The 46,394-nt window shown below is 60.9% G+C and carries 44 protein-coding genes and 1 pseudogene; 33 read left to right on the plus strand and 12 right to left on the minus strand.

Going from position 1 to position 46,394, the window contains the following annotated elements:
* Positions 1-129: 129 nt before the first annotated feature.
* Positions 130-642 (minus strand): flavodoxin family protein, encoded by a 513-nt coding sequence (locus tag ACNA0J_RS25700; protein ID WP_415821739.1) that lies wholly within the window; start codon positions 640-642, stop codon positions 130-132.
* Positions 639-1,487 (minus strand): M90 family metallopeptidase, encoded by an 849-nt coding sequence (locus ACNA0J_RS25705; RefSeq protein ID WP_415821740.1) that lies wholly within the window; start codon positions 1,485-1,487, stop codon positions 639-641. Before ACNA0J_RS25705 ends, ACNA0J_RS25700 begins: the two co-directional genes overlap by 4 nt.
* 107 nt (positions 1,488-1,594) lie before the next feature.
* Between ACNA0J_RS25705 and ACNA0J_RS25710 the strand changes: the two genes are divergently transcribed.
* From ACNA0J_RS25710 to ACNA0J_RS25735, 6 genes are all read left to right on the plus strand, one after another.
* Positions 1,595-3,889, plus strand: coding sequence for a RelA/SpoT family protein (locus ACNA0J_RS25710; RefSeq protein ID WP_415821741.1), 2,295 nt, complete (start codon positions 1,595-1,597; stop codon positions 3,887-3,889).
* Between the two features lie 75 nt (positions 3,890-3,964).
* A complete protein-coding gene (argE, locus tag ACNA0J_RS25715) occupies positions 3,965-5,119 on the plus strand; it encodes an acetylornithine deacetylase (protein ID WP_415821742.1) in 1,155 nt (384 codons plus the stop codon).
* Between the two features lie 309 nt (positions 5,120-5,428).
* Positions 5,429-6,628: a tryptophan synthase subunit beta gene (gene trpB / locus ACNA0J_RS25720; RefSeq protein ID WP_415821743.1), complete on the plus strand. Its 1,200-nt coding sequence runs from the start codon at positions 5,429-5,431 to the stop codon at positions 6,626-6,628.
* A gap of 4 nt (positions 6,629-6,632) precedes the next feature.
* On the plus strand, positions 6,633-7,493 hold the full coding sequence (gene trpA / locus ACNA0J_RS25725) for a tryptophan synthase subunit alpha (RefSeq protein ID WP_415821744.1): 861 nt from the start codon (positions 6,633-6,635) through the stop codon (positions 7,491-7,493).
* 33 nt (positions 7,494-7,526) lie between these two features.
* The gene (gene accD, locus ACNA0J_RS25730; protein ID WP_415808666.1) at positions 7,527-8,402 is read left to right on the plus strand and encodes an acetyl-CoA carboxylase, carboxyltransferase subunit beta; all 876 of its coding nucleotides are present in this window, start codon (positions 7,527-7,529) and stop codon (positions 8,400-8,402) included.
* Between the two features lie 197 nt (positions 8,403-8,599).
* Entirely contained in the window at positions 8,600-9,139 is a 540-nt protein-coding gene (locus ACNA0J_RS25735) for an acyloxyacyl hydrolase (protein ID WP_415821745.1), read from the plus strand.
* Positions 9,140-9,504: 365 nt separating this feature from the next.
* On the opposite strand, the gene ACNA0J_RS25740 is transcribed toward ACNA0J_RS25735, so the two are convergent.
* Positions 9,505-12,969, minus strand: a complete 3,465-nt coding sequence (locus ACNA0J_RS25740; protein WP_415821746.1) for an Rne/Rng family ribonuclease — start codon at positions 12,967-12,969, stop codon at positions 9,505-9,507.
* A gap of 539 nt (positions 12,970-13,508) precedes the next feature.
* Between ACNA0J_RS25740 and ACNA0J_RS25745 the strand changes: the two genes are divergently transcribed.
* The 4 genes from ACNA0J_RS25745 (at position 13,509) to msrQ (ending at position 16,841) form a co-directional block, all read left to right on the plus strand.
* Positions 13,509-14,477: an RluA family pseudouridine synthase gene (locus ACNA0J_RS25745; RefSeq protein ID WP_415821747.1), complete on the plus strand. Its 969-nt coding sequence runs from the start codon at positions 13,509-13,511 to the stop codon at positions 14,475-14,477.
* A gap of 2 nt (positions 14,478-14,479) precedes the next feature.
* The gene (locus ACNA0J_RS25750; RefSeq protein ID WP_415821748.1) at positions 14,480-15,139 is read left to right on the plus strand and encodes an HAD family hydrolase; all 660 of its coding nucleotides are present in this window, start codon (positions 14,480-14,482) and stop codon (positions 15,137-15,139) included.
* 100 nt (positions 15,140-15,239) lie between these two features.
* Positions 15,240-16,205 (plus strand): protein-methionine-sulfoxide reductase catalytic subunit MsrP, encoded by a 966-nt coding sequence (gene msrP / locus ACNA0J_RS25755; RefSeq protein ID WP_415821749.1) that lies wholly within the window; start codon positions 15,240-15,242, stop codon positions 16,203-16,205.
* Positions 16,206-16,220: 15 nt separating this feature from the next.
* Complete coding sequence (msrQ, locus tag ACNA0J_RS25760; RefSeq protein ID WP_415821750.1) at positions 16,221-16,841, plus strand: protein-methionine-sulfoxide reductase heme-binding subunit MsrQ; 621 nt, start codon at positions 16,221-16,223, stop codon at positions 16,839-16,841.
* On the opposite strand, the gene ACNA0J_RS25765 is transcribed toward msrQ, so the two are convergent.
* The 4 genes and pseudogenes from ACNA0J_RS25765 to ACNA0J_RS25780 form a co-directional block, all read right to left on the minus strand.
* Positions 16,821-17,615, minus strand: a complete 795-nt coding sequence (locus ACNA0J_RS25765; protein WP_415821751.1) for an N-acetylmuramoyl-L-alanine amidase — start codon at positions 17,613-17,615, stop codon at positions 16,821-16,823. The genes msrQ and ACNA0J_RS25765 overlap by 21 nt on opposite strands.
* Before the next feature lie 129 nt (positions 17,616-17,744).
* On the minus strand, positions 17,745-18,189 hold a 445-nt coding region (locus ACNA0J_RS25770; protein ID WP_415821752.1), incomplete at its 5' end, for an SAM-dependent methyltransferase.
* 5 nt (positions 18,190-18,194) lie between these two features.
* A pseudogene (locus ACNA0J_RS25775) lies at positions 18,195-18,461 on the minus strand (SAM-dependent methyltransferase); the annotation flags it as partial.
* Positions 18,458-19,072 carry a Maf family nucleotide pyrophosphatase gene (locus ACNA0J_RS25780; protein ID WP_415821753.1) on the minus strand — a complete coding sequence of 205 codons (615 nt, stop codon included), beginning with the start codon at positions 19,070-19,072 and terminating at the stop codon, positions 18,458-18,460. The pseudogene ACNA0J_RS25775 and the gene ACNA0J_RS25780, both read right to left, overlap by 4 nt.
* Positions 19,073-19,236: 164 nt before the next feature.
* Here ACNA0J_RS25780 and ACNA0J_RS25785 point away from each other — a divergent pair, with 164 nt between their 5' ends.
* From ACNA0J_RS25785 to ACNA0J_RS25880, 20 genes are all read left to right on the plus strand, one after another.
* Positions 19,237-19,854: a YceD family protein gene (locus ACNA0J_RS25785; protein WP_415821754.1), complete on the plus strand. Its 618-nt coding sequence runs from the start codon at positions 19,237-19,239 to the stop codon at positions 19,852-19,854.
* A 52-nt stretch (positions 19,855-19,906) separates the two neighbouring features.
* Positions 19,907-20,089, plus strand: coding sequence for a 50S ribosomal protein L32 (gene rpmF / locus ACNA0J_RS25790; RefSeq protein WP_094820226.1), 183 nt, complete (start codon positions 19,907-19,909; stop codon positions 20,087-20,089).
* A 49-nt stretch (positions 20,090-20,138) separates the two neighbouring features.
* The gene (plsX, locus tag ACNA0J_RS25795; protein ID WP_415821755.1) at positions 20,139-21,203 is read left to right on the plus strand and encodes a phosphate acyltransferase PlsX; all 1,065 of its coding nucleotides are present in this window, start codon (positions 20,139-20,141) and stop codon (positions 21,201-21,203) included.
* Positions 21,203-22,189 (plus strand): beta-ketoacyl-ACP synthase III, encoded by a 987-nt coding sequence (locus ACNA0J_RS25800; protein WP_415821756.1) that lies wholly within the window; start codon positions 21,203-21,205, stop codon positions 22,187-22,189. The genes plsX and ACNA0J_RS25800 overlap by 1 nt, the downstream gene beginning before the upstream one ends.
* A 105-nt stretch (positions 22,190-22,294) precedes the next feature.
* Positions 22,295-23,230 (plus strand): ACP S-malonyltransferase, encoded by a 936-nt coding sequence (gene fabD, locus ACNA0J_RS25805; protein WP_415821757.1) that lies wholly within the window; start codon positions 22,295-22,297, stop codon positions 23,228-23,230.
* Between the two features lie 42 nt (positions 23,231-23,272).
* On the plus strand, positions 23,273-24,025 hold the full coding sequence (fabG, locus tag ACNA0J_RS25810; protein WP_415808653.1) for a 3-oxoacyl-ACP reductase FabG: 753 nt from the start codon (positions 23,273-23,275) through the stop codon (positions 24,023-24,025).
* Between the two features lie 128 nt (positions 24,026-24,153).
* Positions 24,154-24,393, plus strand: coding sequence for an acyl carrier protein (acpP, locus tag ACNA0J_RS25815; protein WP_003813816.1), 240 nt, complete (start codon positions 24,154-24,156; stop codon positions 24,391-24,393).
* Positions 24,394-24,570: 177 nt separating this feature from the next.
* Positions 24,571-25,800 (plus strand): beta-ketoacyl-ACP synthase II, encoded by a 1,230-nt coding sequence (gene fabF / locus ACNA0J_RS25820; RefSeq protein ID WP_415821758.1) that lies wholly within the window; start codon positions 24,571-24,573, stop codon positions 25,798-25,800.
* A gap of 1 nt (position 25,801) precedes the next feature.
* Positions 25,802-26,140 carry a hypothetical protein gene (locus tag ACNA0J_RS25825; protein ID WP_415821759.1) on the plus strand — a complete coding sequence of 113 codons (339 nt, stop codon included), beginning with the start codon at positions 25,802-25,804 and terminating at the stop codon, positions 26,138-26,140.
* A complete protein-coding gene (rpoE, locus tag ACNA0J_RS25830) occupies positions 26,137-26,736 on the plus strand; it encodes an RNA polymerase sigma factor RpoE (RefSeq protein WP_094820233.1) in 600 nt (199 codons plus the stop codon). The genes ACNA0J_RS25825 and rpoE overlap by 4 nt, the downstream gene beginning before the upstream one ends.
* Positions 26,737-26,748: 12 nt before the next feature.
* Positions 26,749-27,249 carry a sigma-E factor negative regulatory protein gene (locus ACNA0J_RS25835; RefSeq protein WP_415821760.1) on the plus strand — a complete coding sequence of 167 codons (501 nt, stop codon included), beginning with the start codon at positions 26,749-26,751 and terminating at the stop codon, positions 27,247-27,249.
* Positions 27,249-28,304, plus strand: a complete 1,056-nt coding sequence (locus tag ACNA0J_RS25840; RefSeq protein ID WP_415821776.1) for a MucB/RseB C-terminal domain-containing protein — start codon at positions 27,249-27,251, stop codon at positions 28,302-28,304. The genes ACNA0J_RS25835 and ACNA0J_RS25840 overlap by 1 nt, the downstream gene beginning before the upstream one ends.
* A 44-nt stretch (positions 28,305-28,348) precedes the next feature.
* Complete coding sequence (locus ACNA0J_RS25845) at positions 28,349-29,833, plus strand: DegQ family serine endoprotease (RefSeq protein WP_415821761.1); 1,485 nt, start codon at positions 28,349-28,351, stop codon at positions 29,831-29,833.
* Between the two features lie 275 nt (positions 29,834-30,108).
* Complete coding sequence (lepA, locus tag ACNA0J_RS25850; RefSeq protein WP_415821762.1) at positions 30,109-31,902, plus strand: translation elongation factor 4; 1,794 nt, start codon at positions 30,109-30,111, stop codon at positions 31,900-31,902.
* Between the two features lie 21 nt (positions 31,903-31,923).
* A complete protein-coding gene (gene lepB, locus ACNA0J_RS25855; protein WP_415821763.1) occupies positions 31,924-32,808 on the plus strand; it encodes a signal peptidase I in 885 nt (294 codons plus the stop codon).
* A 1-nt stretch (position 32,809) separates the two neighbouring features.
* The gene (gene rnc, locus ACNA0J_RS25860; protein ID WP_415821764.1) at positions 32,810-33,571 is read left to right on the plus strand and encodes a ribonuclease III; all 762 of its coding nucleotides are present in this window, start codon (positions 32,810-32,812) and stop codon (positions 33,569-33,571) included.
* Complete coding sequence (era, locus tag ACNA0J_RS25865) at positions 33,568-34,458, plus strand: GTPase Era (RefSeq protein ID WP_415821765.1); 891 nt, start codon at positions 33,568-33,570, stop codon at positions 34,456-34,458. Before rnc ends, era begins: the two co-directional genes overlap by 4 nt.
* On the plus strand, positions 34,451-35,038 hold the full coding sequence (recO, locus tag ACNA0J_RS25870) for a DNA repair protein RecO (protein WP_094820240.1): 588 nt from the start codon (positions 34,451-34,453) through the stop codon (positions 35,036-35,038). The genes era and recO overlap by 8 nt, the downstream gene beginning before the upstream one ends.
* Positions 35,039-35,183: 145 nt before the next feature.
* Positions 35,184-35,792, plus strand: a complete 609-nt coding sequence (locus ACNA0J_RS25875) for a flavodoxin family protein (protein WP_415821766.1) — start codon at positions 35,184-35,186, stop codon at positions 35,790-35,792.
* A 517-nt stretch (positions 35,793-36,309) separates the two neighbouring features.
* Positions 36,310-37,521, plus strand: a complete 1,212-nt coding sequence (locus tag ACNA0J_RS25880; RefSeq protein ID WP_415821767.1) for a vWA domain-containing protein — start codon at positions 36,310-36,312, stop codon at positions 37,519-37,521.
* A gap of 53 nt (positions 37,522-37,574) precedes the next feature.
* Here ACNA0J_RS25880 and ACNA0J_RS25885 read toward each other — a convergent pair whose 3' ends face one another.
* From ACNA0J_RS25885 to ACNA0J_RS25900, 4 genes are all read right to left on the minus strand, one after another.
* Positions 37,575-38,285, minus strand: coding sequence for a Bax inhibitor-1/YccA family protein (locus ACNA0J_RS25885; RefSeq protein WP_415821768.1), 711 nt, complete (start codon positions 38,283-38,285; stop codon positions 37,575-37,577).
* 247 nt (positions 38,286-38,532) lie between these two features.
* The gene (locus ACNA0J_RS25890) at positions 38,533-39,090 is read right to left on the minus strand and encodes a hypothetical protein (RefSeq protein ID WP_415821769.1); all 558 of its coding nucleotides are present in this window, start codon (positions 39,088-39,090) and stop codon (positions 38,533-38,535) included.
* A gap of 20 nt (positions 39,091-39,110) precedes the next feature.
* A complete protein-coding gene (locus tag ACNA0J_RS25895; protein WP_415821770.1) occupies positions 39,111-39,554 on the minus strand; it encodes a DNA polymerase III subunit chi in 444 nt (147 codons plus the stop codon).
* A gap of 128 nt (positions 39,555-39,682) precedes the next feature.
* Positions 39,683-41,179: a leucyl aminopeptidase gene (locus ACNA0J_RS25900; protein WP_415821771.1), complete on the minus strand. Its 1,497-nt coding sequence runs from the start codon at positions 41,177-41,179 to the stop codon at positions 39,683-39,685.
* 54 nt (positions 41,180-41,233) lie between these two features.
* On the opposite strand from ACNA0J_RS25900, the gene lptF reads away from it, so the two are divergent.
* On the plus strand, positions 41,234-42,331 hold the full coding sequence (gene lptF / locus ACNA0J_RS25905; protein WP_415821772.1) for an LPS export ABC transporter permease LptF: 1,098 nt from the start codon (positions 41,234-41,236) through the stop codon (positions 42,329-42,331).
* 12 nt (positions 42,332-42,343) lie between these two features.
* Here the strand turns inward: lptF and ACNA0J_RS25910 are convergent, their stop codons facing one another.
* Positions 42,344-43,264, minus strand: coding sequence for a LysR family transcriptional regulator (locus ACNA0J_RS25910; RefSeq protein WP_415821773.1), 921 nt, complete (start codon positions 43,262-43,264; stop codon positions 42,344-42,346).
* 143 nt (positions 43,265-43,407) lie between these two features.
* Between ACNA0J_RS25910 and ACNA0J_RS25915 the strand changes: the two genes are divergently transcribed.
* The gene (locus tag ACNA0J_RS25915) at positions 43,408-44,625 is read left to right on the plus strand and encodes an ABC transporter substrate-binding protein (protein ID WP_415821774.1); all 1,218 of its coding nucleotides are present in this window, start codon (positions 43,408-43,410) and stop codon (positions 44,623-44,625) included.
* Positions 44,626-44,766: 141 nt separating this feature from the next.
* Positions 44,767-46,260, plus strand: coding sequence for a CoA-acylating methylmalonate-semialdehyde dehydrogenase (locus tag ACNA0J_RS25920; protein ID WP_415821775.1), 1,494 nt, complete (start codon positions 44,767-44,769; stop codon positions 46,258-46,260).
* Positions 46,261-46,394: the final 134 nt, after the last annotated feature.

Here is a 46,394-nt window from a genome sequence, read left to right on the forward strand (position 1 = left end):
GCGCAGGGCGCCGGACCGGCCACGTGAAGCCCCCACGCGGCCACTGCCCCGCATCGACGTCCATAAGTACTCAACTCTGTCCCACGACTGCAAACCCTCACCTGCACCTCTTGACACCCAGCATGCCAATCAAGGTTCGCCCGCCAGCAAAGTAGCCGCGAGCAGGCCGCCGAGTTCTTCGCAGCGGGAGAGGGTGTCCTGAGGCGCGGTCTTGGGGGCTAGGATGGCTGCCGGGGTCTGGGCGCCGTTGCGTTCTATCAGGGGTGGTGCGATGGCTCGCAGGCGCCAGCCGGTGCAGATGCGTTCCAGTTGGCGCGCCGCTCCTGTGCCGTCTGTGCCGGCGCTGATGGCCCCGGCGTAGGGACGGCCCTGGATGTGGTCGAGGACCCCGTAGTAGCAGCGGTCCAGGCATTCTTTCATTTCGCCAGTGAGGCTGGCGAGGTTTTCAGGGGCGCAGAATAGGTACCCGTCGGCATTGAGCAGGTCGGCAGGCGATGTATCCTGTGCGCGTTGAAGGTGGACTTGCATGCTCGCAGTTTGTTCGAGCGCTCGGGCCGTGTCGGCGGCGCCGCGTGCCAATGCCTGGGCCATTTGCTCGGCGTAGCCAGTGCGAGAATGCCAAATGATGAGCAGTTGTTTCATCGGTGCGTTCCCCGCATTGCACGTGCCAGAGGGTCTTGGCGGTAGTAGGTACGTAGGAGCTCGTACCAGTCGGGCAGCGCCTGTGCCAGTGGTTCTGGCTCGACAAAAAAGTGTTCGGAACTGACGGCGAAGAATTCAGCCTCGTCGGTGGCGGCGTAGGGGTCCAGGGGGAGTTGGCTGTACCAGGGGGCGGCGGCGTCGCTTTCAGGGTCGATGTCGCCGGGGATGGCGGCTTCGATCGTGTCCAGGGCTGCGGTGAATTGGTCCAGGCTGCTATTCAGGATGCGGTGCCAGGTGCGTGGCGACAGGCCGGGATGGGCGCTCAGGTCCGGAATGCCGTCAGCGTCGCCCGAGGACAGGTCCAGTTTATGGGCGAACTCGTGGATGATGACATTAAAGGCGGTGTCGCCAGGCAGGGTGTCCGCCCAGGAAAGGATGACGGGGCCTCCCTCCCACGCCTCGCCCGCGGCTTCTTCGTCGTATTCGTGGACAACGCCGGCGTCGTCCTGATGGGTGCGAGGGATGCTGAAGCCTTCGGGGTAAACGATGATTTCTTCCCAGCCTTCGTATAGGGTGGGGGATAGATTCAAAATAGGCAGGGCGGCCTGGGCGGCAATAGACAAGCGCATGAAGTCGCTGAGTACCTGGCCGCGTGCCCCGTTCATGGTTTTGCTGGCCAGAAGCCAGGCGGCGCGAGCTTGCAGCTGTTCGGCTTCATCGGCGCCGAGGGTTGCCAGGAAGGGATAGGCCTGCAGAACGTCGCGCCAGAGTTCCGGTGTAATGCGAGCTTGCATTTGAGCGACTGCCGAGGCGGCTGCGCCTCGGCCTTTGAGCCATCGCAACATGAGTCAAAATTCCTTATCAACCGCGTGGGAGAGCCGTCACCACGCCCGGGCTTAGTGTAGAGTGTAGGAAATTTCGCTTCTTAGCCTGCTGGTCCGTTTCGTTTGCGATGTCCGTAATTCCTGATTCTGATGCGTTCTCGCCCTTTGACGACGCGTGGCACCAGATGGCTGGGGCCGGCCTGGATGCCGATGCGTCCGCGCGCATAGAGCATGCTGTCGCTTGGGCGTTGCCCCAGTTCGCTGATCAGCGCGCTGTGTCCGGTGAGCCTTCGGCTGCTCACGGGGCGGGTGTGGTGCGTATTTTGGCAGGGCTGCAAACGGATGTGGCAACGCGTATCGCGGCGTTGTTGGCTGCGTTGCCGGCGGATTTGTCGGCGCCGGCCCCGCCCTTGCGCAATGATCCCTTGGCGGCCGAGTTCGGCTCCGAGATCGCTCGCCTGGTGCAAGGGGCGCGTGCGCTGTTGCGCCTGGGACTGGTAGCACGGCACGCGAGCGACAGCGAAGCCGACACCGGCGACCAAAAAGAAATGCAGCGCAAAATGCTGTTGGCCATGGCGGCCGACCTGCGCATTGTGCTGATGCGCCTGGCTTCGCGTTTGCAGACCTTACGGTGGCATGCTGCTTCGAAAGAACCCTGCTCGGTGGCGTTCGCCCGAGAAACCATGGATCTGTATGCGCCGCTGGCCAATCGCCTGGGCATTTGGCAGGTCAAATGGGAAATGGAGGATTTGTCGTTCCGTTTTCTCGAGCCCGATCGTTATAAGCAGATCGCAAAGCTCCTGGAAGAAAAACGGGTCGAACGCGAGGCTTTTATCGAGGCGGCGATCGAGCGTTTGCAGACGGCGTTGGCCAAGGCTGGGATCACCGCCGAGGTGAGCGGGCGGCCCAAGCATATTTACAGTATCTGGAACAAGATGCGCCTGAAAGGGCTGGAGTTTTCACAACTCTATGACCTGCGGGCGTTGCGTGTGATCGTGGACGATGTGCGCGATTGCTATACGGCACTGGGCATGATCCACGATATGTGGACACCGCTGTCAGAGGAGTTCGACGACTACATTTCGCGCCCCAAGCCTAACGGTTATCGTTCACTGCATACGGTGGTGACGGACGACGATGGCCGGCCGTTCGAGGTGCAGATTCGCACTCGCGAGATGCATCAGTTTGCCGAGTATGGGATGGCGGCGCACTGGCGCTACAAGGAAGCGGGAGCCAAGGGCGGCCAAGTCTCGGCGTCCAGCGATTATGACCGTCAGTTGTCGTGGATGCGGCAGTTGTTGGCCTGGAATACCGATGTCGAGGCCGGCGATGCCAACCCAGGTTCCGCCACAGAGGCGCCGCAGGCGGCGGGCGGCAAGGCGCGCGGTGCACGTGATGTCCAGGCGCCGGGCCCGGCCAATCAAGGGCGGGACGAGCGCATTTATGTATTGACGCCGCAGGCTCGCGTGATCGAATTGCCCGAGGGCGCGACGCCGGTGGACTTTGCCTATCATTTGCACACGGATCTGGGGCATCGTTGCCGGGGCGCACGCGTCGATGGCCAGATGGTGCCGTTGCAGACGCATTTGTCGACGGGCCAGACGGTTGAGATTATTTCTGCCAAATCGGGCGGCCCATCACGCGATTGGCTGAATCCGCAGTTGGGCTTTTTGGCCAGTCCGCGTTCGCGTGCCAAGGTGCGCATGTGGTTCAACGCGATCGAACTGCAGCAGCGCATCAATACCGGCCAAGCGTTGGTGGAAAAGGAATTGCAGCGCCTGGGCAAGACTGCGGTCAATCTGGAGCAGCTGGCGCAGAATCTGGGGTTTGCGCGGGCCGACGATTTGTATGTGGCTGCTGCAAAAGACGAATTCAGCCTGCGCCAGATCGATGCGGTGTTCCAGGAGCCCGCGCCTGAGGCAGAGCCCGAGGCCGCGGATCTGGCCCACGCGCATAGCGCGGACAGCGCGGCCCGTAGTGGAAAAAGCGGGGTGCTGGTCGTAGGCGTGGGATCACTGCTCACGCAGTTGGCGCGCTGCTGCCGCCCGGCGCCACCGGACGAGATCGCCGGGTTCGTGACCCGTGGGCGCGGGGTGTCGATCCACCGCAAGGGGTGCCATAGTTATCAGGCCTTGGCTGAGCGCGAACCAGAGCGGATCATTGATGTCGCCTGGGGCGACACCGCCGAAACGTTTTACCCCGTGGCTGTCAGCGTGCACGCCCGCGATCGGTCGGGACTTTTGAGGGATTTGTCCGAGGTGTTTGCGCGTCTCAGGTTGAATGTGGTGGGCGTGAATACTCAAAGCCGCCAGTCGTTGGCGCACATGATTTTTACGGTCGAGGTGCGCGGCGGCGAGTCGCTGAACAAGGCATTGGCAGCCCTGTCCGAGGTGCCTGGCGTGAGTTCTGCGGTTCGATATTAGGCGGGGGCCGGACCGCTGGCTGGAAATCTCCGATTTCTCGCCTACACTGATGCTTTATACCTAAAGGGCCATCACATGGATACGCGCACCTGGCTTGAAACCTTGGTGGGGATCGATACCACCAGCCGCAATTCGAATCTGGGATTGATCGAAACCGTGAGGGACCACCTCAAGGCGCAAGGGGTGCAAGCGTGGTTGGCGCATAACAGCGATGGCAGCAAGGCTAATCTCTTTGCCACTTTACCGGCCAGTGATGGCGGCGAGCAGGGGGGGATTGTGCTATCGGGGCATACCGATGTGGTGCCGGTCGATGGACAGAATTGGTCTACCGATCCGTTTACGCTCTCCGAATCGAATGGCCTGGTGTACGGCCGCGGCACCTGCGATATGAAAGGCTTTATCGCGGCGTCGCTGGCGCTGGTGCCCGAGTTCTTGGCCATGCCGCGCAAAAAGCCCATTCATTTGGCATTTTCCTACGACGAGGAGGTCGGCTGCGTAGGCGCACCCGTCATGTTGGCCGAATTGCGCGATCGCGGTATTCGGCCCGATGGGTGTGTGGTGGGCGAACCCACCGGGATGCAGGTCGTGGTGGCGCACAAGGGGATCAATCTGTTCCGCTGTTGTGTTCAGGGCAAGGCCGCGCATTCTTCGTTGACCCCGCGCGGTTGCAACGCCATCGAATACGCGGCCCGGTTGATTTGCCGGATTCGCGAGGTGGCCGACGCCTTCAAGGCCAAAGGCCCGTACGACGAGTTTTACGATGTGCCGTATTCCACGTTGACGACCAATCTGATTCAGGGCGGGATCGCCGTGAACACGATTCCGGAACGCTGCGAATTTTCCTATGAGTTTCGCAATTTGCCCGGGACCCCGGCTGATGAGATTCAGGCGGAAATCGAACGCTATGTGCAGGAAACGCTCCTGCCCGCCATGCGAGCGGAGTTTGACGGGGCGCGCATCGATATTCGGACGGGGGCCCAGGCTCCCGGGCTGGATGCCTCCGAGGCGGCAGCGATTACGCAACTGGTGCGTGCGCTCACCGATGACCGTGCCACGCGCAAGGTTGCCTATGGCACCGAGGCCGGCCTGTTTCAGGGGCTGGGGATTCCGACGGTAGTCTGCGGTCCCGGACATATCGAGCAGGCTCACAAGCCGGATGAATTCGTGGCGTTGGACCAGTTGGCCGCCTGCGAGAGCTTTCTGCGCCGTTTGGGACAATCGCTGGCGTAGCCTGCGCAGCGGTGATTGTTCAGAGCGAGTGCGGGTAGCGGGTCCGTCTGGCATGGGGCCTGATCCGCTTGGCCTGGCCGCCAGCAGGCGCTGGTTGACGATTTCCGCGCGCTGGGGGCCATTGTTGGCCCGACGCTGTGGCTTGCCGATTCTGATGAGACCGTACCCTGCGTGTGGGTCCTATTGCGCCCTTGCGGGCGGACTGGTCCCTATCGTTTCGGCGTCTATGGCGCGCTCGGGTAAAATAATGGGTTGCGAAGCGGGTTGAGCGGCGAATGCGGTGTTCGCCTCCTGCCCAGGAGAAACTTGGTGAATTCTTACGATCTTCCGGATGCCCAGGGTCATTTTGGCCCCTATGGTGGCGTGTTCGTAGCTGAAACGCTGATGCATGCGCTCGACGAGTTGCGTGCCGCGTACGACCGCTGCCGCGTCGATCCCGCGTTCATTGAGGCGTTCAACTACGAGCTCAAGCACTTTGTCGGACGCCCCAGCCCGGTCTACCATGCCGAGCGCTGGTCACGCGAGCTGGGCGGCGCTCAGATCTGGTTCAAACGCGAGGATCTCAACCATACCGGCGCCCACAAGGTCAACAATTGCATTGGCCAGGCGCTCCTGGCTCGTCGCATGGGCAAGCCGCGCGTCATCGCCGAGACCGGTGCTGGCCAGCACGGCGTAGCGACGGCCACCGTCGCCGCCCGCTACGGCATGGAGTGCGTGGTGTACATGGGCAGCGAGGACGTCCGGCGCCAGGCGTCCAACGTCTATCGCATGAAGCTCCTGGGCGCGACCGTCGTGCCGGTCGAGTCGGGGTCGCGCACACTGAAAGACGCCCTGAACGAAGCCATGCGCGACTGGGTGACCAACATCGAAAACACGTTCTACATCATCGGTACGGTGGCGGGACCCGATCCCTATCCGCGCATGGTGCGTGATTTCCAGACGGTGATCGGCAACGAGTGCCTGGAGCAGATGCCTCAGGACGCCGGCCGCCAGCCCGACTATGTGGTGGCCTCGGTGGGCGGTGGTTCGAATGCCATGGGTATTTTCCATCCCTATATCCCCTACGAAGACGTCAGGCTGATTGGCGTCGAGGCGGCCGGTGACGGCATGGAAACGGGCCGTCATGCGGCATCGCTGGCTGCAGGGCAGGTCGGCGTGTTGCACGGCAATCGCACGTACATTATTCAAAACGAGGACGGCCAGATCCTGGACACGCATTCTGTCTCGGCAGGCCTGGACTATCCGGGTGTCGGCCCCGAGCACGCCTGGCTGAAAGACAGCGGCCGTGCCGAATACGTAGGGATCACCGACGACGAGGCCTTGGCGGCGTTCCATGATTGCTGCCGCATCGAGGGCATCATGCCCGCGCTGGAGTCCTCGCACGCGATTGCTCAGGCCGTGAAAATGGCGCCTACACTCTCGAAAGACAAAATCATTCTGGTCAATTTGTCGGGCCGTGGCGACAAAGACATGCACACCGTCGCCGAGCGCGCGGGCATTCAGTTCTGACACCATGACTAGCCGAACCGACCGTATCGCAGCAGCGTTTTCCCGTGTGGCCGAATCCGGCCGTGCCGCTGCGTTAATTCCCTACATTGCTGCGGGCGACCCCTCGCCTGGGGCCACGGTGCCTCTGATGCATGCCCTGACGAAAGCGGGCGCCGACATCATCGAATTGGGAGTACCGTTTTCCGATCCCATGGCTGATGGACCGGTGATCCAACGTGCCGCCGAGCGCGCCATTGCCCAAGGGGTGGGGCTGCGCCGGACACTGGAGCTGGTAGCCGAGTTTCGGCGCGATGATGCCGAGACGCCAGTGGTGTTGATGGGCTACGCCAACCCGATCGAACGCATGGGCCAGGAGACCTTTGCCCAAGCCGCTCAGGCCGCCGGTGTCGATGGCGTGCTGGTCGTCGATTATCCGCCCGAAGAAGTCGATGCCTTTGCCGGCCAACTGGAGGCCTGCAGCGTTGCGCCGATTTTCCTGCTGGCGCCGACCTCGACCGAGGAACGCATCAAAGCAGTGGCACGTGTGGCGCGTGGCTATGTTTACTACGTTTCGCTCAAGGGCGTGACGGGGGCGGGCAGTCTGAACACGGATGACGTGGCCGAACGCGTGGCGCTGATCAAGCAGCATGTCCACATTCCCGTCGGTGTGGGCTTTGGTATTCGCGACGCGGAGAGCGCCCAGCGTATTGCCCGCAAGGCCGACGCCGTGGTCATCGGCTCCAAACTGATCGAAACCCTGGAACAGGCGGTTGCCTCTGCGCCCGCCGGCCAACAGACCGAGTCTGCCGTTACCGCCGCCAGCCAATGGCTGGCCGGTATCCGTCAGGCACTCGACCAAGTCAAACGAGACGGCGCCTCGGCCTGAGGCCGGTGCGCGGTTTCCTCATGGAAAAAGACAATGAGCTGGATTGATAAACTCCTGCCTCCTCGTATCAACAAGACGAATGACAGCGGTGCACGCCGCGTACCCGAAGGCCTCTGGGTCAAGTGTCCGTCTTGCGAGTCGGTGCTCTACAGCGAAGACCTGGCTGCCAACTTGCATGTGTGCCCCAAATGCGATCATCACATGCGCATTGGTTCGCGTGCACGCATCGATTCGTTGCTGGACGTCGAGGGGCGGGTCGAGATCGGCCAGACCACGCGGTCGGTGGATTCGCTCAAATTCAAAGACACGCGCAAGTATCCTGAGCGTGTCCAAGAGGCCATGAAGCAAACCGGCGAAACTGACGCGCTGGTAGTCATGAGCGGCGCCATTCGCGGCGTGCCGGCGGTGGTGGCCTGCTTTGAGTTCGAGTTCATGGGCGGCTCGATGGGCTCGGTCGTGGGAGAGCGCTTTGCGCGCGGTGCTCAGGCGGCGCTGGACAACAAGACCCCGTTTATTTGTGTGGCGGCCTCGGGTGGCGCACGGATGCAGGAAAGCTTGCTGTCCCTGATGCAGATGGCCAAGACCAACGCCATGTTGACGCGTCTGTCGGCAGCGGGACTGCCATTCATCAGCGTCTTGACTGACCCGACCATGGGTGGCGTATCGGCCAGTTTCGCCTTTATGGGCGACGTGGTGATTGCAGAACCCAAGGCGCTGATCGGTTTTGCCGGTCCTCGCGTCATCGAACAGACCGTTCGCGAGAAGTTGCCCGAGGGTTTTCAGCGAGCCGAATTCCTGCTGCAAAAGGGCGCCATCGACATGGTGGTCGACCGGCGCCAGCTGCGCGAGGAAATTGCCCGTCTGCTGGCGCTGCTCACGGATCAGCCCGCAGACGTCGTTGCCGCTTGACGCTTTGTTGTGCGAGATAGGTGATGCTGGTGGCGTGAAATACCTGGGCGATATTTCCATATTGAACAGGAATGCTCCCAGTATTCACCACGAGATGTCGGATTTTCCTAGAGAACTGTTGTCTGGGTCATACATAGGTTGCAGACAATTGCCGAATTTCTGATAACTTAATTGGCGCACCCAATTCAGGAGCTTTCATGCTGAGTTTCAATAATAAAAACATGCTGGCAGCTGCGGCTGCCTTGTCGTTAGCTGGCCTGGCTTGCTCGGCCCAGGCTCAAAGCCAGGGCGGCATTGGCCTGCATTATGGCGTGGGCGACCATTATTCGCGCACCGAGTTGGTGTATGAAACCCCGTCCCTCGAGCTGTATCGATTTGGCGGTAATTGGGGTCACATTGATCTGAACGGCGAGTTTGGCGCAGCCTATTGGTCTGCCAATGGTTCGCGTGATCCGAGCCACGTCTGGCAATTCAATGCGATTCCGATGTTCCGCTGGTGGATGAGCGATCGTTTCTATGTCGAGGCTGGTATCGGCGCGACATTATTCACGCACACCAGGTTTGCCGACGAGAATATCAGTACCGCATACCAATTCGGCGATCACGTTGGCTTGGGTTTCCTGGTCACGCCGAACAACCGCTTGGGCCTGCGTTATTCGCACTTTTCCAATGCCAGCATCAAACGCCCGAACCCGGGTCTGGATGTGTTGCAGTTGACGTACACGTATCAGTTCTAATGTTTGTTGAAGCAGGGTAGTTCCCTGCCTCGTTCAATGCGCTTTCCGCCGTCTGTGCGGATGTTGTCGCAGCGGACCTGATAACGCGACCCCGGCTTCGGCCGGGGTTTTGTTTTTTTGTTGCCGGGCCGTCCCAAAACAAAAATGCCCCCTTGGGGGGCAGCAAGCCGAAGGCGCAGCGTGGGGGCTTTTTTTGTTGCCGGGCCGTCCCAAAACAAAAATACCCCCTTGGGGGGGCAGCCAGCCGAAGGCGCAGCGTGGGGGTTTTTTTTCGTTATTCCTGAGTGAGCAGATTGAGCAGATGCGATCAGCAATAAAAAACGCCGGCATTGCTGCCGGCGTTCTGGGCCTCGCGTGACGCTGGTTTATTGGCGCTGAGTTTCTACTTGCACCAAGGGGGCGTTCGAGACCGGCGCGACTGGCTTGCGTTCGCGGCCCAGACGGGACGGGACATGGCCGGCTGCGATGCGTTGCTGCGTTTGCGCATGGCGTTCCGGATCGGTTTCTACCCACTTCAGGCCCGCTGCATCCACGACGTCGTGCAAGGCTTGGGTCGACGTGGCCGGTGCTGCCGGTACGACGATGGGCTGCGAAGCCACAGACGCTGCGGCAGGGGCCGTAGCAGGGGCTTGAGCAACGGGCGCAGCGGCTGCCGGAGCGGGCGTTGCTGCGGTTTCGCCGGCTGCGGCTGCCGAGGTGGCTGCCGGTGCCTGGGGTACTGCAGCGCTGGCGAGAACCTCTGTTGCGGTCGCGTCCGCGATGGCAGCGGGGACCGTTACCGGGGTGGCAGGCTCTGGCGCAGCAGGAGCTGCCTCAGGGGCCGAAAGCTCCCGGACCGGAGCCGGTGCCGAAGGCGCCGAGGCTACAACTGCTTCGGTCGCTGTCGATACGCTTGCCACAGGAGCGGTGGTCTCCGTCGTGGTCGCGTCCGACTCAGTCGATGGCGTGGCGGCAGTGGGCTCTGCCTTGACCGGCGCTGTTTCGACGGGCGCTTCGGTCGTTCTGGCTTGGTCAACTGCTGCGACAACCGCGGCTTCGCCGGCCGATGCTGGTTGAGCCGGTGCTGCGCTCGCCGTGGCAGGTTCGGTCGTCGCCGGTTGCTCCGCAGCCACCGCGGGCTCTGCGGATACGGAGGCGGTGTCAGCGGGTTTGGCTGTCTCGGCGGCGGCGTTGCGTACGGCAGCAGCGGCTGCCGCGGTCGTTGCCGCGGCGGCTGCCGTTGCCGCAGCCGCTGTCACTGCGGCCAGCGGTTGCGCGGCGGATTCCGACGGAGTCGTAGCCTGGGGAGCCGGTTCAATGGCCGATGGCATGTCTTGTGCTGCAGTCGGGGCCTGAGTGGCGCCGGCTTCAGCCGCAGACGAGGCTTGCACAGCCAGTGTGTCCGTGGATTCAACGGCATCGGCTTGATCGTCGGCACCCTGCAGGGCCTGATCCTCTTGGCTGCGACGGCCACGACGGCTGCGGCGGCGGCGGCGTTTGCGTTCCGGATCGCCCGTGCCTTCGGTATCGCTACCTTCGGTGGCGGCCTCAATCCCTTGGCTGTCCGTCACGGCGGCGTCCGTTGCATTTTCGGGGACGATTGCTTTCGGCGCTGGAGCTGCGTCGGCCACGCGTTGCGTGTTGGCTGCAACAGCGTAGTCAGCGGCCGAGACGGCAGCCGTTGCAACGGCTGCGCCGGCTGCCAGCGCGTTGTCCTGATCGTTCAAGGAGACGTCTTGCTGGTTGCTGTCGTCGCGACGATTGCGGCCACGGCCGCGGCGATTGCGATTGCCGCGAGGTGCCTCGTCTGCCGAGGCGTCAGCGCCTTGAGCGCGGTCTTGACGGGCGTTGTCACGATCAGCGCGTGCCGTGGAGTCGGCTTCTGCGCGAGCATTGTCACGGTCGGCACGTGCGGGGCGGTCTGCACGTTCTTCGTGGCGGCGATTGCCGCGCACGTGATGACGGGCCGCGCCTTCGGACGGATCACTGGCGTCGGTGGCTTGGCGAGCGTCATTGTTACGGCGCTGGCGGTTGCGATCCGAACCCTGGCGGTCGCCACGGCGTTCCTGGCCGTCCTGGCCGCGTTTGCCGCGAGCCTGGTTGCCACGTTTCGGTTCGTCTTTTGTTTCGGTCGGAGCCGGGGTCGGGCTGCCGCTCAACCAGCCAAACAGGCGTTTGAACAGATTGCCCAGGCTGAAACCGGACGATGCTGCAGCAGGCGCCGCGGCAGGCGTCGACACGGGAGCGGGCTGCGAGGGGGTGATGCCCTTGACCAGAGCTTCGGGGCGCGCCTTGATTTCTTGGTCTTTCGGGGCCCACGTTACGTCGGTCGACGGGGCCTCGGTCAGCTCGAAACTGGTTTTGACTTCTTCGAGGCGCGGGTCGTCGTGACGCAGGCGCTCGATGTGATGGTGAGGTGTTTCCAGGTGCTTGTTGGGGATCAGCACCAGATTGACCTTGAGGCGGGCCTCTATCTTGGTGATGTCGGAACGCTTTTCGTTGAGCAGGAAGGTGGCCACGTCGACCGGCACCTGGGCGTGAACCGCCGCGGTGTTTTCCTTCATGGCTTCTTCTTGCAGCAGGCGCAGTACATGCAGGGCGCTGGACTCTGCGTCGCGGATCACACCGGTGCCGTTGCAGCGCGGGCAGGTGATGTGCGAGCCTTCGTTCAGGGCGGGGCGCAGGCGTTGGCGCGACAGCTCCATCAAGCCAAAGCGCGAGATCTTGCCCATTTGCACGCGGGCACGGTCGAAATGCAGGGCATCACGCAGGCGCTGTTCGACGGCGCGCTGGTTTTTGCTGTCCTCCATATCGATAAAGTCGATGACGATCAGGCCACCCAAGTCACGCAGGCGCAACTGGCGGGCGACTTCGTCGGCGGCTTCCACGTTGGTGCGCAGCGCGGTTTCTTCGATGTCTGCACCACGGGTCGAGCGCGCCGAGTTGACGTCCACTGCAACCAGCGCCTCGGTGTGGTCGATCACGACGGCGCCGCCCGAGGGCAATTGCACCGTACGCGAGTAGGCGGTTTCGATCTGGTGTTCGATCTGGAAACGCGAGAACAGCGGGATGTCATCGCGGTAGCGTTTGACGCGCTGGACGTTGTCCGGCATCACCACGCTCATAAAGGCGGTGGCCTGGTCGGCGATCTCGTCAGTATCGATCAGGATCTCGCCAATTTCGGGCGAGAAATAGTCGCGGATGGCCCGGATGACCAGGCTGGACTCGAGATAAATCAGAATGGGGGCGGCGTTGTCGCGGGCGGCTGAGTCAATGGCCGTCCAGAGCTGCATCAAATAGGACAGGTCCCATTGGAGCTCGTCGACATTGCGGCCGATGCCAGCGGTGCGGGCAATGATGCTCATGCCTTGTGGCACTTGCAACTGCTCCATCGTATCGCGCAGTTCTTGGCGGTCTTCGCCTTCGACGCGGCGTGAGACACCGCCGCCACGCGGATTGTTGGGCATCAGGACCAGATAGCGGCCCGCCAGCGAGATGAATGTGGTCAGGGCGGCGCCCTTGTTGCCGCGTTCTTCTTTTTCGACCTGAACGATCAGTTCCTGGCCTTCGCGCAGGGCGTCCTGGATGCGGGCGCTGCGGACGTCGACGCCTTCTTTGAAGTAACTACGGGCGACTTCCTTGAAGGGCAAAAAGCCGTGGCGGTCTTCGCCGTAGTTGACGAAGCAGGCCTCAAGGCCGGGCTCGATGCGGGTGATGACGCCTTTATAGATGTTGCCTTTGCGCTGCTCGCGGCCGGCGGTTTCGATGTCGAGGTCGATGAGTTTTTGCCCATCGACGATGGCAACGCGCAGTTCTTCCTGGTGCGTTGCATTGAACAGCATGCGCTTCATGAGTGGTGTTCTCCGTTGTCATGACGCGCCGATATCGGCGCGTGACCCCGGGCCNCTCGGGCTGCGGACTGAAGCAGGGCAAGAAAATCAAACGTCAAACGGCCGCCGGGCTGCGCCCAGGCAGAGCCGCCGCCGGTTAGGCGGGCACATCGTGCCAGAGGGCACGGGGTTCTGTCAGCAGGAGAGTCAGTTTCACTAAGTGGTTGACGGAAAGGGTTGCTGTGAACGACAGATGCGGCGAACGATCAGCCTGCGCGCACCTGGTGCTTTAAATTACGCGATGATTCTTGCAGTGCTTCAGAGCCGCTTGCGGCATGCAACGACTCAGCCAGGACAGCGGGCAAAAAGTGCCACACCACCGTCCGGCAGAGCGCGGTTGCGCCGGCGACCGAGAGGCCCCGGAGCTGAACCAGCAGGCAGCGGTACAATGGCGGCCCGCGCGCTCGACGGAGACGCGTTGTTGCATCTCTACGCCGGGCGGCTTTTCAGCCTCGTTGTTCAGCCCCCGATGTTCAGCCCCTCAAGGCTGTCCCGATTATATGTCGCTTTCCGTAATGCGCAAAGAAACCCCTATCTCGACTTCGTCTGCACCTGCTGTCCGCCTCGTCGAGGTGGACGTGGAACACGACGGCCAGCGTATCGACAATTTTCTGCTTCGCCTGTGCAAGGGCGTGCCCAAGAGCCATATCTACAAGGCAATCCGTGGCGGTGAGGTGCGGGTAAATAAGGGACGCATTCAGGCGGACTATCGTGTCGTAGCCGGAGATATGGTCCGCGTACCGCCGCTGCGGTTGCCGGCGGCGGGTGAGGCCAGGCCAGTGCCGGGGGCTGAGTTCCCTATCGTGTTCGAGGACGACGCTTTGCTCGTCATCGACAAGCCTGCCGGGGTGGCAGTTCATGGGGGCAGCGGCGTCTCATTCGGCGTCATCGAGCAATTGCGGGCGGCGCGGCCGGAGGCCCGTTTCCTGGAACTGGTGCATCGCCTGGACCGTGAAACCTCGGGCTTGCTGATGGTGGCCAAAAAGCGCAGCGCGCTATTGGCGTTGCACGCCATGCTGCGCGAAGGCAAAGGCGACAAGCATTACCTCGCCTTGGTCGAGGGAGACTGGGTCAATGATCGCCAGCATATCCGGCTGGCGCTGACTAAATGGACCACACAGTCCGGCGAGCGCCGCGTGCGTCCCGATCCTGACGGACAATCGGCCCATACCATCGTCACGCTGCGGCAACGCTTTGGCCGTTACAGTCTGGTCGACGCGGAACTGCGCAGTGGGCGTACGCATCAAATCCGTGTGCATTTGGCGGCCAGCGGTTTTCCGATCATCGGTGACGATAAATACGGGACGGATGAAACGAGGGCACAATTTGCCCGTCAGGGCTTCAATCGCATGTTTCTGCATGCCCATCAATTGACCTTGCCGCATCCCTTGACCGGCGAGATCCTCAGGTTGACGGCCGAGTTGCCGCCAGCCTGCCGTAAGCTATTGCAGCAGTTGGAGAATCAATAACCATGTCGTCGTATTCGCTGGTGGTGTTCGACTGGGACGGAACCTTGATGGATTCCACCAACGGCATTGTTTCCGCCATTCAGGGCGCGTGCCGCGACCTGGAGTTGCCCGTGCCGTCCGCCTCCGAGGCCAGTTGGGTGATTGGCTTGTCGCTGGAGAGCGCCTTGCGCCGGGCGGTGCCCGAGTTGACCCAGGCCATGTTGCCGCGATTCCTCGAGCGTTATCGCATTCATTATTTGTTGCGCGACCCCGATTTGCAGTTATTCGAGGGAATAGAGCCGCTGCTGGGCGAACTGGCCGGCCAGAAAATCCGCTTGGCAGTCGCGACCGGGAAAAGCCGCGTCGGGCTCAATCGTGTGTTGGCCGCTACGGGCTTGCGCGATATCTTTGACGCTACGCGCACGGCCGACGAAACGTTCAGCAAGCCGCATCCGGCCATGTTGCATGAACTCATGCAGGAATTGGATGTCGAACCCGAACGCGTGATCATGGTGGGCGACACCTCGCATGACCTGAATATGGCGGCCAACGCCGGCGTACATGGTCTGGGGGTCGCCTATGGTGCTCATAGCCCACAAGAATTGCTGGGGTGCACGCCCCAGGCTGTAGTCGATACCGTGCCCGCTTTGCGAGAGTGGCTCTTGTCTCGCGTCGGGGTTTGATCGGCGTCTGATGCGCATCCTGGCGTTGTTTGCTTGCAGTGGTTAGTCTGTTGTCATCTGTCGCGTCTCATCCCCTGGGTAGACGCCAGGAGAACTGGTCATGTTGATACGTAAGCCCCGTCACGAGCCCGCATCGTCCGAAATTACGCCCGAGGCTGTTTGGCAGTCGCGTCGCGAATGGATGGCACGCGCCGCCATGGCCGCAGCGGCCGCGGGTTTGCCGGCCTGGGCGTCGCGCAGTGCATTCGCCCAGAGCGGCGCCGAGTTGCCCGGCCAGCCGAGCCCCGCCTATTCGGTCATGGACAAGCCGACCGAATGGAAAGACGTCACCACCTACAACAACTACTACGAGTTCGGGGTCGATAAAGACGCGCCCGCAAAATACGCGGACAAGCTGCAGACCCGTCCCTGGACGGTCTCGGTCGAGGGCGAGGTGCTGCGTCCGCAAACCTTTGATATCGATACCCTGCTGAAACTGGCCCCTCTCGAGGACCGGGTCTATCGCCTGCGCTGTGTCGAGGGATGGTCCATGGTGATTCCATGGGTGGGGTATTCGCTGTCGGCCTTGCTCAAGCAGGTCGAGCCTACAGGCAATGCCAAGTATGTAGAGTTCACGACGGTCGAGCAGCGGGAAAATATGCCCGGATTGCGTTATCCCGTGCTCGAATGGCCCTATGTCGAGGCGCTGAGACTGGACGAGGCCATGCATCCGCTGGCGTTGCTGGTCTTTGGCTTATACGGAAAAGTCCTGCCGAATCAAAATGGTGCGCCGCTGCGTTTGGCTGTGCCCTGGAAATATGGCTTCAAGTCGGCCAAGTCGATTGTGCGTATTCGTCTGGTCGAGCGTCAGCCGACGAGCTCATGGATGCAGGCGGCTGCCAACGAGTATGGGTTTTATGCCAACGTGAACCCCGATGTGCCTCACCCTCGCTGGAGCCAGGCGACCGAGCGGCGGATCGGCGAGGGTGGTTTTTTCACGCCCAAGCGCAAGACGCTGTTATTTAATGGTTATGCCGACCAGGTCGCCTCGCTGTATCAGGGGATGGATTTGGCAGCGAATTACTGACGGGTCGTCGCGTTCATGGTTAATACAGTCGCCGCACCTAGGGCGCAATGGTCCGCCGCTGCGGTGAGCCGATTCAAGCCTCTGCTATTTATTGCAGGGTTATTGCCATTCGCACGCTGGTTCTGGCTCGGATTCAACGATGATCTGACTGCCAATCCCATTGAGTTTTTGACGCGTTCGTCAGGGACATGGGCGCTGGTGTGCTTGTTGGTCACGCTATCGATTACGCCTCTGCGCCGTTTGCTACGGCAGCCAGCGCTGGTGCGCTTGCGCCGTCCCTGTGGATTGTTCGCGTTTTTCTATGGCGCGCTGCACTTTACTGCCTGGGTCTGGTGGGATCGGGGCTTGGACGTGGGAGCGATGCTGCAAGATGTCTGGGAACGGCCCTTCATCACTGCCGGTTTTGTGGCGTTCGTATGCATGACGGCGTTGGCTCTCACCTCGACCCAATGGGCCATCCGCAGACTAGGGCGGCGATGGCAGACGCTACATCGCCTGGTTTATCTGATCGGCATCCTGGCCGTGGTGCACTTGTGGTGGCACAAGGCGGGCAAGAACGATTTTGAGCAGCCTCTGGTCTATGGCGTCATTCTGACGGTGTTGCTCGGCTGGCGTTTAGCGCTGCGGCTCAAGTAGTGCCATGATGATGGCCCCGGTCTCGGCGTCGGGCTTGCCGTCGTAGTTGCTGGGCCGATAGTGCATTTGAAAGGCTGACAGCACATTTTGGGTCTCGCGATCCAATTGCCCGTGCTGGGGGCAGGCATAGCCTAATTTCGCCAGCCGTTCCTGAAACCAGGCAACGTCAGGCGTGCCTTGACGTTGCAGGGTGACCCAGTTCGTCGCCGCCTGTGCCTCGTTGTACCAACGCCCGATGCCAGCCTCGGCCAGTTGTTTCCAAGGAAATAGCGGGCCAGGATCGGTCTTGCGTTGAGGGGCGATATCGCTGTGCCCCACCACGTTTTCGGCGCGGATGCCGTACCGCTTGGTCAAGTCTTTTAATAGCAGAATCAAGGTCTGGATCTGCGGCTTGGAATAGGGCTCCCAACTGACCTGGCCGTGTGCCAGGTCGGTGCGGCCGATATTGACCAACTCGATGCCGATGGAAACCGGGTTCAGCGACACCTGGTTGTACCAGCGGCTCTCTCCTGCGTGCCAGGCGCTCTGAGTCTCCTCGACCAGGCGATAGATGCGAGGGCGTGCGTCGTCTGTGATCAAGTAGTGGGTACTGACTCTGCCCTGTGCCAAGAGCCTCAGCGACTCTTTGGTGTCGGTGGAGGTGTAGTGCAGCACGATATACCGCACGCGGCTGTCGTGACTGACGGCCTTGATCGAGTCGTCGATGTCCAGGCTGGTAGGCACGGCCTGGGGCCCTGCGCAGCCCGCCAGCGCCAACACGGCAACCGCCCACATCAGCCCCGCGTGGAGTCGGGGAAAAGAGAGGCGGGGGCTTAGGGTTATCGGCATGGGGCGGACTTGGGGGCGTGAGCAGCAGTGATGATTACAGTTGGCAGGGCCGTTGGTCGTCGGCGCAGGACGAGTTTACGCGCGCTGAGCGAGATACAGGAATAGCGTCGGTTGCTTATCCAGTTCTGGTGCAGGCTGTTTTTTCCACTCGGCGACGCTATAGGTGCGCACCCATTCCTCGTCTGTCGTGAGGGATCGTGCTACGCATAGCCGCGTGTCACCGCGCAGTGCCGAGAGCAGAGTCGCGAACATGGCGGCGTTGCGATAGGGAGTTTCGATCAGTAACTGGGTCTGGTGGTGGCGGGCAGAGTGCTGCTCCCAGGCTTTCAATTGCTTGGCGCGTTCGCCTGGGTCGACAGGAGCGTAGCCATGGAATGCAAAGCGCTGTCCATCCAGGCCGCTCGCCATCAATCCCAGCAAAATCGACGAGGGGCCGACCCAGGGGCGCACATGAATGCCGAGCCGATGCGCCGCCGCGACAACCGTGGCGCCGGGATCGGCCACGGCAGGGCAGCCGGCCNCGGNTACGAGGCCGATGTCCTGCCCCTGGCGCACAGGAGCCAGCCATTGTTGTATCTGGCTGGCATCCGTTTTGGGGCTGAGCGTGTGGATGGTGATTTCCTGCAGCGGGCGTGCCGTGCCGATCTGTTTGAGAAACGCTCGCGCGGTTTTTGCGTTCTCGGCGATATAGGTGTTCAGGCTGCCGGCCAGGGCTCGGGCATCCGCGGGTAACCAGCGCTCGGGTTGCGCCGGTCCGAGGCCCACGGGGATGAGGTGTAACGTGCCGCTCATGTCGCTTGTCCCGCGGGCTGGGCGTGCGTCAGCGGGTCCAGGCCAAAAGTGGCCAGCATGCGGGTCAGCGTGATCAGGGGCAGGCCGATGATGGCAGTAGGGTCATCGCTGCGGATATATTCCATCAGGGCAATTCCCAGGCTTTCAGCTTTGGCGCTGCCTGCCGTGTCAAAGGGGGCTTCGGCGCGCAGATACGCGTCGATGGCCACCTCCGAAAGTGGGCGAAACCGGCATTGCGTGACGACATCGGCTTTTTCTACGCGTTGGCCATCGGTGACCGCCAGTGCGCTATGAAACTCTACCGTTTGTCCGGCCAGCATCCGCAGTTGGGCTTGGGCGCGGCTAAAATCACCCGGTTTTCCGATAGGATTGCCATCGATGGTGGCGACCTGATCGGAGCCGATGACGATGCAGCCCGGTTGCTGGGTCGCTATGGCCATGGCTTTGTCGACGGATAGGCGCAATGCCAGCGCCGCAGGTGGTTCGTTGTCGCGGGGCGTTTCGTCCACATTGGGGGAAATCGCCTCAAAGGGCAGGCGCAACCGTGACAGCAGTTCACGGCGGTATGGCGAGCTCGAGGCCAGGATCAGGCGGGGTGTGGAAATGGGCATGCGTTGTTTGACGGTTAGGCGTAAGTCACGGTATTATCTAACGTTTTGCGGGATTTTTGCACGGCGCCTGGGTTTTGGGTGCTGCGGGATGTCTGCGCTCGCGTCGCGAGAATATGTTTTTCGATGCGTGCAGTACAGCTAAACGATAGGGTTACGGAGTTCGCATGAGTGACAATCAACGGGCAGGAGCGGCATCGCCGCGCGCGTCCGTGTCCGCGGATGCTGTGATCGACGCGTTTGCGCTGGCCAGGCAAGGCGATTTTGTTCAGGGCGAGATACCACTGGTACGCTTGGCCCGGGCTGTCGAGGGGTTGCCCGAGCAGCCGGGTGGCGAGGCGGGATTAGTCCGCTGGTCAGTCCAGGGCGAAATCGGCAAGGGTGTGGTTGGGACGGGCTTTGCGTCTGGTCAGCCGCTCTTGCACTTGCGTGTGCAGGCGCACCCCGTGCTGATTTGTCAGCGGTGCAATGCCCCGTTTGCTTTTGCAGTAGATTCCCAGGCAGTATTGCAGTTGGTCAAGTCCGAGGACGAGCTCGACGACGATCTGTCCTTTGATGCGCAAGACCCGGATGTTGCAGATTCGCTACCCGAAAAGGTCGTGGGTTCGCATCGTTTTGATCTGTTGGCCCAGGTCGAAGACGAGCTCATTTTGAGTATTCCATATGTGCCCAAGCATCCTGTATGCCCGGGCGCACAGGCCAAAGACGGCGACGCGCAGCAGGCGCCCGCCACCCAGCGTCCGTCGCCGTTCGCGGTGCTCGAACAATTAAAGCGTAAAGATTAGGTCAACATCGGGCGTGCATCGCGTACAATGCGCCCCGTTTCTAGGAGTCATCATGGCTGTTCAACAAAACAAAAAGTCCCCGTCCAAGCGTGGCATGCATCGCTCGCACGATTTTCTGGTCAACCCGCCGACCGCGATCGAGCCCACCACTGGCGAAAACCATCTGCGTCACCACATCAGCCCCAACGGCTTTTATCGTGGCCGCAAGGTTCTCAAGACCAAAGCTGACGAATAAGTCGCTGTAAAAGCGCTTTCGCACTCACGGCAGCAGCTGTACTGCACCTGTGATACGTATCGCCATTGACTGCATGGGCGGCGACTTCGGTCTGCCCGTTACGATTCCGGCCGCGATCGAGTTCGCCCGGCAGTTTCCCGATTCCAAGCTATTGCTGGTCGGGCTGCCTGACGCTATCGAAGCGGCCTTGAACGAACACAAGGCCGCCCCCCGCGATCGTCTGGAAATCGTTCCCGCGACCGAGGTCGTCACGATGGACGATCCGGTCGAGGTCGCGCTTCGCCGTAAAAAAGATTCCTCCATGCGCCTGGCGGCTCAGGCCGTCAAGGACGGGCGTGCCGACGCTTGCGTGTCGGCAGGCAATACCGGCGCATGGATGGCGATCTCGCGCTACGTGCTAAAGACCCTGGATGGCATCGATCGTCCAGCGATTGCCACGTCCATTCCCAACCAGACCGGCCGGGCCACCACTGTGCTCGATCTGGGGGCCAACGTCGATTGCTCGGCGCAACATCTGTTGCAGTTTGCGATCATGGGTGCGGCGTTGACCCAGGCTGTCGATCATCGGGACAACCCGTCGGTGGGTTTGCTCAATATCGGCGAAGAAGTCATCAAGGGCAACGAGGTCGTCAAAGAGGCTGCCGAGCTCTTGCGGCGCAGCCCGCTGAACTTCTACGGGAACGTCGAGGGCAACGATATTTTCAAGGGTACCGTCGATGTAGTGGTATGCGACGGTTTCGTTGGCAATGTCGTGCTCAAGTCCGTTGAGGGGCTGGCAAAAATGCTCTCCAGCGTGATCCGCGAGGAATTCAAGCGCAATTTGGTCACGTTGCTGGCCGGCGCCATCGCCAAACCCGTACTCAATCGCCTGCGCGGCCGCGTCGACAATCGCCGTTACAACGGCGCTGCGTTGTTGGGCTTGCGTGGCGTGGTGATCAAAAGCCACGGCTCGGCTGATGTGTATGCTTATGGGTTCGCCCTGCAGCGTGCACGCGAGGCCGTGGTGAGTAAACTGCAAGAACGTACCGCCCAGACCGTGGCGCTGATCACTCAGCGCGTTCAGATGGGCGAAGCAGCCTCCGGCGCGTCCGAAACGGCCGGGGATACCGTCTGATGGGTAATGCAATGACATATGCCGTGATCGCGGGCTCTGGCAGTTTTCTGCCCGAGCGGGTCGTGTCCAATGATGAGCTGGCTGCCGAGCTGGCTACGCGTAATATTTCCACGTCCGACGAGTGGATCGTCGAGCGGACAGGGATACGCCAACGTCACTTAGCCGAGCGTGGGGTGACCACCAGCCAGTTGGCAACCGAGGCCGCCAAGCGCGCGTTGGCAGATGCCGGAGTCCAGGCAGCGGATGTCGATCTGATCATCGTTGCGACCTCGACGCCGGACTTCGTCTTCCCCAGCACCGCCTGTCTGGTTCAGGCAAATCTGGGCGCCAAAGGCGGGGCCGCATTTGATGTGCAGGCCGTTTGCAGCGGATTCGTCTATGCGCTCAGTACGGCCGATGCCTTTATGCGGGCCGGGCGGGCACGCTGCGCGCTCGTGATTGGCGCCGAGGTGTTTTCCAGCATCCTTGACTGGAACGACCGCGGTACCTGCGTATTGTTCGGTGATGGGGCAGGGGCAGTGGTCCTCAAGGCCTCGGACCAGCCCGGTATCCTGGCGGCCCAGCTGCATGCGGACGGCTCACAAACCAAAATCCTGTGCGCCGCGGGTAACGTCGCCTATGGCAACGTCGTGGGAGATCCATTCCTGCGCATGGACGGTCAGGCTGTGTTCAAGCAGGCCGTGACGGTGCTTGATCGCTCCGCGCGGGACGTGTGTGCAGAGGCGGGCGTGGACGTATCAGACGTCGATTGGCTCATTCCTCATCAGGCGAATGTCCGCATTTTGAATTTCCTGGCCCGTAAATTGCACGTTCCGACTGAAAAAGTCGTGATTACGGTCGATTCCCATGCCAATACCTCTGCTGCCAGTGTCCCGTTGGCACTGGACGCTGCGCGCCGAGATGGGCGGGTCAAACCGGGCCAACTGGTGTTGATGCAGGGCGTGGGAGGCGGTTTTACCTGGGGCTCGGTGCTGGCGCGCATGTAGTGCGGCACGTTCAGGCGTTGCCAGCGCCGCGAGGGCGGTGGCAACCTCAGTGATCGCCCGATGTCGGGTATTCTCCCAAATCTGAAATCAGTTGATACTTCCATCATGAAAATCGCGTTTGTCTTTCCAGGCCAGGGTTCGCAGTCGGTTGGCATGCTCGATGTCTGGGCCGGTAACGCTGCCGTGGCCGATGTCATTGCCCGCGCGGATCAGGCGCTCGGCCAGGATCTCGGCGCCTTGATCGCGCAAGGCCCTGCGGATCAGCTCAATCTCACTACCAATACCCAGCCCGCCATGTTGACGGCAGGCGTTGCCGTATTCGCCGCCTGGCGTGCTGCCGGCGGCCCGCTGCCGGCGCTGATGGCTGGCCACAGTCTGGGCGAATATGCCGCCTTGATGGCTGCCGGTGTGTTGACTCTCGAGGAAGCCGTGCGCCTGGTGCGTGTGCGGGCCGATGCGATGCAAGCCGCTGTGCCCGTTGGCACGGGAGGCATGGCAGCGATCCTGGGACTGGATGACGATGTCGTGCGTGCAGCTTGTGCCCAGGCCGCTCAGGGCGAAGTCGTCGAGGCTGTGAATTTCAACGCGCCCGCGCAAGTCGTGATCGCCGGCCACAAGGCCGCCGTCGAGCGTGCCTGCGAGGCGGCCAAGGCCGCAGGCGCCAAGCGCGCCTTGCCCTTGTCTGTATCGGCGCCATTTCACTCCAGCTTGCTCAAGCCCGCTGCCGATGTGCTGGCCGGCGCGTTGGCGCAAGCCTCCGTACTGGCACCTCAGGTGCCTGTCATCAATAACGTCGATGTTGCAGCACCTGCCGAGCCGGACGCTATCCGGGACGCACTGGTGCGTCAGGCATGGCATCCTGTGCGCTGGGTAGAAACCTTGCGCGCCATGAAGGCCCAAGGCGTGACCCACGTTGTCGAATGCGGTCCCGGCAAGGTCCTGGCAGGCTTGACCAAGCGTATCGACAGTGAGCTCATCGGGCTTTCAATCACCGATCCGGCTTCTCTCGAGGCCGCTCTGGCGACGTTAGGACAGGCCTGAGGCCGTTCTGCGCACCAATCGCCAGTCATTACGGAAACGGATATGGATAAACAATCAGCAGAATTGCAAGGCAAGGTGGCATTGGTCACCGGCGCCACACGTGGCATCGGCAAGGCCATTGCCCTAGAGCTCGCACAGCGCGGCGCCATCGTTGTCGGCACGGCCACCAGCGAGTCTGGCGCGCAAGCGATCGGCGAAGCGCTTGCTCCTCTGGGCGGGCGCGGTGTCGTGCTGGATGTCACCGACGCGCAGGCTTGTGATGCGCTGATCGACACCTTGAGCAAGGCTCCCGAGGGTGGCCCCCACATCCTGGTCAATAACGCCGGCATTACGCGCGACAACCTCGCCATGCGGATGAAGGACGAGGAGTGGTCTGCGGTGATCGATACCAACCTGGCTTCGGTGTTCCGCCTGTCCCGTGCCGTATTGCGTGGCATGATGAAGGCCCGTTGGGGCCGCATCATCAATGTGACCTCGGTGGTTGGCTCCAGCGGCAACCCCGGTCAGGCCAACTACGCGGCGGCCAAGGCCGGCGTCGCCGGGATGTCGCGTGCATTGGCGCGCGAGCTCGGCAGCCGCAACGTGACCGTCAATTGCGTGGCGCCCGGCTTCATCGATACGGACATGACTCGCGCTCTGGGTGAAACCCAGACGGCGGCACTGTTGCAGCAGATTCCGCTGGGCCGTTTAGGCTCGCCGACGGACATTGCTCATGCCGTGGCCTTTTTGTCCGGCCCGCAGGCAGGTTACATTACGGGAACAACGCTGCACGTAAACGGCGGAATGTACATGTAAAGTCGGCCTGAAAAAGGGCGATTTTGGGGTGCGTCTCAGGGCGTACAGTTACTTTTATCACGGCCAGGCGTTTGCATTCCTCTACGCTTGGCTATAATTCGCGGGATTTTTCCCACTTGGAGATCTGCATGGAAAGCATCGAACAGCGCGTCAAGAAGATCGTCGCTGAACAACTTGGCGTTAACGAAGCCGAGATCAAAAACGAGTCCTCCTTCCTTGACGACCTCGGTGCCGATTCGCTCGACATGGTTGAACTGGTCATGGCGCTCGAAGACGAATTCGAGACCGAGATCCCCGACGAAGAGGCCGAAAAGATCACCACCGTGCAGCAGGCGATTGATTACATCAATTCGCACGGTAAGCAGTAAGCGCAGCCTATATTGTTCCCGGCGTTATCCCACACAGGGGTGGCGATCGGGAGTCGGGGCGGTTTCAGAGGTGTCGTGCGGTTCGCATGCGAGAGTATTGTTACGATGCTCTTGCATGTCTGCCGTTCGCACGGCGCATCCGAAAGCCGCCTTTCTTTTGTCTTTTAGGAGTCCTCCGTGAAGCGACGAGTCGTCATTACCGGCCTGGGTATCATCTCGCCCGTGGGCAACGATATCTCCAGCGCCTGGGACAATATCGTCAACGGACGTTCTGGCATCAGCCGCATCTCCCGTTTCGATCCTTCTGCCATCACCACGCATATCGCCGGTGAGGTCAAGGATTTCGACGTCACGCAGTACATGCCCGTCAAAGAAGCCCGCCAGATGGATACTTTCATCCATTACGGCATGGCTGCGGGCATCCAGGCCTGGCAAGACAGCGGGTTGGACGTTACCGAAGCCAATGCCGACCGCATTGGTGTGATCGTGGGGTCCGGCATTGGCGGTCTTCCCCGTATCGAAGAAACGCAGACCGAGCTGCTCGCTAAAGGTCCGCGGCGTATTTCCCCCTTTTTCGTGCCTGGCTCCCTGATCAACCTGATTTCAGGCCAGTTGTCGATTCGATTCGGCATGAAAGGCCCGAGCTATGCCGTGGTGTCCGCATGTACGACGGGTTTGCACTGCATCGGTGATGCTGCGCGCTTGATCGAATACGGCGATGCCGACGTCATGCTGGCAGGCGGTGCCGAGTCCACCGTATCGCCCCTGGGTATCGGCGGTTTTGCTGCCATGCGTGCCCTGTCGACCCGTAACGACGATCCGACGACGGCGTCACGTCCCTGGGACCGCGATCGCGATGGTTTCGTGCTGGGCGAGGGCGCTGGCGTCCTGGTTCTCGAGGAATACGAGCACGCCAAAAAGCGTGGCGCTCGTATTTACGGCGAGTTTGCGGGCTACGGGATGAGCTCGGATGCGCATCACATCACCGCCCCCGACAAGGACGGTCCGCGCCGTGGCGTGGTCAACGCCTTGCGTAATGGCGGCATCAACCTCGACGAGGTGGATTACGTCAACGCCCATGGCACCTCGACGCCGCTGGGCGACAAAAACGAATCCGATGCGCTGAAACTGGCCTTTGGTGATCACGCCAAAAAGCTGGTGGTGAATTCCACCAAATCGATGACGGGTCACTTGCTCGGGGCCGCCGGCGGTATCGAGGCCGTGTTCACGACGCTCGCGGTGTACCACCAGAAATCGCCTCCCACCATCAATATCTTCAACCAGGATCCCGAGTGTGACCTGGATTACTGCGCCAACGAGGCACGGGACATGAAGATCGACGTGGGGCTTTCCAATTCCTTTGGTTTTGGCGGCACCAACGGCTCCATGGCCGTTCGCCGGGTTTAATTTGACCGTCCTCTGGGAACCCGGCCTGCGGACGCTGTGCGTTCCGGTGCGCGCGACGCGTCACGCGGCCGTGCGCGCAATCCGCGCGGTTGCGGGCAGCCGCCGCTGGCAGATCCGCCAGGGGCGGCACTGGGTTCACGCCGTCTTGCAAGACGGCCATCGCGGCCCGTGTTGGCTGAGCCTGCGTCTGCAGGCCGATGCGTCTGCTGCCGGCCCTCGTACCCTCTATCGCGTGTCCATCTGGCAACCGGGCGTTCCCGCAGCCGTCTGGCGTCGGCTTTGCCTGCTGGCTGGGGCCGCCCAGCGCCTGCAAGCGTCACCCGGACAGGGGGCATCATGAGCGAGCGCGATGTCGACGCCGAATTAGTCGCCCGCGTACAACGGGGCGACAAAAAAGCCTTTGACCTGCTGGTGCTCAAATACCAGCGCAAAATCCTGCGGCTACTGGGCCGCATGATCCGTGATCCCGCCGAAATCGAAGACGTCGCTCAGGAAGCCTTTATCAAGGCCTACCGGGCGCTGCCCCAATTTCGCGGCGAGAGCGCCTTTTATACCTGGCTTTACCGCATTGCCGTCAATACGGCCCGCAATTGGCTGGCCTCTGCCGGGCGTCGTCCCAGCGCGCCAAATGCAATTGAAACCGAAGACGGTGAAACTTTTAACGAAACAGACAACCTAACCGATATCAGCACACCGGAATCCATGGTGGCTAGCCGGGAAATCGCCGAGACAGTGAACGCCGTCATCGAGGATTTGCCCGAAGAGCTCCGGACCGCTATCGTGCTGCGTGAAATCGAAGGTATGAGTTACGAAGACATCGCCCAAAGCATGGACTGCCCCATTGGCACGGTACGTTCGCGCATTTTTCGTGCGCGCGAAGCCATCGCCACCCGGTTGCGTCCGTTGCTGGACACCGATGCCGAGCGTCGTTGGTAAGGAGCGGCAGTCATGCAGTCAACAGCAAAATCAGTGGTAGAGACCGAAGTTTCCCTCGAGGAGTCGGTGTCGGCCTGGATGGACGGTGAGCCATCCGATTTCAATTTCCCCGACCTTTCCACTGAGCAAGGCCGCCGAACCTGGGACACCTATCATTTGATAGGCGATGCCTTGCGCAATGCCGATCTGGCCGTCAGCCCCAGTGCAAATTTTCATGCACGTCTGTCACGTGCGCTGGATGCCGAGCTTCCTATTGTTGCACCGCAGCGACGCCGCTCTCCGTTGCGTTTCGGATTATCCAGTCTGGCTGTTGCCGCTGCCGTCGCGACGGTGGCATGGGTCGCCCAGCCGTACATCATGGGCGGCAGCAGCCGTCCGGCCGAGACTCGTACGTTGGCGGACGCGTCCGTCAACGAAACCCCAGCGCTACGGGACTACCTCGAGGCTCATCGCCAAATGGCGGGGCCCAGTGCGGTACGCCAGGTGTCGTTTGATGCCGGAGCCGGACGTTGATCGCGCAGTTACAACATTTCTGTCGCCCCGCATGGCATCGTGCTGGCTTGATCCGCAGGCCGATACAAGGGGCAGGGTGGGCGTTGACGGCCGTTTTTCTGGTTGCGTTTTCGTCGCTGCATGACACTGCCCGCGCCGCCGGGGCTGCAGCGCCCGAAGCGGCAGTACAACTGCTCTACGATATTCAGCAGGCTGCACGCAAGCAAGACTACGCCGGCGTATTCATGTACCAGCAGGGCGAGGCCATTCAGTCGTCCCGGCTTGTTCATGTGATCGACGGTACCGGTGAACGTGAGCGTCTGGAAATCCTCGATGGCCAGCCCCGCGAATACCTGCGCCACAACGACGAAATTCAATGTCTTATTCCCGAGCGCAAGACCGTGTTGATGGAGCCGCGCCGCGGTGACCGCTTCCCGGGCTTGCTGTTGGGTAATCCGACCGAGTTGGCGCAACATTACGACATTCGGGTGCAAGACAAGCTGCACCGTGTTGCGGACCGCCAATGCCGGATCATCACGATTCAGCCGCGCGACGGGCAGCGCTACGGCTATCGGCTGTGCGCAGATGTGGCCACTAATTTATTGCTCCGCGCGCAGACGGTAGACAGCGACCAGAGCGTGGTCGAGCAGGTCTCGTTCAGTTCCATCCGTTTGGGCGACAAGGTCGATGCAAACGAGTTGACGTCGCCGTGGAACACGCGAGACTGGAAAGTCCTGCAGCCCAAAATCGAAACCATCGATCTGGCTGCCCAAGGATGGCGTATTCCTGCCCCGGCCGGCTTTGTCTCGGTCATGCAGGTCGTACGTTCGATGGGGCGCAGCAATGTCAGCCAGCTCGTGCTCTCTGATGGCCTGGCTGCCATTTCCGTCTTTATCGAGCCCTATGATGATCAACGCGACCACCCCATGTCCAATGGGGCGGTGCGGCGCGGTGCGATCAATATCTATAGCACACGCATCGCTGATTTCTGGCTGACGGCGCTGGGCGAGGTCCCCGCCGAGACGCTGGAGCAGCTTGCTACTTCTACTGAATACGTGCCTGTATCTTCTCAATAACAATAAAGCCTGCAAAAGGTATGGGGAGTTTTCGGAGTTCTCTCATGGAATCACTTTCAGTGTCGAAACCTTTTATCCGGCGCTTTGCCCCTGCAGTCATGTCAGCCGTCTTGCTGGCCGGCGCCTACGGGCCTGTTGCACAAGCACAGACGCAAGCACCCGCCGCGGCCAGTCCCGCGGTAGTGCTGCCTGATTTCAGCGACGTCATTGCCAAAGCCGATCCTGCCGTGGTCAATATCCGCACGACGGCGAACGTGCCGGTGCGCTCTCCAGGCGGCAGCGGCGACCCCTACGAATTATTCCGCTGGTTCTTCGGTCCGGATTTCCAAGGTCCGGGCGTCCCGCAGCAACCGCATCCTACGCCCCGCCAGGCACCCGAAGAGCGTAAAGTCCCCCGTGGTGTCGGTTCAGGGTTCTTTATCTCGGCTGATGGCTACATCCTGACCAACAATCACGTTGTCAGCGACGCGGCTGATATCTATGTCACGCTGACCGACGGGCGCGAGTTCAAGGCCAAGGTCATCGGAACAGACGAGCGCACCGACGTGGCGCTGATCAAGATCGAGGCCAAGGATATGACTCCGCTGTCGATCGGCGACCCCAAACAGCTCAAAAAGGGCCAGTGGGTGCTCGCAATCGGCTCGCCATTTGGCCTGGACTCCACCGCTACGGCGGGCATCGTCAGCGCCATGAGCCGCGATACGGGTGAATACCTGCCTTTCATTCAGACCGATGTGGCGGTCAACCCCGGCAACTCGGGTGGCCCGCTGATCAACCTGAAAGGCGAGGTCGTTGGGATCAACTCGCAGATCGTCTCGCGTAGCGGCGGTTTCATGGGTATTTCCCTGGCCATTCCGATTGATGAGGCCATGCGCGTTGCCGACCAACTGCGTGCCAGCGGCAAGGTGACTCGCGGCCGTATCGGCGTACAGATCGGTGAGGTTGGCAAGGACGTTGCCAGCGCCATTGGCCTGCCCAAGGCCGAAGGCGCCCTGGTCAGCAATGTCGAGGCCGACGGCCCCGCTGGGGATGCCGGCGTCAAGGCGGGCGACGTGATTACCTCGTTCAACGGCGAAACCATCAAACGCTGGTCCGATTTGCCTCGTATCGTCGGGGAAACCAAGCCGGGCACTCGTGCCGACATGGAAGTCTGGCGCCGTGGCAAAACCGTGACGCTGTCGGTCAAAGTGGGCGAGCTCACCGCCAAGGCCGATGATTCCGAGGCAGCCCCTCAGGAAGAGGCCCAGCCGGCCGGCAATGCCCTGGGATTGGGCGTGGTGAATGTTCCCAATGATGTTCAGCGCAAACTGGGCATCAAAGGCGGCGTTCAAGTGCGCACGGCGACCGGCGCGGCGGACGCTGCCGGCCTGCAGCCCGGGGATATCGTCCTGGCGGTCAATAACACCGATGTGACGGATGCGAATCAGTTCAACAGCCTGGTCAGCAAGCTGCCCAAGGGTAAAGCGGCTGGTTTATTGGTCCGTCGTGGCGACCAAGCGCAGTGGGTGGCGGTCGAGCCGTCCAAATAAACGCCAAGACCGGCTAAAATGCCTGGTTGCCACAAAAATGGCCGTCACGCCGTTTCCTCAGGCTTGTTGCTCCCATAGGGGGAGTACAAACCCCGGGAGCGGCTAGACGGCACAGCAGGGGGCGCGATGCGCCCCCTCGTTTTTGGCTGGTTCTTTTCTCGTGACCCGAGTGACATCGGGGCTCGGTATGGTGACCGCAGTCGTGTATGGCTTGCGTTTTGTGTCTCTGTCGCGCACCGGGTTTGCGTGCGTTTTGTCCCTAATAAATCCACTCTATGCAGCATATTCGCAATTTTTCCATCATCGCCCACATCGATCACGGCAAATCGACCCTGGCCGATCGCCTGATCCAACGTTGCGGCGGGCTGGCAGCGCGCGAGATGTCCGCTCAGGTGCTGGATTCGATGGACATCGAACGCGAGCGGGGCATCACCATCAAAGCCCAGACCGCCGCGCTGGAATACCATGCCCAGGACGGAAAGGTCTACAACCTGAACCTGATCGACACCCCGGGCCACGTCGATTTTTCGTACGAAGTCAGCCGTTCGCTGTCAGCCTGCGAGGGTGCATTGCTGGTCGTTGATGCCTCGCAGGGCGTCGAGGCGCAAACCGTCGCCAACTGCTATACCGCGATCGAACTGGGCGTCGAAGTCCTGCCTGTGCTCAACAAAATGGATCTGCCGCAGGCGGATCCCGATGCCGCTCGTCAAGAGGTCGAGGATGTGATCGGCATCGATGCCAGTCAGGCTGTCTTGGCCAGCGCCAAGACCGGGATGGGGATCGACGAGATTCTCGAGACTGTCGTGGCGCGTGTGCCGCCTCCTGTCGGCGATCCGGACGCCCCGTTGCAGGCGCTGATCATCGACTCCTGGTTCGACAACTACGTAGGCGTCGTGATGCTGGTGCGCATCGTCAACGGTACGCTCAATCCCAAAGACAAAATCCTGCTGATGGCGTCCGGCGCCACGCATTTGTGTGAGCAATTAGGGGTGTTTACCCCCAAGTCCCAACCCCGCACCAAGCTATCGGCAGGCGAGGTGGGCTTTATCATCGCGGGCATCAAAGAGCTCGCCAATGCCAAAGTCGGCGATACCATCACGCTCGCCGGCAAGCCCGCGCCTGCGCCGCTGCCTGGCTTCAAAGAGGTCAAGCCGCAGGTGTTTGCTGGCTTGTACCCGGTCGAAAGCTCTGAATATGATCAACTGCGCGACTCGCTCGAAAAGCTCAAGCTCAACGATGCCGCGCTGATGTTCGAACCCGAGGTCTCTCAGGCGCTGGGCTTTGGTTTCCGCTGTGGCTTTTTGGGCCTGTTGCACATGGAAATCGTGCAAGAGCGCCTGGAGCGCGAGTTCGATATGGACATCATCACCACCGCGCCGTCGGTGGTGTACGAGGTCGAGCAGCGCGATGGCACTCTGGCCGTGATCGACAGCCCGGCGCGCATGCCGGAAGTCGGCCATATCGTCGATATTCGCGAGCCGGTCGTTAAAGTGACTCTGTTCATGCCCCAGGAATACGTGGGGCCGGTCATGACGCTGTGTAATCAAAAACGCGGCGCGCAGATCAACATGAGCTACCACGGGCGTCAGGTCCACTTGACGTACGAGATCCCCTTGGCTGAGATCGTGCTCGACTTCTTCGACAAACTGAAGTCCGTGTCGCGCGGCTATGCGTCGATGGATTACGAGTTCCTCGAATACCGCTCGGCAGACGTGGTCAAGGTCGATCTGCTCATCAACGGTGATCGTGTCGATGCCCTGGCCATGATTGTGCACCGGGCCAATGCGCGCTATCGGGCGCGTGACGTCGTGACGCGAATGCGTGGCCTGATCCCTCGCCAGATGTTCGATGTCGCGATTCAGGCGGCCATCGGCGCAGAGGTGATTGCCCGCGAAAACGTCAAGGCCTTGCGCAAGAACGTGCTGGCCAAGTGCTACGGCGGCGACATCACCCGCAAGAAAAAACTGCTTGAAAAGCAGAAAGCGGGCAAAAAGCGTATGAAGCAAGTGGGTAGCGTGGAAATCCCCCAAGAGGCGTTCCTGGCTATTTTGCAGGTCGAAGACAAGTAGTAAGAAAAAGGCGGCAACCCTATGAGTTGGAATTTTGCACTGATACTTTTTGTGCTGTTGGTGGTGACCGGTATTGTTTGGGCGCTGGACGTGTCGATGCTGCGTCGCAAACGTGCGCAACGCGGCCGGGAGGCCGCCGACGCCGTCGATACCAGTTATGTGACGGATCCCCAGGAAGCCACTCGCATGCGCCAGGCCGCGCTCGAGTCGGCGACCCGTGTGCCATGGTGGATCGAGTATGCCGTCAGCTTCTTTCCCGTCATTTTGTTCGTGTTCGTACTGCGTTCTTTTGTGGTCGAACCATTTCGCATTCCGTCGGGTTCCATGCTGCCGACGCTGCAATCGGGCGATTTGATCCTGGTGAACAAGTTCAGCTACGGCGTGCGTCTGCCTATCGTTGACAAAAAAGTCGTCGATACCGGCTCGCCCCAGCGCGGGGATGTGGTCGTTTTTCGCTATCCCGTGGATCCCAGCGTGGACTACATCAAGCGTATCGTTGGTTTGCCGGGTGACGAGGTCGCCTATCTGGACAAAAAACTCTACATCAATGGCCAATTGGTGCCTCATGCCCAGGACGGTGAGTATTTCGAGCCGGACCGGGTGTCGTATATTGCCCAATACAAGGAAAAATTGGGCAACGTTGAGCACCAGATCCTGCTGGATGAGGGTAAAACACAGATGTACGGCCCAATTTGGCAGTTTCCCAACATGGGTAACTGCCAGTACGCCCGTAATGGAGTACGCTGCAAGGTGCCGGAAGGGCAATATTTCGCCATGGGCGACAACCGGGATAACAGCGCCGATAGCCGTTACTGGGGGTTTGTCCCGGATGCCAATATCGTCGGAAAGGCATTCTTTATCTGGATGAACTTCAGCGACCTAGGCCGTATCGGCAGCTTTCACTGACATGTCTCTCGCCACGCTGGAAACCCGCCTCGATCATCGCTTCGGCGATGCGGGCCTGCTTGAGCAGGCGCTGACGCATCGCAGCCATAGCGCACGGCACAACGAGCGACTGGAGTTTCTCGGGGACTCGGTGTTGAATTTTGTCGTGGCGGCACTGCTGTTCGAGCGGTTTCCGAAGCTGGACGAGGGCGATTTGTCACGTTTGCGCGCCAATTTGGTCAAGCAAGCCTCACTGGCCGAGATCGGCCAGCGTCTCGAGCTGTCCCAGTATCTGCGTTTGGGCGAGGGCGAGCTCAAGAGCGGCGGCTTTCGCCGTCCGTCCATTCTGGCTGACGCGGTCGAGGCCATTTTTGGCGCAGCTTTTTTGGACGGCGGTTTTGAGGTGGCTCGCAAGGTCATCGCACGGCAGTATCAGCCGGTGTTGGCCAGCGTGGATCCCAAAACCCTGGGCAAAGACGCCAAAACCCTGCTGCAAGAGTTCCTGCAGGGCCGGAAACTGGCCCTGCCGCTCTATACGGTTGTCGCGACGCATGGTGCGGCGCACAGCCAGCAATTCGAGGTCGAGTGTTCCATCCCGGCCCTGGAGATCAAGATCGTAGCTCCTGGTGCCAGCCGGCGTGCTGCCGAACAATCAGCCGCCAAGCTGGCCCTGGAGGCCGCCCAGGTCGCGAGTCCGCCAGGACGCCCCGCCCGTAAATCGGGCAAAGCCCGTAAAACAGCGCAATTGTCACTGCCCGTGGCAGTGGCTCAAGAGGTCAAATGAGCGATACCCCTTTCCGAACCGGTTTCGTGGCCGTGGTGGGCCGCCCCAACGTGGGCAAGTCCACCCTGACCAATGCCTTGATCGGCTCGAAAATCTCCATCGTCTCGCGCAAGGCGCAGACGACACGTCACCGTATTCACGGCGTGCTCACGCGCGAGCACGAGCAATTCGTTTTTGTCGATACCCCCGGTTTTCAGACGCGCCATGGCGGTGCCATGAACCGCATGATGAATCGCGTCGTGACGCAGGCACTGGCTGACGTGGACGTCGTGGTGCATGTGGTCGAGGCTGGCAAATGGACCGACGGCGATGCCAAGCTGCTGCCATTGTTGCCCGATGCCAAGCGCACCATCCTGGTCGTGAGCAAAATCGACGCGATCAAGCGGCGCGATGACCTGTTTGCCTTCGTCTCCAAGATCGTGGCCCTGCATCCCTATGATGCGGTGGTGCCGGTCAGCGCGCTCAAGTCGCAGCAACTCGATCAGTTGCTGCAGGAAATCGCGGTGCGCTTGCCCGAGGGCGAGCCCATGTTCGAGGAAGACACGCTCACCGACCGGCCCGTGCGTTTCATCGCGGCCGAATTGCTCCGCGAAAAGATCTTCCGCCTGGTCGGCGATGAGTTGCCCTACGCGTGCACCGTCGTCATCGAACAATGGGAAGAAAACGATCAGGCGCTGCGTGTGGCGGCCTGCGTGGTGGTCGAACGCGAGAGCCATCGGCCTATCTTGCTGGGTGCCGGCGGCGAGCACATGAAACGCATCGCGACCGAGGCACGCCAAGACATCGCCAAGCTGGTCGACAAGCCCGTGCATCTCGAGGTCTATATCAAGGTGCGCAAGGGCTGGTCCGACCGTGAAAGTGCGTTGCGCGACTTAGGCTATGAGTAAAAGGGCGCATCGCGTCCAGGATTGCCCCGCCTTTATGCTCCACGCCACGCCGTGGCGCGAAACCTCTCTGATCGTCCAGAGTTTCTCCCGCGATCACGGCTGTGTGGCCCTGGTCGCCAAAGGGGCAAAGCGACCCTATTCGGTGTTGCGGCCGGTGTTGTCCGCGTTTCAACCACTGTTGTTGTCGTGGAGCGGTGCGGGCGAAGTCAAAACCTTGACTCGTGCCGAGGTCGTCGGCCTGAGGCCGTTGAAAGGCACGGCACTCATGTCCGCCTGGTACATGAACGAGCTGCTGTTGCGCTTGCTGCCGCGTGAGGATGCGCATCCTGCCTTGTTTGATGCCTACGACACGGCATTGCAACAATTGGCCGGTGGGACGCGGGCAGCCGGTGCGTTGCGGCGCTTTGAATGGACCTTGCTCAGTGAAACCGGCTATGGCATCGACGAGGCCGCGCCGGATTTCGATGATCCGGCGATTGAGCCTGCATTACGACGAGATCTCCGTGAGCGCTTGGCCGCTAATTTAGTCGGCCGTCCTTTGTCCACCCGACGCGTGTTGCTGGACTTGCAGCGCTTGTAATCATTGCGAGGTTGTCGGCGATTCGTTAAGCGGCTTGGATAGATCGATCCGATGTCTGCGCGGGCCACGCGGCGCGTTACCACCGGCTCCCCCTGCAGGCATGCTCCTTGCGCAATGAAAGCGTCTGTCTCACGGAGGGCACGTCATGGCTCTTTCAGCGATCGCGATTAATTGCACACTCAAAAAATCCCCTGCCGCCTCATCATGTGAAAAGCTGCTTGGCCAAGTCGCTGAGGCGCTTCGCACGCAGGGTGTTCAATGTGATGAAATGGTGCGCGCAGTCGACTTGGCCATTTCACCCGGCGTGACGTCGGACGAGGGCGCCGGCGACCAATGGCCGGACCTGCGGCGGCGAATCCTGGCCGCCGACATTCTGATACTGGGAACGCCCATCTGGCTGGGCCATCCTTCCAGCGTATGCCAGCGCATTCTGGAGCGTATGGACGCGTTCCTAGGCGAGCTGGATGACGCCGGGCGCATGGTCACTTACGGCCGGGTGGCCGGGGTTGCGGTGGTCGGCAACGAGGACGGCGCACACCATGTCAGCGCCGAACTGTTTCAGGCGTTGAATGACGTGGGCTTTACATTACCGGCCGGTGCTGTGACCTATTGGGTCGGCGAAGCCATGCAAAAAACGAATTTTGACCAGTTGCCTGCTACGCCTGAAAAGACGGCTCAAGCGACGAGGGAGCTGGCGCTCAACTGCGCCCATTTGGCGACTATGCTGCGTGCCTCGCCTTATCCGCCCCGTTAATGGATCACCCAGGGGCCAGCGTCTGGGCGCAGCACCAATAAAGCCGGAACGACGCGCGCGCTGACTACCCGTCATCAGCCGGACAGCAAATTTTGCTCATTCAGTACGACTTAATCGAGGAGGCCGATATGGCGAAATGTGATTCGTGTGGAAATGAATATGACAAATCTTTTGAAATAGCTATCCAGGGAAAGTCATATACGTTTGATAGCTTTGAATGCGCCATTAAAACGCTCGCTCCCACCTGCGAACATTGTGGCGTCCGAATTATTGGGCACGGCCTTGAAAAAGAGGGAAAAATGTTCTGCTGCGCGCACTGTGCAGGGGCAATGGGCGCGCCCGAGTTGAGAGACCGCGCTGGTTAAAAGACGATCGTCGAGCCCGCAGCGGTTATAGGCCGTAGCGCTTGTAACGGCTTTGCCAAGGTTTTTCGTCCCTATGGTGCTGTCGCCGGTGGTATCGTTGGCCCCGGAATCTTGGGGGCGATGAGCCTCGCCCCCTCTGACGGAGGCGAATTTTGGACGGCGCAGCATCGACGCATAAAACCCGCTTGGCGATACGCCGATGGCTAGGGTTCGCCGTGGGCTGCGTCTGGCTTTTGCCCATCACTGTGATGAGCGCCGATGTCCCAACATTGTCGGCAAAACGAGACTTCTGGACGGCAGAGGATCTATATACGGACTTTCTCTCCGAGTTTGGCGAGTCTGCCGACGCCTGCTACTCAGACTATCGTCTCCATGCGGGGCCGCCCCTGCCGGATGCGCCCGAGACACTGGGACAACGGTGGAACAAGGCCGTGATTGCCATTGACGCCTCGGGCTCGATGCGAGGCCGCGCGGGTGGCAAGCGCAAATTGGACGCTGCTAAAACCGCCACGCGCGCGTTTCTGCAAACCGTCCCCAGCGATGCCGAAGTGGGTTTGTTAGCGTTCGGCCATCGCGGTAGCAATGACGAACGAGACAAGGCGATGTCGTGCGCGGCAGTCGAGATGCTTTCTGATCCAGCCCGCGTGGATGAGCGGAAACTCAACAAGGCGTTGGATGGCTTGCAAGCCAAAGGCTGGACGCCGTTGGCTGCCGCGATTACCCAGGCAGGGGCTGCGTTCAAACCAGAGACGGATAAGAAAAAAGATCATAGGGTCCTCTTTGTCGTGTCAGACGGGCTGGAAACCTGTGACGGAGATCCGGTCGCCGCTGCGCAGGCGCTGCATGACTCGAACGTGAAAGCCGTGGTAAACATCATCGGCTTTGACGTCCCCAAAAAGGATCGCCCCACGCTCGAACAGGTCGCCCACGCGGGCGGGGGGGTATTTGTTCATGCCGCGAATCAACGAGAGCTGGAGCAACACCTGCGTGTCAGTTATGCCAACCGGGAAAAAAAGGCCGCCTACGAAACGGCGGCCCTGCAGGTGAAAAACGAAAATACGCAGCAAGCGCTACACGCGTCAAATCACGCCAACACCTGTGTCTCAAACATCATCAGTCGCGAGTCGTCCCAGTTTCTGGACATGACACACCGCATGATTGAGGACGGGCAGACCGATGCCCAGTCCGCGCGCGACGCGTATAACGAATTGAAGATGCATCATGATGACCTGCACGCCGACATGCAGGCGTTTCGAGACCAGGCCAAGGCAGAGCTCGCGGAAATGAATGCGCGCATTGATGCGGACAGGGCTCGTGTCAACGCTGCCTACGGCGATCATCACACTGATTCACTCAAGCGTTAAGAATGAAAAAGGCCCGCACAAGGCGGGCCCCAGGATGCCGAGCTGCGGACGGTTTATTCGCGATTACCGCCAAAAATACCCAACAGCATCAACAGGTTCGAGAAGACGTTGTAGACGTCCAGATAGATGGCCAGCGTGGCGGACACGTAATTCGTTTCGCCGCCATTGACCACACGCTGCAGGTCCACCAGCATAAAGGCCGAGAAAATCACGATGGCCAGGACCGAGATGGTCAGCATCAGGGCGGGCATCTGCAGGAAGATGTTGGCCAGTGCGGCGACCAGGATGACCACCGCGCCGGTAAACAGCCATTTCTGCATGCTGGACAGGTCACGCTTGATGGTCGTGGCCAGCGTTGCCATGGTGCCGAACACCACCGCCGTACCACCGAAGGCGGTCATGACCAACTGGGCGCCGTTACCCATGCCGAGCACAAAGCCCAGCAGGCGCGACAGCATCACACCCATAAAGAACGTAAAGGCCAGCAGCAGGACGACGCCCAGCGAGCTGTTTTTGTTCTTTTCGATGGCGAACATCAGGCCAAAGGCGCCGACCAGAAAGATGATGGCCGACAGGCCCGGGCTGGCCATCATGACTTGGTTGATGCCGCTATACAGGCCGACTGCCGCGCCTAGCACGGTGGGGATCAGCGATAGCGCCAGCAGCCAATAGGTGTTGCGCAGGACTTTATTGCGGACGACTTCGCCCGGCGCGCCAGCATAGGCGCCAGAGCGGTTAAAAGGGGAAGGACGGTAATCGTTCATGGACGGCTCCTGTGTACGGCAAACGGGGGTTGCCCAACGTATTAGAGGGATAGGATACCTTACAGTTCCCTGAAAAATCTACTGGCAGGCAGAATTTGCTGGGTTCCGGTTTGCCTTGAACCCAATATGGGGGTCATATGATGCGAAACAAGAGGTAAGTATCTGAGTTTAAGCGCGCTGGATCTAGCCCGGATGGACTTTATCGTGGCCGGGATACGGTTTGTCCCGCTCGAATGGCATTCTGGCCTCAGCCTGGCCGGACTTTGCTCAGCGCACGCGCGATCAATGTCGGCAGTTCTGCTTCCAGACGGGCGCGCACACCGGTCGTGGCATCGTCCATGGCCTGCTGCAGGGCTTGTTCGAGCTCGGCCTGCAGGGCCGCTCTGAGGACCGCCGTATTGGCATCTGTACCGCCGGCCGTGGTGCTGAAAGCTGCCTGCGGCAAGCCAACGCCACCTGCAGCACCAGAGGAAGCTTCCGATGAGGCATACCGTGCATCCTGATCGCCTGCGATTTCGGTCAACACAGGGAGCTCGTCTCGATCCTGCTGTTCGGACGCGGGTGAACGGGGTCTGGCCGGCACGGGTGTCGCATCGGCAATGTCAGTCAAGACCGGCAGCTCGTTCTCATCCTGCCGTTCAGCCGGCGTTGTACGGGACGGTGCCGGGTCGGCGACATCGGTCAAGACCGGCAAATCATCGTGATGATCTTGCGCGGTTTGTTCCTTGTCCGGCTGGGCCGGCGCCAAAGTCGGCTCGACGCGTTGCGTCAGCGTAGGGATGCCAGGGTCTGAATATTGGGGCATAAGGGCTCCTGAATCAGCCCTTATGCTAAACGACCGGCGAGATCGTGGCCGTGCAGATCGTGCCCGGCAGCCTGATAAGTCCGCCAGCGCTGGCGCGCTGCCTGACGATCATCGGGCTCTCCCGACACGATTTCCAGGATTCGGGTGAACGCCTCGTAGCCCGGGGGGCAGTCATCATCGAGATTCATCAGCCACGGCCCCTCGGCATCATCCGAGGGGGGCGCGGCCGGCGGAGCTGCCGTCAGGATCACCGGCGTACTGGCAGCCAACGGATCGCTCGCCAGCACGTGCGGCACAAAAGAAATGTCGTCAAATGCCCAGAGCAAACGATCAAACGCGGACAGGCGAGATCCATTGGCGCAGTACACCACCAGCCGCTGGCCTGCCAGATAACGCTTGCGCGCCACTTGGCAGGCGGCGCGCAATCTGTCGTTGGCCCCAAAAGCAAAATCGATGCGCGTCATAAACCAACGCCGCTCTGAGGTCTGCACCAGGACAGGGCATGGCCCTGTTTCCCCTCTACGAGAGGCAAGCCGGCTGGATAATGGCCGGTCTTTCCTGGCGCGGTAACGTTAATAAGCATGCAACGGACTCAGGCCTGATCCAGCAAGTACTGCATCAGCAGGGGCACGGGGCGGCCGGTGGCTCCCTTGTCCTTGCCGCTGCGCCATGCGGTGCCGGCGATATCCAAGTGCGCCCAGCGATAGGCCTTGGTAAAGCGCGACAGGAAGCACGCCGCCGTGACCGAACCAGCCGGTGGGCCGCCGATGTTGGCAATGTCAGCGAAGTTTGATTTCAACTGGTCTTGGTAGGCGTCATCCATCGGCATGCGCCATGCCGTATCGAGCGACTGTTTGCCTGCCGACAACAAGGCATCGGCCAGGCTTTCGTCAGGCGAGAACAGCCCCGTGTTGACGTGGCCCAGCGCGACGACGCACGCACCGGTCAAGGTGGCAATATCGATGACTGCCGAGGGTTTGAAGCGTTCGGCATAGGTCAAGGCGTCGCACAGCACCAGGCGGCCTTCGGCATCGGTATTCAGGATTTCGATGGTCTGGCCGGACATGCTGGTTACAACGTCGCCAGGCTTGTTGGCTTTGCCGCTGGGCAGGTTTTCGCATGCGGGAATCAGGCCCACGACCTCGACCGGCAGCTCCAGTTCGGCCAGGGCGCGGAACGTCCCGAGTACGCTGGCCGCGCCGCACATGTCGTATTTCATTTCGTCCATGGTGGCCGCCGGCTTGAGCGAGATGCCGCCCGCGTCGAACGTGATGCCCTTGCCGACCAGCACGACCGGGCCGGATTTGGATTTCTTGGCGTTCTTGATCTGGTGGCGCAGCACGATGAAGCGCAGCGGTTCCTCGGATCCACGCGCGACCGACAGGAACGAGCCCATGCCCAGTGCCTCGACCTGTTTGCGATCCAGGACTTCGGCCTTGAGCGATTGAAACTCGCGCGCCAGTTTTTTGGCGGTGTCGCCCAAGTAAGTTGGTGTGCAGACGTTACCAGGCAGATTGCCCAGCGTGCGGGTCAATTCCATCCCGTGGGCAATGGCGGCGCCTTCGCGCAGGCCTTGCTGGGCTGCTGCAGCGTCGGCGCGCTCGACGACCTGCACGATTTTTTTCAGTTTTGGACGGCTGTCACGATCAGGCGAGCCGAACGTGGTGTCATAGTGATAGGTCGCGGCGCCGGCGGCAATGGCTGCGGCACGCGCACGGCTACGCAGATCGACGTCGGCGATCGGGTTGGCGGCCAGGGTGGATACCCCCTCGGCCAGGCGGGCAGCGACGCAGGCCGCTGCAAAACCCTGCTCGGCCGATGCATGGGCGCGGGCGTTGTATTCGCTTTGTTTGCCCAGGCCGACCAGCACGACGCGTTGCGCGCTGACCCCCGGCAAGGCGCGCAAGACCAGCGTAGCGCCAGCACGGCCACGGAACTCGGTTTTGACGACATTACGCACGGCGTGATTGCTTGCGCGGTCGATGACATCGGCGGCGGGACTGAGCTCGCCGTCAGCATAGACGCCTATCGCCAGTGCGGCTGTCTTGATTTGGTGCAAAGAGGCGGTGGTCTGTGTGCTAAATTCCATGGAGGATTCCCGTGTGCGTGGTGCAGTGCGGTTGATTATCCCGCATATTCTCACATGTCTCTATTCAAACGGTCTGTCGTTGCTGAGATCACCAGCCATGCTGGGGTCGTGTTTTCCACGTTGGTCGTGGTGTGGCTTAGCGTCCTCTTGGTACGCCTGCTGGGCGAAGCCGCGGGCGGAACTATCGGCGCGGATGTCGTGCTGGGGCTGGCTGCGTTTTCCACCATCACCGCGCTGCCTACCGTGTTGGCGGTATCCCTGTTCATCGCGGTGTTGACGACGGTGACCCGCAATTATCGCGAATCCGAAATGGTCGTGTGGTTTGCCAGCGGACTGTCGCTGGCGGATTGGTTGCGCCCGGTCTTGCGCGTGGCGATACCGGTGTCGGTCCTTGTCGCCGTGCTGACTTTAGGGGCGTCGCCGTGGGCGTATCGCCAGATTGCAGAATATCGTGAGCGCTTCGAGCAGCGATCGGATCTGTCTAAAGTCGCCGCTGGCCAGTTTGTCGAATCCAATGGCGGCGAGCGGGTCTTTTTCGCCGAAGAGCCCGCTCACGCCGGTGATGAGCTGGGTAGCGTCTTCGCCCGCGAAACCGGCCCTGAATGGCACAGCGTCATGACCGCCAGCAGCGCACATATCGAGACCGAGCCGAACGGCGATCGCTTTCTGGTCTTGGGCAAAGGCCATCGTTATGACTTGAAGCCGGGCACGCCCGAAATTCGCTTGGTGGACTTTGAGGGATACGGCTTTCGCTTAGAGAGCAAGTCCGGCGATCCTATTGCCGAGGCGCGAGCTGCCGCCGAGCGCTCGAGCAAGGCACGCCCGACATTGCAGTTGGTGGCCGATGATACGGATAGTTCCTGGTCACAGATCATGTGGCGGGTTTCTCTGCCCATCGCCGCCTTGAATCTGGCGCTGTTGGCAATTCCGCTGGGCGCGGTCAATCCGCGTCTGGGCCGTTCGGGCGATCTGTTGATCGCGGGCCTGGTCGGTTTGCTCTACATGAACCTGATCAACCTGTCGCGAGCCTGGATCAGCAGCGGCAAATTGCCATTCGGTGTCGGGGTGTGGGTGATTCACGCCGTCGTCGCCGGGCTGGCGATCTACCTGCTGATGCGGCGCTTACGGGTCAAGGCGCCAAAAGGCGCGTGAGGCTGCCAACCCTCAGGGCAGATAACGCATGACGCCTTGTTTGCCCGCTAATAGCTTCGCATTGCGCATCACGGATTTGCGCATGAAGTCCCACAGAATCGCCATCCGTTTGAGCTTGTGCAGGTCTTCATGGCAGTACATCCAAAAGCTGCGCGTGATGGTGATTTCATTTTCCAGCACAGGCACCAGCCGCGGATCCTGGGCGGCGATAAAACACGGCAAAATGGCCAGCGATCGTCCTTGCAGCGCGGCGTGATATTGGGCAATCACGCTCGTGCTGCGCAAGACGACCCGGCTTTCGGGCAGCAGGTCTTCCAGATAGCGCAGGCGCTCGCTGAACAGCAATTCATCCACATAGCCGATGAACGTATGCTCGGTCAGATCCGTGCGGCGCGTGATGGGCGCATGATCCGCCAGATAGCCGGGCGTGCCATATAACCGCAAGGTGTAATCACACAGTTTGGTGCACACATAAGGCCCGCGTTGAGGCCGTTCAATGGTGATGGCCAGATCCGCCTCACGTTTCGACAGGCTGACAAAACGCGGCACTGGTAGGATATCCAGCGTGATATGAGGATAGCGCCGCTGAAAGTCCGCCGCCAGTGGGGTCAATACATAACTGCCGAATCCCTCAGTCGCTCCGATGCGCAAATGGCCCGACAGGGCTTGTCCGATTCCAGACAGATTTTCTCGCGCCGTGTGCACTGCGCTTTCCATTTGCTCGGCGTAGACGAACAGCCGATGACCGTCTTCGGTCAACAGAAATCCGGTATTGCGCGATTTTTCGAACAGCAGTGAATCGAGCTCCGCCTCCAGCGCTCGAATGCGCCGTGACACCGTTGTGTGCTCCACGCCCAGTTTGCGTGCGGCCGCGCTGACGCGCTGCGTGCGGGCGACCTCCAGGAAATAGCGCAGACTGTCCCAATCCAGCATCGTGGCTTCCTTGTGTATTTATGCACAATGAATGTGCAATTTGTGCTGTTGCTGGATGATTTTTACACATCTACACTAGACCGGCAGGTCCGAACGGTGCAGCGGACCGCGAACAAGATAAATAATCACCGGAGACAATCATCATGACACTGCATGCGCGCGGCGTGGCCGCAAGTTTGTGCCTGGGCGCTATCTTGACCGCCCCAGCCTGGGCTGCGGACAAGCCGCCCGTCAAAATCGGAGTGCTGACAGATATGTCGGGCACCTATGCCGCGATGGGTGGCGCAGGCTCGGTAGCCGCGGCTCAGATGGCGATCGACGACTGCCTGGCTGCCGAATGCAAAGGCATGAAGATCGAACTGGTGTCGGCCGATAATCAGAACAAGGCCGACGTCGGCGCCGCTCGTGCCCGTGAATGGTTCGACCGCGAAGGCGTCACCGCGATCGCCGACCTGACCAATTCCGCCGTGGCCCTGGCCGTACAGGGCATTGCCCGAGAAAAAGACAAGGTCGTAATGTTCTCCGGGCCGGCCACGACGGCGTTGACCAATAAAGAATGCTCGCCGGTCGGTTTCCACTGGATGTTCGACACCTATTCGCAATCGGCCGGCGGCGCCAAAGCCACGGTACGAGCGGGCGGCAAGTCCTGGTATTTCATCACCGTGGACTATGCCTTCGGCCATTCGCTCGAGGCCGACACCGCCAAGGCCGTGAAAGCCCTGGGCGGCACCGTGGCAGGCTCGGTCCGTCATCCTTTGAACGCCCCCGATTTCGCCTCCTATCTATTGCAGGCGCAGAGCTCCAAAGCCCAAGTCGTGGCCTTGGCCAATGGCGGCCAGGACACCGTCAATGCCGTCAAACAGGCTCGTGAATTCGGCATCGTCGCGGGTGGCCAACGGCTGGTGTCGTTGTTGATATTCCTGTCGGACCTGCGTGCCTTGGGGTTGGATAACGCACAAGGCCTGTCCTACGTCGACGGCTTTTATTGGGACTACGACGACACGACACGCGAATGGTCAGCTCGATTCGAAAAAGCGTTTCGCGGCCTAAAACCGACGATGACGCAGGCCGGCGTGTACTCCAGCGTCTTGCATTATCTGCGCGCAGTCGCCGCTACAGGCAGTACCGAAGGCCGTGCGGTGGCCGACAAAATGCGTGAGCTGCCTATCAAAGATCCGATCATGCGCAATGCCAGCATCCGGCCCGACGGCCGCGTGATTCATGACATGTATTTGTATGAAGTCAAAAAACCGGACGAATCCAAAGGCGGTTGGGACTATTCCAAATTGATCGCCACGATCCCGGCCGACGAAGCCTTTCAGCCGTTGGCGGACTCCAGCTGCCCGCTGCTCAAGAAGTAGATTTCATTTTTATCCCAGGCCCGCCATGCAGGAAAAATGCCATTGCAGAGGCAGTATTCCAACGTAGCGGCGGGCGTGGAGCCTTTTTAAATCACGGGCTGCGCAACAGCGCAGCGGTTTTTTTCGGAATAAGGAGTCATCATGAGTGAAGTTCCCAACGTCCCGCTACTGATCGGCGGCAAGCTCGTGCAGTCCAAGACGACAGAATGGCGCGATGTCATCGACCCCGCCACGCAGCAGGTCGTCGCCCGTGTCCCCTTTGCGACCCGGGAAGAATTGGATCTGGCGGTAGCCAATGCCAAAGAGGCCTTTCAGACCTGGCGTAATGCCGGGCAGGGCGCGCGCATGCGCGTCATGCTGAAGCTGCAACAACTGCTGCGCGAAAACACAGGCAAACTCGCCGAAATGATCACGCGCGAACACGGCAAGACCTTGCCTGACGCCGAGGGCGAAGTAGGGCGCGGCCTGGAGGTCGTAGAGCACGCATGCTCGATCGCCAACCTGCAACTGGGCGAATACGCCGAGAATGCCGCGGGCGGCATCGACGTCTATACCTTGATTCAACCCCTGGGCGTGTGCGCGGGCATAACCGCGTTCAACTTCCCCGTGATGTTGCCATGCTTCATGTTCCCGATTGCGATAGCGTGCGGCAATACCTTTGTGCTCAAACCCTCGGAACAAGACCCCACGTCATCGTTGTTCCTCGCCCAATTGGCCCTGGAGGCAGGCTTGCCGCCCGGCGTACTGAACGTGGTCCACGGCGGCCCCGAGATTGCCAACGGCCTGTGCGAACACCCCGACATCAAGGCCGTATCGTTCATCGGTTCGACCCGCGTAGGTTCCGAGATTTATCAACGCGCCTCCAATGCCGGCAAGCGTTGCCAGGCCATGATGGGCGCCAAGAATCACTGCGTGATCTTGCCGGACGCCGATCCCGAAGTCGCGCTCAATCAACTGATCGGCGCCGCGTTCGGTGCAGCCGGTCAGCGCTGCATGGCCGCATCGGTCGCCGTGCTGGTGGGCGAGGCCCGCAATTGGCTGCCTGACTTCGTCGAGCGTGCCAAGCGTCTGAAAGTCAATGCCGGCACCGACCGCGAGGCGGATCTGGGCCCACTGGTGTCGCCCAATGCCAAAAAGCGTGTCGAGAGCCTGATCCAAAAAGGCGTCGACGAAGGCGCCAAGCTGCTGCTCGATGGCCGTAACCTGAAAGTTTCCGGCTTTGAACAAGGCAACTTTGTCGGCCCGACCGTGTTCGACGGCGTGACCGAAAACATGACCATCTACACCGAGGAAATCTTTGGCCCCGTGCTGTGCGTGGTCGGTGTCGAAACCCTAGAGGACGCCGTAGCGTTCATCAACCGCAACCCCAACGGCAACGGTGTAGCGCTATTCACCCAAGACGGCGGCGCCGCCCGTTACTTCCAAAACAATATCGACGTAGGCCAAGTCGGGATCAACATCCCCATTCCCGTGCCCGTGGCATGGTTCAGTTTCACAGGCTCTCGCGGCTCAAAACTAGGCGACCTGGGCCCGAACGGAAAGCAGGCAGTACAGTTCTGGACCCAAACCAAAACAGTCACAGCCCGTTGGTCAGCACACGGAAGAACAGTAAACACCACCATCTCAATGCGCTGAGCCACTATTAGCCACCGGCCCTCCCATTGCCAACACGAGCCCGCAGGCCTCTCCGCGAGCCCTCTAACGCGAGTTTGCCGCAGCCGGGCAGGAGGGGGCGGGTGGGCCTGTTGGNAGCTGCCGAGTCCGTGCAG

It is taken from the genome of Bordetella tumbae (genome assembly GCF_965139195.1).
Taxonomy (GTDB): Bacteria; Pseudomonadota; Gammaproteobacteria; order Burkholderiales; family Burkholderiaceae_B; genus Bordetella_A; species Bordetella_A tumbae.

Bases quoted from the DNA above. Each gene is read 5' to 3' on its own strand.
- lepA (WP_415821762.1), top strand. From the start codon at position 30,109: ATGCAGCATATTCGCAATTTTTCCATCATCGCCCACATCGATCACGGC.
- ACNA0J_RS25785 (WP_415821754.1), top strand. From the start codon at position 19,237: ATGAGTGACAATCAACGGGCAGGAGCGGCATCGCCGCGCGCGTCCGTG.
- ACNA0J_RS25915 (WP_415821774.1), top strand. From the start codon at position 43,408: ATGACACTGCATGCGCGCGGCGTGGCCGCAAGTTTGTGCCTGGGCGCT.
- ACNA0J_RS25735 (WP_415821745.1), top strand. From the start codon at position 8,600: ATGCTGAGTTTCAATAATAAAAACATGCTGGCAGCTGCGGCTGCCTTG.
- fabD (WP_415821757.1), top strand. From the start codon at position 22,295: ATGAAAATCGCGTTTGTCTTTCCAGGCCAGGGTTCGCAGTCGGTTGGC.
- rnc (WP_415821764.1), top strand. From the start codon at position 32,810: ATGTCTCTCGCCACGCTGGAAACCCGCCTCGATCATCGCTTCGGCGAT.
- rpmF (WP_094820226.1), top strand. From the start codon at position 19,907: ATGGCTGTTCAACAAAACAAAAAGTCCCCGTCCAAGCGTGGCATGCAT.
- ACNA0J_RS25700 (WP_415821739.1), bottom strand. From the start codon at position 642: ATGAAACAACTGCTCATCATTTGGCATTCTCGCACTGGCTACGCCGAG.
- ACNA0J_RS25920 (WP_415821775.1), top strand. From the start codon at position 44,767: ATGAGTGAAGTTCCCAACGTCCCGCTACTGATCGGCGGCAAGCTCGTG.
- ACNA0J_RS25835 (WP_415821760.1), top strand. From the start codon at position 26,749: ATGCAGTCAACAGCAAAATCAGTGGTAGAGACCGAAGTTTCCCTCGAG.
- msrQ (WP_415821750.1), top strand. From the start codon at position 16,221: ATGGTTAATACAGTCGCCGCACCTAGGGCGCAATGGTCCGCCGCTGCG.
- ACNA0J_RS25750 (WP_415821748.1), top strand. From the start codon at position 14,480: ATGTCGTCGTATTCGCTGGTGGTGTTCGACTGGGACGGAACCTTGATG.
- era (WP_415821765.1), top strand. From the start codon at position 33,568: ATGAGCGATACCCCTTTCCGAACCGGTTTCGTGGCCGTGGTGGGCCGC.
- ACNA0J_RS25845 (WP_415821761.1), top strand. From the start codon at position 28,349: ATGGAATCACTTTCAGTGTCGAAACCTTTTATCCGGCGCTTTGCCCCT.
- acpP (WP_003813816.1), top strand. From the start codon at position 24,154: ATGGAAAGCATCGAACAGCGCGTCAAGAAGATCGTCGCTGAACAACTT.
- ACNA0J_RS25900 (WP_415821771.1), bottom strand. From the start codon at position 41,179: ATGGAATTTAGCACACAGACCACCGCCTCTTTGCACCAAATCAAGACA.
- ACNA0J_RS25885 (WP_415821768.1), bottom strand. From the start codon at position 38,285: ATGAACGATTACCGTCCTTCCCCTTTTAACCGCTCTGGCGCCTATGCT.
- ACNA0J_RS25895 (WP_415821770.1), bottom strand. From the start codon at position 39,554: ATGACGCGCATCGATTTTGCTTTTGGGGCCAACGACAGATTGCGCGCC.
- lptF (WP_415821772.1), top strand. From the start codon at position 41,234: ATGTCTCTATTCAAACGGTCTGTCGTTGCTGAGATCACCAGCCATGCT.
- ACNA0J_RS25705 (WP_415821740.1), bottom strand. From the start codon at position 1,487: ATGTTGCGATGGCTCAAAGGCCGAGGCGCAGCCGCCTCGGCAGTCGCT.
- accD (WP_415808666.1), top strand. From the start codon at position 7,527: ATGAGCTGGATTGATAAACTCCTGCCTCCTCGTATCAACAAGACGAAT.
- msrP (WP_415821749.1), top strand. From the start codon at position 15,240: ATGTTGATACGTAAGCCCCGTCACGAGCCCGCATCGTCCGAAATTACG.
- fabG (WP_415808653.1), top strand. From the start codon at position 23,273: ATGGATAAACAATCAGCAGAATTGCAAGGCAAGGTGGCATTGGTCACC.
- lepB (WP_415821763.1), top strand. From the start codon at position 31,924: ATGAGTTGGAATTTTGCACTGATACTTTTTGTGCTGTTGGTGGTGACC.
- ACNA0J_RS25800 (WP_415821756.1), top strand. From the start codon at position 21,203: ATGGGTAATGCAATGACATATGCCGTGATCGCGGGCTCTGGCAGTTTT.
- argE (WP_415821742.1), top strand. From the start codon at position 3,965: ATGGATACGCGCACCTGGCTTGAAACCTTGGTGGGGATCGATACCACC.
- trpA (WP_415821744.1), top strand. From the start codon at position 6,633: ATGACTAGCCGAACCGACCGTATCGCAGCAGCGTTTTCCCGTGTGGCC.
- ACNA0J_RS25910 (WP_415821773.1), bottom strand. From the start codon at position 43,264: ATGCTGGATTGGGACAGTCTGCGCTATTTCCTGGAGGTCGCCCGCACG.
- ACNA0J_RS25890 (WP_415821769.1), bottom strand. From the start codon at position 39,090: ATGCCCCAATATTCAGACCCTGGCATCCCTACGCTGACGCAACGCGTC.
- ACNA0J_RS25780 (WP_415821753.1), bottom strand. From the start codon at position 19,072: ATGCCCATTTCCACACCCCGCCTGATCCTGGCCTCGAGCTCGCCATAC.
- ACNA0J_RS25875 (WP_415821766.1), top strand. From the start codon at position 35,184: ATGGCTCTTTCAGCGATCGCGATTAATTGCACACTCAAAAAATCCCCT.
- recO (WP_094820240.1), top strand. From the start codon at position 34,451: ATGAGTAAAAGGGCGCATCGCGTCCAGGATTGCCCCGCCTTTATGCTC.
- rpoE (WP_094820233.1), top strand. From the start codon at position 26,137: ATGAGCGAGCGCGATGTCGACGCCGAATTAGTCGCCCGCGTACAACGG.
- ACNA0J_RS25745 (WP_415821747.1), top strand. From the start codon at position 13,509: ATGTCGCTTTCCGTAATGCGCAAAGAAACCCCTATCTCGACTTCGTCT.
- ACNA0J_RS25710 (WP_415821741.1), top strand. From the start codon at position 1,595: ATGTCCGTAATTCCTGATTCTGATGCGTTCTCGCCCTTTGACGACGCG.
- ACNA0J_RS25740 (WP_415821746.1), bottom strand. From the start codon at position 12,969: ATGAAGCGCATGCTGTTCAATGCAACGCACCAGGAAGAACTGCGCGTT.
- ACNA0J_RS25765 (WP_415821751.1), bottom strand. From the start codon at position 17,615: ATGTGGGCGGTTGCCGTGTTGGCGCTGGCGGGCTGCGCAGGGCCCCAG.